Raw genomic sequence first — 57,671 nt, forward strand, 5'->3', positions numbered from 1 at the left:
TGGGGACAAGGCATTGGCACCCGGATGCTGGCTGAAGCAATACGTTTCTTCGAGCGCCAGGGTGTGGAACACATCATTTTAGACACCCAAGCAGATAACGAGCGCTCCCAGCGCCTTTACCGTTGGTTCGGCTTTACCCCCACAGGGCGGGCTCGCGACGTGTTGGTATTAGAGATCATGAGTGCTCGAAATGTTTCCGTGCGGGCACTCATCACTGATTTTGGTGGTGTACTGACACGGACAGAGAAACTTCGGGCCTTGATGGAGCACTATGAGAGAGAATTGGGTTTGGAGAAAGGCACGCTTCAGACCACCCTTTTTGCCGGAGAGGCATGGGAGGCATTTTCTACGGGGCGCATTTCCTATGAAGATTATTGGGCCAATGTTTGTGCCCGACTCGGATGGCCTATCCCGCCCGAGTTCGAATCATTGCGGGACAACCCCTTCGCCCTCGATGACCTCGACGAGCGCATGGTGGCACTTTTGCGCCAATTGCGCTCGAACTATAAGATCGCTTTACTCAGCAACGCCACGCCGGCTCTCGAAGGCCTGCTTGAACGATACGGAATCGCCAATTTGTTCGATGTGGTCATTAATTCCTCGCGGGTAGGGCTGCGCAAACCAGACCTCCGGATTTACGCCCTCACCGCCGAGCGCCTGGGCCTGCGCCCGGAAGAATGCCTCTTGATTGACGACAAGGAACGGAATACTTCAGCGGCACGCGAGATCGGGATGCACGCCATTACTTTCACTTCGTACGAAGACCTCACGCGTCACTTGGAAAAGATGTTGGGACGATCTGTAACAGCGTAGCGGTGGGATCTTGACAATCACGCTGCCCACGAGAGCATTTAGAGAGGTTCTTAATGTAAGATCTTACTCAGAAATATTTTCGTGCGTTCCTCCTTGGGGGAGGTGAACAATTCCTCAGGCGTGGTTTCCTCGATAATACGTCCTCCATCCATAAAGATCATCCGTTGTGCTGCTGCCCGCGCAAAGCCCATCTCATGAGAAACCACCACCATCGTCATTCCCTCGCGGGCCAGGTCCAGCATCACGTCCAACACTTCCTTGATCATCTCGGGGTCTAGAGCCGATGTGGGCTCATCGAAAAGCATGATTTTCGGATTCATAGCCAATGCCCGCGCGATAGCCACTCGCTGCTGCTGGCCGCCGGAGAGCTGGAGAGGATAAGCATTTGCTTTCTCTGGGATACCGACTTTGCGTAAGAGTTCATGGGCAATGGCCTCGGCTTCCTCTTTTGAGCGCTTACGCACCACACGTTGGGCCAGGGTGATGTTTTCCAGCGCCGTCAAGTGTGGGAACAGGTTGAACTGTTGGAAGACGATGCCAACCTCAGCGCGAACCCTGTTGATATTCTCTGCCTCGGTCAGGGGGATGCCATCCACGACGATAGTGCCTTTGTCCAATGCTTCCAGATGGTTGATGCAGCGCAACAGGGTAGTCTTCCCCGAGCCGCTGGGACCAATAATGACCACTACCTCGCCCCGGTAAACGTCCAGGCTGACATCAATCAGCGCTCTCACTCGCCCGAAGTTAAAACTTTTGTAGGCGTGTCGGATTTCGATCATCTTCTCCTTAGTGCTCATAGGACATTTTCCTCTCAATATATTGGGCGATGCGGGTAAAGAAGAGCGTCATCACCAAGTAGAGGAGTGCGATCATGAGCCAAGTCTCTAAGGGTAGAAAGAACTTGCCCATGAATTCTCTGCCCCGACGCACCATGTCGGCTACCGCCACCGTTGAGACTAACGATGAATCTTTGAGCAAGGAGATGAACTCGTTCCCCACGGGAGGCAATATCATGCGCACGGCCTGGGGCAGGATCACGTAGCGCATGGCCTGCAGATAGTTCATCCCCAGAGAGCGCGCTGCCTCCATCTGTGCCTTGGGAATGGACTCGATGCCGGCGCGGTAGATCTCCGACATATAAGCCCCGTAGCAGACGGTAAGTCCAAGTACGGCTGCTCCGAAAGGGTCCAGTTTGAATTGCACCATTTTCGTCCCCAGGCTCGTAATGAATTGTACCACGTTCGCTCCCAGGGTAGTAGAACGCGGGCCGAAAGCCAGGAGCCTCTGACCCACCTTGATCACAAAGGCGGGGAAGGCGTAGTAGATGAATATCAACTGGACGAGCAGTGGTATGCCGCGAATGATTTCCACGTACAGTGAGGCGAGACCCTTTATAATCGGGATGCGAGAAATACGGCCCAGCCCACCAATCATACCTACAAGAAGGATGAGAACAAATGAAATTAGGGTGAGTCGTATTGTGACTCCCATGCCATCACGGACGAACAACACGATGCGCAGATAGGGATCAGGCGACTTGCGGACCAAGTACACGATGGTTGCCGCCACACCGATTACCAACAGCCACCACCAGTCGAAGCCGCTGACGCGGCGCCGCGCCGCCATCATTCGAGAAAGAGGGATAGTTCTCTCGATTTCTGCGCTCATCATTCCTCCTGCCGAATCGGAATCCAGAGTATCTACAGTCGCAGCCTGGGATCCAGTGCATCCCGCAAGCCATCACCCAAGAGGTTGAAGCCCAACACCATGAGCATAATGGCCAGGCCGGGGAACAGCACGATGTGCGGGGCGGTAAATACCGACCATCGCCCCTGGCCAAGCATCGAGCCCCACTCGGGCATAGGCGGCTGGGCACCCAATCCTAAGAAACTAAGTCCTGCCGCATCCAGGATAGCGGTGGCGATCCCCAGCGTGGCTTGTACGATCAGAGGCGTCAAGGCGTTGGGAAATATCTCGTGGAAAAGGATCCTCGCCGGGGGGACACCTACGGAATAGGCAGCCAGCACATAGTCTTGGGCACGAACAGCCAACACACTGGCCCGGACGATCCGGGCGTAAACAGGTATGGAAACCAAAGCAATAGCATAGAGCATATTCATCAAGCCGGGCCCCAGAATGGAAACGATGGCGATCGCGAGGAGCAGGCTTGGGAAAGCCAGCATGATATCCATCAGGCGCATGAGAACATTGTCCAGCCACCCCCCAAGGTAGCCGGCCACTGCACCGATCAGCGCTCCAATAATAATGGCGAAGGAGACGGAGCCCACACCAACCTGTAGGGAAGCCCGTGCGCCGTAAATGATGCGGCTCAGAATATCTCGGCCGAGTTCATCCAGGCCCATGAGATGCCTTCGTGAAGGCGGTTGACGGCGCTCCAGCAAGTTCTGTTCGATTGGATCATGAGGTGCCAGTAACGGCGCGGCCACCGCTGCAATTATGAAAGTAGCCAAGATCACAATTCCTGTCACGGCCAACTTGTTACGCCATAGACGACGCCAGGCATCGCGCCACAGGCTTCCTCGAGCACCACGAAACAGAGTCCCTCTGGATTCACTCATCATTCCGCAGTCTCCACCTTCATTTCCAAAGAACTCATCCCTTATTTTCAACTGCTCAGTCAAATCGGATCCGCGGATCCAGATAAGCGTAAGAAACGTCCACAGCCAAGTTCACAAACACGAAAATGAGTACAATTGCCAATACGCTTCCCTGAACCGAGGGATAGTCGCGAGCCAAAACCCTATCCACGACCAGGCTGCCCATGCCTGGCCACGAGAAAACCGTCTCTGTCAATATCGCACCCGCGAGCAGCAACCCCGTTTCTAAGCCTATCACTGTGATGATGGGTAGAAAGGCGTTCTTGATGGCATGCCTCAAGAGCACGGTGCGCTCATGCAGTCCCTTGGCTCTCGCGGTACGAATGTAGTCTTGCCCCAGCACTTCCAGAAGACTCGACCGGGTCATGCGTGCGATGATGGACATCGGGATTGTGCCAAGAGCCAATGAGGGCAACACCAGGTGTTTTAGTGCATCTATTAGAGCCTCCTTATTACCTGTCAGGAGTGCACATAGGACATAGAACCGCGACAATAAGTCCGCCAGTGCAATGATCGGTGTCCCCCAAGAGCCGGAAAAAATTGTCCGCAGATTGTAGGCTTCGGTAATGCTCGGTAACGAAACGCCCACGGTCAGGCGCATCGAGGGTGGAAGGATTCCTAATTTGAAACCGAAGATGTATTGCAACATGAGACCCAGCCAGAACACCGGCATCGAAACACCAAATAGGGCGATGATCATCACCATCAGATCAACAAAAGAGTTGTGCCAATAGGCGGAGATAATACCTGCCGTGATCCCGACTGTACAGGCGACTAGCATCGCCCCGATGGTGAGTTCAATCGTGGCAGGGAGGCGTTGTGCCAATTCGACCGTAACCCATTCATTGGTTTTGATCGCCCGGCCTAGATCCATTCTCACGAGGCTCTGCAGATAACGAATGTACTGCACGTGAATGGGTTGGTCCAAACCCATCCTCGCCTTGTACCTGGCGACCTGCTCATCGGTGGCATGCTCACCGAGCATGACTCGAATGGGGTCGCCCGGGATTAGCCGCATCATGGCGAAAGTGATAATGGAAATGCCAAGCAGCACTGGGATGAGCAATAATAGGCGCTGTGCGATATAACGTATCATTTGATTACCCTATCCTGGTCTATACAAAATCCACGGTGCAGGCACGGAGGCCCGCACCGTGGAAGTACCGCCGTCTTACCTTCCAGAAGACTACTCGCCTTTGAAACCGCCGAAGAAGTACGTCCAGTAGTCAAACGTCCCGGTGTGGCCGACGTGCAAGGGATGATTCGCATCCCACATCCTCTCTAAGTTGAGGATCACGGCATCGGCATTGAAATCGGTGCCGTCATGGAACTTGACCCCCTTGCGCAGGTAGAAGGTATACTCCGTCAGGTCATCTGAGACGTCCCACCTCTCGGCCAGCGATGGGACGACCGCGGTACCACCGAGTTCGTAGTCCAACAGACCCTGGAAGATCTGTTTGCAGACGTAGAACGACTCGCCGTCGGTCTCATCTGAAGGGTCGAGGCCTACGGGGTCATCATTCTGGGCGATGATGAGTCGGTCGACACCGGGCTTGCTGACCGGGTAGTAGTCTTCCTGAGCCAGCGGGCTGGGAAGCAGGCCCTGGACTGCCTTCGACCAAGCCATCGGGCCACCAGCGTTGGCAATGGGCACAGCAGGTACATTCTCGTGAATGAACGCGTTGGCCTGATCGTACAGTCTCTGCCGCTCGGCCAGGTCGGTAGTGCTGCCTGCCTTCTGCAGTAGATCCAACAGCTCTGGGAAGTCCTTGGGGTCACCGAAACTGTTGTCTGCCCCCACCCCGAAGAACACATCCAGGAAGTTGGTTGGATCAGGGTAGTCGGCCATCCAGCCCAGCATAAACAGGTCGAATTCGCCCGCTGCGGCCTTGTCCAGGTAGGTGCCCCAGTCGTACTGCACGATCTTGGCCTTGATACCCACGGCAGCCAGATTGGCCTGAATCGCTTGTCCGATCTTGTCGGGCACGGGGAAGTACTTGCGAGAGACCGGCATCACAGCCAGCGTGGTCTCGAAGCCATCCGGGTACCCGGCCTCTGCCAACAGCGCCTTGGCTTTGGCTGGGTCATAGGGCCAGTCCTTCAGATCCTTGCTGTGACCAAACACAGCGGGTGGGATGAACTGGCTGGCCGGCTCGGCTGAGGCGTACAGCGCTTTGGTGATGCTGGCCTTGTCAATGGCATGGGCGATAGCCTGTCGCACCTTGACGTTGTCAAATGGTTTGTGGGCCCGGTTGATTCCGAGGTAGCCAACATTGAAGGCTGGGCGCACACCGACCTCGATGTTCGGGTCTTGCTGGGCAGCGGCCACATCATCAGGAGCAAGGTCCATCACAACGTCAATGGTGCCAGCCTGCAGTTCCAGCAGTCGGGCTGGCGGCTCTTTGATGGGCCGGAAGACGAGTGTCTTGGTCTTGGCCTTGGTGCCCCAGTAGCCATCCCAGGCCTCCAGAGTGACGTGGTCGCCGGGCACCCACTCCACAAACTTGTAGGGGCCGGTGCCAACTGGGTTCTTGAAGAGATCCCCGCCACCACCATATTTCTGGAGGTTAGCCGGGCTGCTGAAGTGGAAAGCACCGAAAGCGATCTTTTGCAAGAAAGCCACGTCTGGCCGGTTCAGAGTGATTTTGACTGTGTAGTCGTCAATTTTCTCGATGGACTTCACCAGACTGGCTGGCGGCGGAGCAGCCACTGCAATCCACTTCGCCTCCAATTGCTCGATTAGCCCCTCAGCCTTGACCTTGGCCAGGCCAGCATTGATGGCAGCCAGGATCTCAGGAGCGCCTTTCCTCACCGCGATACCATAGTATTCATCGGTAAAGGGCTTGCCGACGCTCTTGATCTCCGTTGGATGTTTGGCCACATAGCCTGAGATCAGCGGGTTATCGGCCACGACGGCATCCACCTGCTTGTTGATCAGATCCTGGATAGCCATGCCGATCTCGTCGTAGGGTTTGGCAATCGCGCCCGCGATCTTCTGAACGGCGAAGTAGCCTGTGGTATCGAGCTGTACACCCACTACTTTGCCTGCCAGGTCCTCGGGCTTGGTGATGGTGGTATCATCAATGCGTACGGCGATGAGTTGGCCAGCATTGTAGTAAGGCTCGGAGAAGTCCCACTGCGCGGCTCGCTCCGGGGTGATAGTCATAGCGGAGATGGCCGCATCGTAGGTACCTGCCGCCATGCCTGCCAGGAGTGAATCCCAGGGGACATTGATGAACTCGACCTCGAAGCCCGCCGCCGCAGCGATGGCCTTCATGAGATCGATGTCGAAGCCCTCGATCTCCTTAGTCTCCTCATTGAGGGATTCAAAGGGAGGCCAAGTAGCATCAGTGGCGACAGTGATCTTGCCAACTGCAGGGGCTGCAGGGGCGACGAACTTGTAGAAGACAGGCTTGCCACCCTCGATCTTGATGATCGCCGCCTTCTTCACCGGGTCGCCATTCTTATCGAAGGTGATCTCTCCAGACACACCCTCATACTTGATGGCGGCCATGGCATCCTTCACCTTCTCCGGATCATCCACCCCAGCATTGGCGATGGATTGCAGGAGAATGTTCGTCGCGTCGTAGGCCAGAGTGGCCAGCGCATCGGGCACCGCCCCGTACTTCGCCTGGTACGCAGACACAAAGTTCTGCACGATGGGGCGCGGGTCCGCCGGCGAGTAGTGGTTGGAGTGATACCCACCCTCAAACAGCGGGAAGTCCAACAGCGGCGAGTCCCATCCATCTCCGCCTAAGAGTTGGATCTTCAGCCCTTTGTCCTTGATCTGAGCAGCGATCAGGTTGTTCTTGGCATAGTAGTCGGGCAGGAACAACACGTCCGCCCCACTATCCGCCACCTTGGTCAGCAGCGCCGAGAAGTCCGTGTCATCCTTGGTGTACGCCTCGAACACCACCACGCTGCCACCCGCCTTCTCAAACGCAGACTTGAAGTACTCGGCCAACCCCTTCACATAGTCGTTGCCCACGTCATACAGCACCGCAGCCTTCGTCTTGCCCAACTCCCTGGCAAAGTTGGCCATCGCCTCACCCTGGAAGGGGTCCAAGAAGCAGGCCCGGAAAACGTACTCCTTGTCTGTCCCGTCCTCGTTGATTGTCACCAAGGGGTTGGTGGAGGTGCCGCTGATCTGCACTACCTTGTTGGCGTTAGCGATCTCCGAGATGGGAATGGAGGCACTGGAGCACACTGCGCCCACAATGTAGTGCACCTTGTCCTCGAAGATCACCTTGTTGGCCGCGTTGGTGGCCTCTTGGGCATCGCACTTGTCATCGGCCAAGATGGGCTCGATCGGGCGGCCCAGGACACCGCCTTTGGCGTTCCACTCCTCGATGGCCATGAGCGCACCGTCGCGGTTGGATGCCCCAAAGGTAGCCACGTCACCGCTCAGTGGGCCGATGATAGCGATCTTGATGGGCTCGACCGCTGGTGGTGGAGTGGTCGGTGTCGGCTGCACCACCGGCGGTTTAGTGGGCGTTGGGGCTGGAGTGGGTGTGGGGCGGCAGGCCGATAGTAAGAGTCCTGCAACCACCAGGACAGCCAAAATGTTCCGAATCTTAGGGTTCATTTCCTCTCCTCCTATGTTGTGTTTCTAAGCCTCTCGCACATTCGCGCTGCCATACTGGGGGCACCAACCCCGTAAAACGCGCATGCCGCAGACGGCAAGCGAGGTATTCTAGGTGTGGCAACACCTCCTCTCGCAAGGGTGCTACGGCGTTGTAGTTCCAAGACTAAATTTGGTTATAATTATACCCGAAGAGCCGCTCCTTGTCAATAGTCGTTTGTAGGAAAATCGCAAAATGTTAAGGTTTCTGAGGGAATGTTAAAACAGTTACCTACAAATGATGAAGGGATCTCGCATGAGCGAAAAAGTGCCCGCGCGGTGTTAAATCCGTGTCGCGTCTTCATCATCCTGGTGATCTCTTACGCCCTGGCGGCTCTGGCCCAGGCGCGGCTCGATATCTTGCCCAAGCACAACACAACGGGCGCTAATCTGGCCCTCGCTATTATGATCCTGGCCTCGGCTCTCTTCACAGCCATAAGCCGTCGTGTTACCCTGGAGCGCTGGCCGCTCTGGCAGACAGCGTCTGACCCCAGATGCGCTCGGCCCTTGCTCTTTGCGGGCGGGGTACTACTGGGGCTGATGTCGATCTTCGGCTTCACTGAACAGCGATTTCAGCCTGGGGCCACCCTGGCATGGTTGATGGGCATCGCCCTCTGTCTGTGGGCCCTATGGGATGGCGCATTACTGCAAGAGAGTTGCCGGAGTTGGGCGGCCCGACTGCAGGCATTTCTCAGGCCGCAAATCACAATCTCATGGGAAAAGATCGCCCTTGTCTCCATCTGCCTGTTAGGAGCCTGGTTCCGACTCTATCGTCTGGACCAAATACCTTGGGACATGGGCATTGATGTGCCGTCCAATTACTTCGACGTATTGCGTATTTACCGCGGCGAGTATTACATTTTCTTTTGGGAGAACTTAGGGCGCGAGGGACTATTCTTCTACCTGATCGCTATTGTGGGCAAACTCCTCGGCCTTTCTTATCTGAGCATCAAATATACCTCCGCCTTGGTGGGCATAGCCACAGTGCCGGCACTCTATTTTCTGGCGCGACGTCTGTTCGGCGTGGAGGTGGGGCTGGTCGCTGCGACGCTGTTGGCAGTGAACAAGTGGCATGTGATTTTGAGCCGTGTGGGTCTGCGAGTGGTCTTGATGCCTTTATTCGCCATTCTTCTCCTGTACTGTTTGGCACGGGCCCTATCCTCTCGCCGCTCTCTCGACTTCGGGCTGATGGGGTTGGTTTTTGGCCTGGGACTGTACACATACAAAGGCACCGTGTTCCTCTTCGCCGCAATGGTGGGCAGCATAACTCCTTTGGCGCTACTGCACGGGCGGGACTTGCTGAAGTCACTGACAAAGGGGATGGTGATCACAATAATCATTGCGGTGGTCGTTTTCGTGCCTATGCTGCGCTATGCCCACGACGCGACCGAGGCTTACACCGCCCGCGAGCGGCGGCAGGTAGAATATCTGACTTGGAATTTCCAACACGCAGACAAGCCCATTCCGCAGATCATTATCCACAACATTTGGAAGAGCCTGGCAATGTGGAATTTCTACGGCGAAGGGGTGGATCGCTACAACGTCAACCAGGAGCGCCATCTGGGCTTTATGAGCAGCGTCCTGTTTATCCTCGGCCTGGGTTACCTGGTTGCCCACTGGCGATCCGGCGTGAATGGAGCGATACTCCTATTTCTTTTCGTGCCGCTCGTGCCGATGTTATTGGCCATGGCCCCCTATGATGCGCCGAGCATGTTCCGTTCATCGGCAGCCATCGGACCCACCATGATCGGGGCCTCGCTACCACTGGTTGTGACATGGCGGTTGCTGAAAACATGGTTGGCCAGTGCAAACCGGCCGGAGGCGGAACTAACTCTAGGGATAGAGGAGAGAACGAGGCAGCAGCTAACACCATTGTTATCCCTAAGCCGTTATCTCTTGCCCGCTTTGACGATCGCAATCGCGCTGGTACTCGTTTACGAGGCCGGCGATACTCTCGCCTTCTATTTCGGCCGCTATGAAGATGCCCTGCCTTACGGACACAACTATTCCTACGCCCGGGCAATTGCCAAGACAATGCTGGATTTCAAAGAAGGTCCCTTTTATTTAGTGGATTGGCCACACTGGCCCAACGTCAATGCGCTGAAAATTCACCTGGCGGAAGGCGGACTCTCGCCGGAATGGGATGACGTCATCCGTTACTGGGACCCAAACATCCCGCCGCTCTCGAACCTGCGTGGCAAGTTCCTGCTCATCTTTCATCCGGAGGATATCGAGCGCATGAATCAGATGCGAGGGCTTTGTAAGCGTTGGTACACAGTCTCGCATTGGGATTACGAAGGCAGGCTGGCGTTTGTGGCGTTTTATGGGGAGAGATGAGGTCAACGGGATACGGAATCCCTTCCCTTTGCCCTGTGTCATGACTCTTGAGATATCTATGCCAGCAACGGCTCCAGTGCGTATCGCTTCCCTACCTCTGCCCTCAACACGCGTTCTGCCAGGTCCTCGAAAGCGTCTGGGTGCTCGGTGTGGATGGGCACAATGACGCGGGGCTTGACCGAACGCAGAAACTCGCACAGTTCAGGGCCACCGATGTGTCCGGAAGCGTGATTCTGGAAAGGTGCGCTATCCCATTGGGTGTTCACGTTGAAGTGCCGCAGCCAGGCTTTCAACCGGGCCTCATCCAGACGCATCTCGTCGCTGAAAGGCTCACAAGCGGCACGGATGTAACAACTGTCGGCAGGTGGGCGTATATCCAGCAATTCATTTAATTCCCAGAAACTAAGCATCAGTAAATAGCGGTCAGGCGTCTGGCGTATGTGGTAGGCGCGGACACCCTCGCGCCAGTGCGACAGGCCAGGGAAATGCTCATCCTGCGCCTGATCTTTATCCCAGTCTGTGAGATAGCCGGCCTTGTACTTAGTGAAGGTGTAATCACTACGGGTGTAGAGCAATGATCCCATGCGGGGCAAATAGATGCGAATGGAATCCTCCTCCGCAGGATTGGGATAGTGTGCTGGGTCATATTCCCACAGCAGGCGCAACAGGTAGGCCAATTTGGCAGAGATGACGAAAGTGCGTCCCGCCTCACGAGCCACGCGCCAAAGGGTGAGAAAGCGGGTGGTGTCTTTCCAGCCGAAATCCACCATCAGTAGGCCCGTGGTTTTGCGGGCCAGGTCAAGCCCATTTTCATAGACGAATTCCTCACTGTCGGCGCGATCGTTGTTTATTCTTGTGCCCTCGGTGATAATGATCTCTGGCTGCAAAGCGGCGACTTTTTCACGAAAACGGGCTGTGGCCTCGGCGAAGATACCGTGGAAACGGAAATCGCCAGTATAGAGAATCCGCGTTCCCTCGGAGGTGGTGATGAGAAAAGCCATCGCCCCGGGGACGGAATGATCCACGGGGATGCCCTGTACGGTGAGATTGCCGATGCATCGCTCTTCGTAATCACCAATGACTTGGAAGTTACGTTCGAGTGGGTCGCCCTTTTCAATTTTCCAGTCGCCGGGAAAAATGCTCCGCTCACGGGCTTGATTGAGATGCCTCCTTCGTACGCTGCAGAATTCGTATTCTAACGAGCCGCCAGAGAGGTCGCTGACGGCGCTCATAATAAGCCGCGTGATTGGTGAGCAGACAATGGGGGTGCGGTGGTCGAGATAGGCCAGATGCTGGAAATGATCAGCGTGGGCATGAGAAACAAGCACCGCATCCACAAAAGGACGGCCGTGGCGGTCAAGGTAAGCATCATAACTACCTAAGTCGCATCTCCATAAGTCACGCGGTGCATCGGGTATCGCGCTCAAGGCCAATTCGATCTCTGGCAACTCGATCAGGTCTTGGCGATAGATCCCCTCCACAGGGGGCAGGATACCCAGTGCCAGCAGGTCACGTACACCGGCATTGCTCCGGGGCTGCAGGAACTCCTCGAAGAAACAACCCATCTGGGCGAAGGACATGCCGAAGTCCAGCCAGATGCGTGTATCGCCATCCTCAAGCAGGACCTTGTTGCCGCCGATCTCGCCGACTCCGCCGTAGAATGTGAATGCGGACATATTTCGCCTCCTATGACGTCAAGCCTATTGTAACACAAGAGAAATCCTCGTGCCAAGCGATTTGACAAAATAAGAAATATGTGGTATAATTACTTAGGTCAGTGAATAAAGTAAGGAGTTGCCTTGGCCAGAGTACACCGGGGGAACCGAGACCTGATGAGGGAGATGAATCGCAGCCTAGTCCTCAACCTCATCAAGAGCCAGGGGCCTGTCTCACGCACTACGATCGCAGATCTCTCTGAATTGAGCCTGGCTACTGTCTCTAGCATCGTCGCGGATCTCATCGAAAGCGGACTGGTGGAGGAAGTGGGTGTTGGTGAATCAACCGGGGGCCGCAAGCCCGTGTTGCTGGTGCTCAACCCACGAGCTGGCTTCGTTGTCGGCCTCAAACTGATGGAACATGCCATCACCAGTGCCGTCACGGACTTAGACGCGACGGTTCTACATCATCGTATCACCCCCCTGCGAGGTCGGCATGAGCCCACTGCTGTCATCCCAATCATCATCCGCGCTATAGAACAAACTCTCCAGAATTCACAAGTAGAACGGACACGCGTCTTGGGTATTGGTATTGGAATGCCTGGTGTGGTGAATGGTGAAACGGGGGTTTGTCGCTACTCGCCCTTCTTCCAGTGGCGTGATGTCAATATCGCCGAACCTATTGAGGCACACTTCGGGTTACCTGTCTATTTGGATAACGACGTCAACACCCTCACCATCGCCGAGCAGTGGTTCGGCTACGGTCATGGTGTGGATCACTTCGTAGTAGTGACGGTGGGGCGTGGCATCGGTGCCGGCATTGTAGTCAACGGGCAATTCTACCGCGGTGCCATCGGTGGCGCCGGCGAATTAGGACACATCGCGGTTACCGAGGATGGTCCGCTTTGCGCCTGTGGCAAGCGTGGCTGCCTGGAAGCGGTGGCCGCCGATCCTGCCGTGCTGCGGTTGGTTCGCGAGGCCATTGCCGCCGGTCGAAGGACAACCCTCCCCGCAGGACCAGAACTGGATATCGAAATGGTCAGTCGAGCAGCGGCAGCAGGAGACGACTTAGCGCGCGAGGTGCTCGCCCAAACGGGGCGAGCCTTTGGAAGAGGTATTGCGAGTCTCATCAATATCCTCAACCCACACTTGGTAATCGTTGGGGGAGAGGGAGTACGCGCAGGGCCATGGCGATTGGAGCCTATGACCCAGGCGATCCGCGAGCACGCCTTCAATGGGTTGGCTGATGAATTGCAGATCGTCATCGAACCGGCCGGCGATGAGACCTGGGCGCGCGGCGCAGCGGCCGTGGTACTGGGGGAGATTTTCAAGTCGCCGATCCACCGAACCGAATCGCTGAGTTTAGTCGGCGCTAAAACTTAGCGGCATTTCCTTTTGTATCCTTACTTTCTTCGGACACTGAACGAAATAAGTTGTGGGGAGGTGATGCCAATCGAGTCAGATCAAGATCAGAGTTTGGCAACTTTTGGAACGCGGCATAGACTTTAAGGAGGAAGGAGAAATGAATTCCCGCAAACGCTTAGTGCTATCGGCCGTCAGCGCTCTGATCACCCTGTCCTTAGTGATCACAGCCTGCGGCCCGACGCCCACACCGGAGATCATTAAGCAAACCGTGGAAGTGCCAGTGGTGGTGACGGCCACGCCGGTGCCCAAAGGGCCTGTGACTATTACTTTCTGGCACGCTTACAACCCCTTGGAGACGGAGACCCTTGACACAAAGGTGATCCCGGCCTTCGAGAAAGCCCATCCTGACATCAAGGTCCAGGCTCAGCCAGTGCCTTACGACGAATTCCACAGGAAACTATTGACTGCCCTGGCCGGAGGTACCGCGCCCGATCTCATCCGCTCTGACATCATCTGGGTTCCAGAATTCGCGGAGTTGGGCGCCCTCGTGGCCCTGGATGAATTGATGCCCGATTTCAACACCTTTAAGGACAAGGTTTTCCCAGGCCCACTCTCGACCAACTTCTGGAAGGGCCACTACTATGGTCTGCCCTTGGACACAAACTGTCGGGTGCTGCTCTGGAATAAGGCAGTGTTCCAGGCTGCCGGGATCAGTGGGCCCCCAAAGACATTTGATGAATTCCTCACTGCCTGTGAAAAAATCAAAGCGCTGGGGAAGGACAAATACGGCTTTGCCGATGGGGGAACCTACGCCTGGGCAGTGAACCCCTGGATCTGGAGCAGTGGAGGGGATATTACAGATCCCCAAATCACCAAGGCGACAGGATACCTCAACGGGCCCGGAACTGTGGCGGCATACGAGTTTCTCTTGAACCTGGTCAAGAAGGAATACATCCATCCGGGTATCCTGGGTGGTGGAGTGGACACTTGGGGAGGTTTCGCCAAAGGTGAGATCGCCATGGTCTTAGAAGGGCCTTGGTTCCCGCCACTCTTTGATCAGCAGTTCCCCGATGTGGAGTACGGCTTCGCCCTCATGCCAGCCGGCCCTGGGGGTGCTATCTCTGTGGTAGGTGGAGAAGACATCGTTATGTTCCAGCAGAGCAAAAACAAAGAAGCAGCGGCCGAGTTCATCCGCTTTATGCTCTCGCCGGAAACCCAACTTACCATGGCAGAGGCTGGCCAGATGCCGGTCTTGAGCGAGTTGTTGGCTACAGAATACATGCAAAAACACCCATTTTACGGCGTATTCCTGGAGCAACTCAAGACAGCCAAAGCGCGTACACCACACCCAGCTTGGCCCAAGATGGAAGATATCCTGACCCAGACCGGCCAGGCTATCCTGCGGGGAGAGAAGCCCGCACAGGCAGCCCTGGATGAGGCTGCAGCGAAAATTGATGCCTTGCTAAGTAGCCAGTGAATCACGGTGAGGGGATCGAGGAAGTATTCTCCTCGATCCCCTTACTTACAACCGCTCGCGCTCGAGGAATCATGAAAAATCCGCGCCACAGAAGAGAGATCGGCACAGCATACCTCTTCATGCTCCCGGGTCTATCGTTTTTCGCTATCTTTATGGTCTACCCATTAGTCAAGGCCCTCCAGATGAGCCTGTACCAATGGAGCATCATGCCCGGCCAGCCAAGCCCGTTTGTGGGTCTGAGTAATTACACCCGAGCATTTCAGGATCCCATCTTCTGGGTAGCGCTACGCAACACCGTCCTTTACACTGCGGTGACAGTCCCTGGACAAATGATCCTGGCTATGGTGGTAGCCTTGCTACTAAACCATATCACAGTGGGACGGGTCTTTTTCCGGACCATCTATTATCTGCCAGTCCTTACTTCATGGGTGATCGTCTCCCTCCTTTTCACATACCTCTTCCAAAGCCCGGGGGGCTTAATCAACTACTTGTTGACTGACGTCCTGCACTTAATAGCCGAACCCATTGCCTGGTTGCGCAATCCTGCGACCGCCATGGTGCCCATCTTGAGTTTAGGCATTTGGAAGGGAATCGGATGGTCCATGGTCACTTTCTTGGCCGCGCTACAAACGATCCCCGGTGAACTGTATGAGGCGGCAGCGATAGATGGAGCCAGCCGCTGGCAACGGTTCTGGTGCCTTACCCTGCCTTTAATGCGTCCCACTCTCGTTTTCGTGCTGGTAATGCTAGTGATTGGGGGTTTTAACGTTTTCACCTCCGTGTACCTCATCACAGGCGGGGGACCCATGAAGCAGACCGAGGTGGTTCTGAGCTATATGTACCATCAGGCTTTCGATTTCCTGGAGTTCGGCTACGGCGCAGCCCTCTCTTATATACTGGCTGCCATTATCCTAGTACTCAGCTTTCTGCAGATACGCTTCTTGCGCCGACCGGTGGAATTATACTGAAGGGGAGTGACGATTGTGAGAAAAGAGGGCGGTCTTTTTGAAAATACACTGGTCTATTTCCTGCTGGTCATAGGCGGAGTAGTCATGATCTTTCCTTTCCTCTGGATGGTCTCCACCGCTCTAAAAGGCCACATCTACGTTATTGAGACTCCACCTAGTCTATTGCCCAAGGAACCAACGATAGCGAACTTTGTGGAGGCCTGGACGTCCAACAACTTCCGCCTCTATTTTACCAATAGCCTCATAGTGGCTATCTCTACCACCGTGCTCTCTGTACTTTTCTCGGCCATGCTGGCCTATGCCTTTGCTCGCTTCGTCTTCCCTGGCAAAGAGGCTCTTTTTTACGCTTTCCTCTTCACCATGATGATTCCCGGCCTTGTGTTGATTATCCCTCAGTTTTTCTTGGCCAAGGCCTTGGGACTGCGCAACAGTTTGTGGGGGCTGGTTTTCGTATATGTAGCTACTACCATTCCGCTCAACACTTTTCTGCTGCGAGGTTTCTTTGAACAGTTGCCCCGGGAGTTGGAGGAGGCAGTGCTGATTGACGGTGGGGGATATTTCACCATTTTCTTCCGGGTCGTGGTGCCTCTTTCCGCGCCCGCTTTAGCGACCGTGGCCATTTTCACCTTTCTGGCCTCTTGGGATGAGTTCATCTGGGCGCTCACGGCTATTGACGAAATGTCCAAGAGGACCTTGCCTGTCGCTATCGCCGTTTTTCAGGGAGCCCACGCCACTCAATGGGGGTTGGTATTCGCCGCCTCTTTGATCGCGGCCATGCCAGTCATCGTAGTCTTCGTCAGCCTGCAACGCTATTTCATAGGCGGTCTGACTAGTGGGGCTTTCAAAGGGTAATCTCTCTAAAGAAGCAAGATATCTATGATGGATCTCTTCCAGTATAGCATCCACATCATCCTGACTAATCAGGCCCCCACCGGAGCCTACATCGCTTCTCCCAATTTCCCCACCTATCACTACTCCTGGTTCCGCGACGGTGCTTTCATCGCCTATGCCATGGACCTGGTGGACGAACACGAGAGCGCCCGGCGCTTCCACGACTGGGCGGCCCACACCATCCTGCGCCATGCACACAAAGCCCGGCGGGCCATCGAGAAGGTCCGCTCTGGACAACCTCTGGGTGAGGATAACCTGCACACTCGCTACACCCTCGAAGGACACGAGGCACAGGGCGATTGGCCCAATTTCCAACTCGATGGCCTCGGCACCTGGCTGTGGGCTTTAGGGCAGCACATCCAGTTAACCGACAGCCCATTGCCGACGAACTGGAAGACAGCCGTTAGTCTGGTGACCCATTACCTGACGACGTTGTGGTCCCAACCCTGCTACGATCTATGGGAAGAGCACCCCAATTACCTGCACCCCTACACTCTGGCCGCCATTTACGCCGGCTTGAGGGCAGCCAATGCGTTATTGCCTGAGATGGGTGCTCAGACCTCGGCAGCCCCCGAAGAAATACGCCGCTTCGTTTTGACCCAGGGCATAAAGGATGGCCACTTGGTCAAATCCATTGCCCTACAGCCAGAAGCAGAGGGCGATTGCTTGTCAGAAGTCGTAGATGCCAGTCTCTTGGGCATTGCCGTTCCCTACGGCTTACTGGCCCCGGGCGACCCGATCATGCAGGCCACTGTAACCCGGATCGAGAGCGACTTACGCCGGGATGGCGGAGGTGTACACCGTTATCCAGGGGACACCTACTATGGCGGCGGCGAGTGGGTGCTTCTAAGTGCCTGGCTGGGCTGGTACTATGCCGTGGTGGGCAATATTGAACACGCCCGCTCGCTTCAGACCTGGGTGGAGGAGCAAGCAAACCTCAATGGCGAACTACCAGAACAGGTGCCAGTATCGCTGAACGACCCAGCCCAATACCATCCTTGGGTGCAGCGGTGGGGACCTATCGCCCAACCACTGCTGTGGTCTCACGCCAATTATTTGATCCTTCGTTCTGTGCTGGAGCGAACTCCAGGCCGCTCGCGCTGATTTGGATTCGCTAAATGACCGCCGTGTTCCACCAATCTAAGAGTTTCCGAATGGGCCTTTCGGTCCTTGTAACGGTAGCGGCCAGTTTTTGCGTCGCGTGCGGCCCAGGATCGCCCACCGTCATTCCTACATCACCCACCAAAGTACTTTGGCCTAAGGAGGAGAAGGTGCAGATCATCGATCTCTATCCCGACCGGGCCACCTATCGGCCTGGTCAGAATGCCCAAATCCGGGTGCAATTGCGAAATGCAGGCCCGACGGACTTTTCTGGCCTCGTGATCGCCCGTTTAGTTTCGCTGGATCAGGTAATAGGTGAGCATCAGGTTCATGCCCATCTGCTCGCTGACACGACCCAAGTGTTGAGTGTGCCATTGGCGCTGCCAGCGGAGGACTTCCGGGGCTACGGGGTGGACGTGTGCGTGCAAGATGCGAACCAGCGGACAATCGCCGAGGCCAGCACGGCTCTCGATGTGCTGAGCAGTTGGGTTCTGGCGCCCCGCTATGGTTTCTTCGCCGATTTCGCGCCGGGCGAATTAGACTCGGCGGAACGGGCAGCCGAGTTATCCAAATACCATATCAATGTAGTCCAGTTCTACGATTGGATGTATCGCCATTATCAGCTTTTGCCCCCACCAGGCCAGGAAGTGTTCGTGGATGCTTTAGGGCGGCGACTCAGCATGGATACGGTGCGGGCCAAGATCGAAGCGGCTCACGAACACAATATGGCTGCCCTGGCATACGGCGCTATCTATGGGGCCGAGCCCGAATACTTTGCCCAGCACCCCGAGCAGGCCCTCTACAAATCGAGCGGTGAGCCCGAAAGTATTGAGCGCCTGTTCTACATCATGGATATCCGACGCGGTTCTCCCTGGCACAGACGCATCTTGGAAGAATTTCGCCTTGTGGTAACCGAACTCCCCTTCGACGGCATCCACCTCGACCAGTATGGGTTTCCGAAGGTAGCCCACGTGGGTGGGCCGCATGGGCCGCAGGTTTTTCTGGACGATCTCTTTCCACCCTTCATCGAAGACGCCGCAGCGGTCGTTGCTGCTGCTCGTCCTGGCGCAAAGGTGATTTTCAACAACGTGAACGACTGGCCGACTGAGAAGACCGCAACGACCAACCAGGCTGCAGTTTACATCGAGGTGTGGCCGCCCCACGACACATACTCTGACCTGCGCCATCTAATCCTTAAGGCGAAAGCATCTGCTTTTTCGGAGAAGCAGGTCATTCTGGCCGCTTACATCACGCCTCTTTGTATGGCTCGCGAAAATCCCGACATCCTACCACAGGCAGAGCAGGCTGCCCGATTGGCGTCCGCGGCCGTTTTCGCCTCTGGTGGGTTCCACCTTCTACCGGGCGAGCGAAACGGCGCCTTGTGCGATCCCTATTATCCGAAGTATAATACGTTGCGGCCCGAATTCGTGCCGATCATGCGGAGTCTCTACGATTTCGCCGTGCGGTACGAGAATTACCTTTTCGACCCCAGGCTAGTGGATACATCGGATCAGGTGGAAACATACCGAGTGGAAGGGCGCCGTTTCGGCCCCAATGCCCTGAAAGATTCGGTGTGGACCATCCGCCGCGAGCGCCCGGGGTTGGTCACCTTAAGTCTAATCAACCTGATTGGCCAGCCTCACAATTATTGGGACCTACCCCATCCACCGCCTGTGGCCCTGACAAACTTGGCAGTAACTATGACTACAGCCCAGCCTGTTCAGACCATGTACCTGGCCTCGCCAGACAGAGCAGGCGGGCGAGCGGAGCGGCTTGATTTTATAATCACTGAGTGGAATGGCAGACAGGCCGTGCGTTTCACCGTACCTGAGTTAGAAGCCTGGGACTTGCTCATCTTGCTTCTGGCACCTTGAGCAAGGTGATGGAGTAGCAGGTTGGAATCTTAGCGAGGAGGATTAGGCACTATGCATAATGCGCAACGCAATGTTGATTCTATCTGGTGGCGTGATGGCGTCATCTATCAGATCTACCCTCGTAGTTTCGCCGATGCCAATGGGGACGGGATTGGAGATCTGCGAGGTATTATCCACCATCTCGACTACTTAAATGATGGCACACCAAACTCACTGGGTATAGACGCCATCTGGCTTTCGCCTATCTACCCCTCACCAATGCATGACTTCGGGTACGACGTGAGCAACTACCACGACGTGGACCCGGTCTTTGGCACCTTGGCCGACTTCGATGAATTACTTGCTCAGGCCCACCAGCGGGGCATCCGCATCATCATGGATTTGGTGGTCAATCATACTTCCCACGAACACCCCTGGTTTGTGGAATCTCGTTCCAGCCGCGATAGCCCTAAGCGTGACTGGTATATCTGGCGTGATGCAGTGAACGGTCGCCCACCTAACAACTGGCAGGCGGCCTTCGGTGGCCCCGCCTGGACGTGGGACGAGGCAACAGGACAGTATTACCTGCATAGTTTTTTGCCCCAGCAACCGGACCTGAATTGGCGTAATCCTCAAGTGAAAGAGGCTGTGTTCCAGGAAATCCGCTTCTGGCTCGATCGAGGTGTGGATGGCTTCCGGTTGGACGTGGCCAATCGACTGGTGAAAGACGAACAATTGCGCGATAACCCCTTTCGCCTGGGTTTGCGGGCTTACGACCGGCAGTACCACATTCGCGAGGAAAATCAACCGGGTACCCACGAGGTGTGGAAAGCCTTCCGCAAATTACTGGATGAGTATCCGCAACGGATGAGTGTGGGCGAGGTGTACCACGATGACCCAGCCGTTACCGCTTCCTATTATGGAGATGGCACAGACGAACTGCACTTAGTTTTCAACTTTCTGTTTGCACGTTGCCCTTGGAGCGCACGCCGTTTTCACAAGGTGATTGAAGATTGGGAGCGCGCTGTGCCACCTGCCGGCTGGCCAACGTATGTGCTGAGTAACCACGACATGCCGCGCCATTACAGCCGTTATGCCGCCGGTGCCGATAGCGACGCCCGGGCAAAGGTGGCAGCAGCGATGCTCATCACTCTGCGGGGGACGCCTTTCCTGTACTACGGTGAGGAGATCGGGATGCGTGAGGTACACATCCCGCGCGACGAGATCCTGGATCCACCAGGCAAGCGCTATTGGCCGTTCTATCGGGGTCGCGATGGCTGCCGGACACCGATGCAATGGGACGACAGCCCTAATGCCGGCTTCAGCACAAGCAAGCCTTGGCTACGCGTTGGGCCGGATTACAGGCAAGTGAACGTTGCGGTGGAAAGTGCCGATCCGGATTCCGTCTTGAACTTCTATCGGCGGCTGATCTGGCTGCGCAAGTCGTCCCCTGCTCTGCAGCGTGGAAACTATCGGGCACTCATCGAGCGACCAACAGATGTGCTGGCCTATCTACGGGAGGGGGAAGACCAGGTGATACTCGTGTGCCTGAATTTCTCGCCACGCCCGAGGGTGGTGGATCTGAGCGGGATGGATCTGCCAGTGGGGGCGTGGCGGGTCGTCCTATCCAGCGAGCGGGCGGCGGAAGGAAGCATGTACCGAGGGAAGGTGGGTTTGTCCAGGTACGAAGTCTGTGTGATGGAAGGAGAGTGAGATGCCCCCAGCGGAATTCGAATCCGCGTCGCAGCCTTGAAAGGGCTGTGTCCTAGTCCACTAGACGATGGGGGCTCACTGGAAATTATAGAAGACGTTCTCTATCCGGTCAAGTTCCACCGTGACGCACTGGTCCCCAGTATTGTGGCGGCCAGTAGCATAGCACCGCCTTCCCAACCACGTAACTCATCGGCAGTGGCCCCCAGTTGTGCGAATCACTCGAATTGGCACGGTTGTCGCCCAGGACGTACAATTGGTCTTGGGCGACTATTATTGGCGGGGCGCTATAAGTGCTCTCCGCCGGCCCGTAGGGCTCGATCAGTGGCTGATCATTGATAAATACCTGGCCCATGCGGATCTCTACCTTCTCGCCAGGCAATCCCACTACACGCTTGATGAAATCCCGCGAGGGATCATTAGGGTAGCGAAAAACGATCACGTCACCACGAGCAGGCTTGCCAAATCGGTAGGCCAGGCGGTTCACCACCAGGTATTGGCCGTCATGGAAATTGGGCTCCATACTGTGGCCCTCGATGCGGAAGTTTTGCACTACGTTGCGAATCAGCAGGAAGAGTATGAGGGCCAGGGCAACAGTCTCGACCACATCCCAGATCAAACGCAATACGCCACCTCCTGGGCGTGACGGTGTCGTTGGCCGCGCGGAGTCCGGAGATGGCATTTCATTTTTCTCGTCGTGCAAGGTAACGCTCCTTGACATTCGATTGGGCTTAGTATTATAGTGTGATTGGCGGCAGAATGCAACGCAAGCCGAACATGCGGCGGGGACGATGCTTTGAGTCAGAGAGAGCGGGTTCCAGTCTCAGATAACGTCAAGATCTCTTGTTCTCGATTTAGCATCGGAGGCGGTTGGAGATGCGTTGTGGGGTTCTCCATCGCTCTCACTCTCCTTCTCTGCCCCGCCTGTTCTTACCACACTCAAGTAGACGTGGCGCAGGGACGTCTAGACTCTGCAGCGCCCTCGCTGGGCGATGGACATGTAATCGGTCAGACCTTCACGGCTCGTCGCCCGAATCTCAGCGCTATCCAGGTGCGTCTCGTTGTCTATGGCGGGGAGGAGGTCGAAGGACCGATTACAGTACACCTGCGCGCATCTCCTGGCGACTCCACCGATCTCGCTACCGCCAGCCTCGATCTGACTACCTACAAACACAATGTTCTTCTGCGCTTCGATTTCCCTCCTCAACGCAACTCCGCAGGCCAGCGATATTACTTTGCCTTGGAAAGCGCCGCTCCTGTGAGTGTCTGGTATAACTCGTGGGACGCCTATGGCGGCGGGCAACTCCATCTGGATGGCCAGCCGAGGGATGGCGACCTGGAGTTCACTACGTATTATCGTGATGACCTTGCCATTATGGCACATGATCTTTGGCAGATGAGCGCAACGTGGTTGACAGGTCTGATGGCAGTGATGCTCGTGCTCCTGGTGCCGGGTTACTTATTGCTCGAATGCCTGCCCTCTCCGCCAGATGACGACCCTCTGGTGAACCTAGCCCTGGCCGTGGGATTAAGCCTAGCGGTGTTACCAGTGGGATTGCAGTGGCTATCGGTCATTGGCTGTCACTTATCGGCCCTCTTTGCGCGCCTTCTATTTTTTGTCCTCACGCTCTTCCTCCTCCTTCGCTGGGCTAGGCGAGGGTTTGCTGACTTGCGAGCCTGGCTAGCCTTAAGGAATCGCCGCTACAGTCTGGCCGTGGGCGCGGTGCTTGGTCTCACCCTTGTGGTGCGACTGCTCCAAGTGCGCGGGTTAGTCTTGCCCCCGTGGGTGGATTCAGTACATCACAGTCTGATCGCTCAACTGATAGTCTCTGAGGGGCAAGTGCCGTCCTCTTACGAACCATTCCTGCCCATTGCCCGTTTCTATTACCACTTCGGCTTCCACACCCAAATAGCATTCACCGCTTGGCTCTCAGGATTGGACGTACCCACCACTATCCTAATATTCGGTCAGGTACTCAACGCCGCCAATGCACTGGCTGTATACCTCTTCGCAACGCGACTCACCGGACGGCGGCTGGCAGGTTTGGTGGCGGCGTTGGTAGTAGGGTTGGTGTCCTGGATGCCCGCGTATTATGTTACCTGGGGGCGCTATACACAATTGGCTGGGATGGCTCTTGTGCCGGCGGCACTGGCGCAAACGATAGACGCGACCGAGATGGGAGGAGAACGGCGGGTAGTCCTGGCAGCCGTAGGCTTGGCAGGTCTCTTCCTCACTCACGCGCGAGTGGCAATTTTCGCAGCGATCTTTCTGGGAGTCTATTGGGTGGATAGTTTCCTGCGGACGCGTCGCTTGGCCGTGGGAAGGGTGTTGGCCATATCGATAGGGGCGGCACTGCTGAGCCTGCCGTGGCTGGTCCGACTAGCAGAAACGTTCGTTATCGCACTCAGGGCATCACCGCAGAGCCTGCAAGGTGACGCGATCTACAATCGCATTCCCTGGGAACTGGTGTGGATCGGGCCTAATCGCGAATTGATGTTCTTGGCTGCTCTGGGGTTGTTGGCTGCACTGGTTCGGCGGCAGCATGGGGTGGTAGAGCTCACTGTAACCACGGGATTGGTAGCACTGGCCGTCAACCCAATGGCCTTGGGCCTGCCACCAACAAACCTGGTGAATAACCTCTCGGCGGTCATTGCCCTCTACCTGCCAGTTTCGGTGGGGGTCGGATGGTTGGCCGTGGTAGGCTACGACATAGTGGGACGTTCGTTGGGCCGCAGACTGGCGCAGTGGATGTTGGCACTCTTGTTAGCCATCGCAGGGGTCACGGGTGGGTGGCGGCTGATCCCTATTGTGAATCCCGTGACCATACTGGCTACAGCCGACGACCTGGCAGCCATGGCATGGATTCGCGAGCATACCCCGCCGGAGGCCGTCTTCCTTGTCAATACTTGGCACTGGCAATTAAATATCTACGTTGGCTCAGATGCAGGGTATTGGATACCCATTCTCACCGGACGGCGCAACACTATGCCACCGGCGATTTACCCAGCAGGCGATGCTGGCTATGTAACGAAGGTAAACGCGCTTGCAGAGGCAGTATCGAGGGCTGATCGGCTCAGTGAGGCGGAGTTCCGCCAATTGGTGCGGGATGCAGGGGCTACACACGTTTATGTGGGTTCGCGCGGTGGGGCGCTATCACCGGCCTGGCTAATCCAATATACTTGGCTGCGACCAATCTATCAGAATGGTGCAGTCTGGATATTCGAGGTCATAAGTGACAGGGCGTCATTCGAACTATCGCCCCAGACAGGGGCTACGTGTTTGCGTCCCGTCTCAGACGCGCGAAGCGGCGCTTGCCGACTTGCAGGATCATACCGTCGTGGATAGAGAAAGTTGCCTCGATGTTCTCCACTTTCTCGCCATTTACGCGCACACCGCCTTGCGCGATGGCTCGCCGCGCTTCGCTCCTGCTGCCCACTAATTGGGCCTCTATCAGCAGATCTACGATATTGAACGGCCCCTGCCCAGCGATGTGATGCTCCGGCATCTCACTGGGCAGTTCCCTATGTTGGAAGACGCGCACAAACTCCATTTCGGCCCTTGTCGCTGCCGCAGGGCCATAGAACATAGCCACGATCTCCCGTGCCAGGCGCATTTTCAAATCCCGCGGGTTCACGCTGCCTGCCGCCAAGGCATGTTCCATCTCCTTGATCTCCGGCATCGGCACGTCGGTCGCCATGACGAAATAGGGGATGAGGTACTCGTCGCTGAGCGACATCACTTTGCCATACATTTGGTCAGGCGGGTCATCTAAGTCAATGCTGTTGCCAAAAGATTTGCTCATCTTGCGTCCATCGGTGCCGGGCAAGAGATCCACCAAATACACGTCCTGGGGTGGCTGGCCTAGCATGGCTTGGAGTTCGCGGCCAGTCAGGATATTGAACTTTTGGTCAGTACCGCCAAACTCCACGTCGGCGCGGATGGCGACAGAATCATAGGCCTGTAAGATGGGATACATGATCTCCATGATAGTGAGCGGATTACCCTCTTCCCAGCGTTTGCGGAACGTTTCGTGTTGCATCATTTGGCCCAACGTGAAACGGCTGGTTAAATTGAACACGTCAGACAAGGTGAATTTGCCAAACCACTCGCTCTGCCAACGCACTTCAGTGCGAGATCGGTCCACCACGCGGAAGAACTGCTCCATATAGGTAGCAGCGTTTTGCTTCACTTGCTCCGCGCTGAGCATAGTGCGGCTTTCATCACGGCCGCTGGGGTCGCCGATCTGTGCTGTCCAATCGCCGACGATGAGCACCACCTGGTGCCCCAATTCCTGAAAGCGGCGCAATTTGCGCAGGCCGACCGCATGACCGATGTGCAGCGTCGGCTTGCTGGGATCAAAGCCCTGTTTCAGCCGTAACTGGCGGCCAGAGTTCAGTCGCTCGATTAATTCCTCTTTTACAATGATCTCTGCGACGGCTCTCTCCAGCAATTCCTCGCGTAGTTTGTCGTCCAGCATTGCATCTCACCTTGTATAGAAGATATTCTTGCAATGGCCTATAACACGCACACCCTGTTGTGAACGAATGCGACACATGCACCAAAAGGTCGGTACCAGCTGACGCGGGCAATTTTAACAAAGGGTGTGCTCCTCTGGCAACACGGCTGTAGCAACAACTTCACCAGGGGAAGCACCACCTCGGGCCAATTTAGCCTATATAAAAGTATATCATAGGAACCCTATCGAGGCAAAAAACTCTTAGTTCCGAGGTCCGCCTATTTACATACCATAGCCGAGAGCATTGCCTACGCTGAAAAAAACCATAACGGCGCTGATTTGCAGTGACCGGATCGGAATGAAGGCCTGTTTGCTACACGACAGCCTTTATTTGACCGCGGAAGGCGAGCGTGATATAATATATTAGAACGCTTGTTCGGAATCTCCGTGGAGGTGGGAAATGAAACGCGAAGAAGTACTGGCCATCTGCCGCAAGGCCCCAGATGTGGGTAAAGTAAAGCATGAGGATTTCGTAGATTACGTCGTTGTTTTGGAAACACCTCGCCGGATCGAAGGTGATTGGGTGATGGTGGAGACAGCGTACATGGCAGTGGACGGGAAACTGGCTATGGCCAACATGGATCATCGGCTGCAGGGCAAGCGGCTCGACTTCGAAGACCCAATTGTGCTGGTGGATAACGAGGAACAGTTGACTTTGATGGTCATCATCAATAGTGAGATCTACGGACGTCGACATGGCATCGCCACCTCGCGGAAGGTTGGCGGGACGGCTACGGAGGAGGCTTTCCCGTGGGAGGTAGCGGAGACATCGGCCATCGGGCGAGCACTCTCTGCAATGGGCTACGGTCTATTGCCAGGGGCAGGCTTGGCCTCGGCGGATGATATGCTACGCGTTGCCGCGTACGAAAAAGAGGCGGCCCGACGTCCTCGCAGCGTGGTCAAGCCGCCAGTTGCCTCACAGCGCAGGCCTCGCCAATCATCTGCGTTCCAGCGACGCAAGTTGGTGGAGATGTACAGCGAGGTGTACGAAGTTCCCGAAGACAAAGCTCAGACAGCTCTAAATGAGGCGTTCCAGCAACAATTTGGACACGGTTTGGAAGAGGCTACTTATGACGAAGGGGTTAAAATGACCGCCTGGTTGTTGCGGGAAAGGAAAGAAAAGGGGAAAGGTTGATCGGTTGCTATCAAATTTGACAAAGCCGCTGAAACACGGTAGCCTGGAGAACGCAAAATCTGGAGCGAGGAAGCAGCCCATGTGGAAGCGTCACATTCTTGTCTGTGGATTCTCAGCATTGCTGTTCCTTTCCACCGGTTTTCTGACACACGCCGACTGTCCCGACAACCGAGCGGTCAATAGCACCTTCGAGGAGGGAGCACGAAAGACCGAAGGCGAGGGCACCAGCCTTTCATCAGCAGTTGCCAACGGCTGGTATCCCTGGGCCATTTTAGGCGATGCTACCATTAATCGCGAACCTGAGTTTAAACTTGAGGATACGGATCTTTCACCCAGCCGATACCGGGCGCACAGTGGTCGTTACTCGCAGAAATTTTTCACCACTTTTGGTACGCATACCGCTGGGTTCTACCAGCGGATTCCTGCGCCAGCGGGGAGCACTGTCCATTTTTCTATCTGGGTGCAAATCTACACCGGCGAGGAGGAATTGCGCTCCGGTGGAGAGTTCATTTCGGACCTGCGTCGCCCCGGCAATTATCGAGTGTATGTGGGCATAGACCCTTGTGGCAACACCCCGTCCGGCTTTGGTGCGCCGCCACCGGATAGTGTGATCTGGTCAGAGCCAGTGATAGACCGCGAGACACGCCGTGAAAGCCCCGATGGTGTTATCTACGATGCCTGGGTACAACTGAGTGTTTCGGCTCCTGCTCAGTCAGATTACATTACGGTATACACTAGAGGCCAGCCCGAGTTCCCCGTGAAGCACAATGACTCCTTCTGGGACGACGCTTGCGTGATCATTGAGATCCCTCCGTCACCCACCCCTCGACCGACCAACACAACTCTGCCCACGGAGCCACCGACAGCGACCCCACTACCCACTGAGACGCCCCAACCAACTAAGACTTTGGCGCCATCACTCACACCAGTACCAAGCCCTTTGCCATCTACGACACCGGCTCCATCGCCAACGGTGATTGCTAGCGCTTCGGTTATTCCCACCCCACCGTTGTCAGGCGAGCAGAGTGCCAGTGATGAAATATTCCAGTGGCTGGCAATCTTTCTCTTGGCTGTGGCCACGATTTTCCTTTTCCTGGCTATCCGCCCGCGGAAGCACTAACAGAGTGTCTGAACCCTTTGTTCGCCAACCAACCGAACTTCAAAGCACGCGTCACCGCATCCTGTTCGTGATCCCCTCGTTAGGAGGTGGGGGTGCAGAGCGAGCCTGTATCAATATCTTGAGGGGCCTGGATCAAGAGTGGTTCGAGTGTGCCCTTTGCTTGTTTGCCAAAGAGGGTGCTTTCCTATCTGAGGTGCCGCCGGGCCTTCGTTCCTATGATCTACGCGGTCGCGTTCAATACGATCTGCGTCTGATTCCCCGGTTGTCCCGGATAGTACGCCATGAGCGACCTAGTGTGGTGCTTAGTTTCCTGCGCTATGCCAATGCTATTACAGTGTTAGCAGCCGCTTTCTCCCGCCCGCGTCCGGTCATTGTACTCAACGAGCAGAATTATCCCAGTGCAGAAATGCCCCGCTTCCGCTGGTTAAGATTCAGACGGACCGCAATACGCCGCCTCTACGCACAGGCCGATGTTATCACCGCCATCTCGGAAGGTGTGGCTAGCGACCTGACGACCACATTCCATGTGCCTCACAGTAGAATCGCCGTGATACCCAACCCAGTTGACGTGAACCGCATTCGGCTGTTGGCCCAAGAACCGGTGGACCATCCATGGTTCAACGGTGATGCGCCAGTGATCATCGCCGTTGGCCGATTGGAAGCACAGAAGGGATACCCTGACCTTATCGAGGCCTTTTCCATATTGCAGCGCGATGTGCCCGCCCGACTAGTAGTCCTGGGTGAAGGGTCCCAGAGAGAAGCACTGGAAGAATTGGCGCGTGAAAAACGGCTCGAGGACAAAGTAGTTTTCTGGGGCTTCCAGTCAAATCCCTATCGTTTTATGGCTCGCGCGGATGTTTTTGCTCTTTCCTCACTTTACGAAGGTTTCGGCAACGTAATTGTAGAGGCTCTGGCTCTCGGCCTACCTGTGGTGGCTACTGACTGTCAGTCTGGTCCCGCGGAAATCCTGGAGGGAGGGCGTTATGGGATGCTTGTGCCGGTGGGCCAACCGGATGCGATGGCCGAGGCCTTACGCTGCATCTTGCTGGACTCCGCACTAAGAGAACGACTGCGACGTGAGGGTCCCGCGCGGGCAGCCAACTTTGATTTACCCGTCATTGTAGAGCGTTACCATCATTTATTATCCGGTCTCCTGGAAGCAAGGGCGTCGAAATGCGCATCCTAATCACCACAGACATCTTCCCGCCCGATGTGGGTGGCCCGGCCACCTACGTGCCGCTCATTGCGGCACAACTCACAGCGCGCGGACACGAGGTCCATGTCCTGACTTACAGTCAGGATCATAGCGTTCCGGGAGACATGGATTATCCATTCCGCATCCAACGAGTGGTCATTAGAGGTTCGCGCCCTGCACGTTTTTGGCGGGTGGCCCGGCTGATCGCCCAATGGGGCCGAGAGGCTGACGTGTGGTATGTCAATGGCATGGGGTTGGAGGCTCGGCTGGCCGATCCACTGCGAAGAGTGCCTGTCGTGGCCAAGGTTGTGGGCGATATCGCCTGGGAGCGAGCGTTTCTCCGCGGTTGGGTACATGATGACATCGAAATGTTCCAATGTTGCCGTTACCCGCCGTGGGTAGAACTGCTGAAATGGCGACGCAACGCCATGTACGATGGAGTGCAGCGGGTAATCGCCCCTAGTAAATACCTCGCTCGCATCGTCGCTGGTTGGGGTGTGATGGCCTCGCGAATTGAGGTCATTCACAATGCCTTTGCGCCTCTGGCAACCTTGCCAAAACCGAAAGCCATAGCGTTGGGAGCGGATCGCATCATTGTCACCGCCTGTCGCCTGGTCCCGTGGAAGGGGGTGGATGGGATCTTAGAAGCGCTGGCTGGCCTGTCTAACGTAGGATTGGTGGTGATCGGTGAGGGGCCGATGCGAGCGGAATGGGAGGCGATGGCTAAGGCTCTGGATCTGAGCCGCCGCGTCTTGTTCACAGGGGCTATACGGCGAGAAGAACTCTACCAGTACATGGCCGCTGCGGATGTTTTTGTGTTGAATTCGCGGTATGAGGGCTTGCCTCATATCGTGCTGGAAGCCGCTGCGGCAGGGCTCCCGGTTGTCGCTGCGGATGCTGGTGGGACGGGAGAGGTTGTAATGGACGGCGTGTCTGGACTTCTGGTGCCGCCAGGGGACACCTTATCACTGCAGGCAACCTTAATGCGTCTTCTCTCCGATGAATCACTGCGAAGACGATTAGTGGAGGGTGCGCGAGCGCAGTTGGCCAACTTCAGCCTGGCACAAATGGTAGAGCGGACCGAGACAGTCCTTTCAGAGGCAGTGTCACAACGATGAATGTGCTGATGATGGGTTTTGACCCCACTTCTCTTGTGGACGATCCTGCCGTTGGCGACACACGACAGCGGTTGTTTCATTATGCCAGCGAGTTGGATCGCCGCGCGCCTGGCAGCCAGTTGCACGTGATCATCCGCACATCGCACAGGGCAAGGCTAGCCCCCAAGCGATTTGAACCCAACCTCTTTCTATATCCCGCGAACTCCAGGCCCGGCGCTTTTATCCTGGACGCCTATCGGCTCAGTAGCCATCTAGTCTGGGAGAAAGGCGTGACGCTGGTGACAACACAGTCGCCCTTCAGCGATGGGCTGACAGGCTATTTGCTGAAAAGGCAATATGGCATCAGACTACTTGTCCAACTCCACACCTGCACTCTCGATGACCCCTTCTGGCTGGCTGAAAACCGACTCCATCCCTGGCGGCGGAGACTGGGGCTTTTCGTGCTGCGACACAGCGATGGTGTGCGAGTTGTATCGGCACGGGCTCAGCGTTGGCTAACTGAGACGGTGGGATTGCCTCCAGAGCGCGTGTATCTCAACCCGGTGAGCGTATCGTTGACCGGAGATAACAAGATGGGCTACAATCCAGGTGGATATGTGCTTTTCGTAGGCGGGCTCAAGCCTGAAAAAGATATCTGTACTTTACTGTGTGCCTTCGCTCTGGTACGCAAAGCACTCCCCAGCGCCCGAATGATGGTAGTGGGTGATGGGCCAGAGGCAACCGCCCTGCGACGGAAAGCCAGCGAATTGGGCATATCTGAGGCGGTGGAGTGGGCAGGAAACATTCCCTATCAACAACTCGCCTCTTATTACTCCAAGGCCTCGGTTTTTGTACTACCGTCAGTTTATGAATCATTTGGCCGAGTGTTAATCGAGGCATTGAGTTTTGGCGTGCCTGTAGTCTCCACTGACACAGAAGGCGGAACGGAGATAGTTCGTGATGGGATCACGGGCTTCATTGTGCCCCGCCAAGACTGTGAGACGATGGCTCAACGCATCACCTACTTGCTCTCGCACCCTGCGGAGGCAGAGCGTATGGGTGCAGCAGGTCGCGAGGAGATCAGATCTCGCTACGATGCCCAGCGACTTCGGAGGGAGTTGATAGACATCTGGTTCCAGGTGGCCGCACGGTGACGAAACTGGTATATGTCCTGCCGGTATATGATGAGTACTCGTCCGAACACTTCTACCATCTCTACGGGTTTCTGGACAAACTCTCCAAGCGCGGAGATATCTTGATTTTCATTGAGCGATGTGTCAATCCCCCACAGTTCCCGGCCGGGGCAAGAGTGTATTACCGCCGTACCCACTGGCCAGTGATGAGTCTCCTGGAAACATTTCTGGTTTTGCTATCCGCCCGGTTGCGAGGGTACAATCGTTTCTACGTTCACTATTCGCTATCGGCTGCCTTTCTATGCGGTGTACTGACACGACTGACGGGCGGTATTTCATACTATTGGCATTGCGGACATCCAACAGAGTTCCTGCCCAAGTGCGTACGTAGTTTAGAGGATATTAAGTGCTGGCTACGCAATGGGCCATTATTAAGTTGGACCCTGCGGATCGTCCATTATCTCGTAACAGGCTCGCCAAAAATGGCGCGCTATTACAGTCAAGTTTATGGAGTGTCTCTGGAGCGAATTCGAGTGATGCCCAATTGGGTAGATTTAGATCGATTTTCTGGGTTGCCCTCAAAGGAAGCCTTGCGCACTGAACTAAGATTACCTCAAAACGTGCCAATGGTCCTTTTCTTGCATCGCCTGGTCGAGCGCAAGGGAGCACATTATCTGGTGCCCATTGCCCGCTTGGTAACGGAAAAGCGGCGAATGCTGTTCCTGATCGCCGGTGATGGACCTTACCGCGCCCGTTTGGAAGTGGAAATCAAGGATGCTGGGCTGGAGGGTTCATTTCGTCTGATCGGTTGGGTGCCCAATCGCGAGGTGATGCGCTATTTTGGTGCTGCCGACGTTTATATCATGCCCTCAGAGGAGGAAGGTTTCCCGCGCACACTCTTGGAGGCCATGGCGGCAGGTTGTCCTTTTGTGGCAACAGACGTGGGAGGCGTGCGGGATGTGGTTACACCATCGCAAAGGAAGTTCGTCGTGCCCAAGGGGGAACCAGTCCTATTTGCTGAGGCGTTGGATTGCCTGTTGGACGATGAGACTTTACGCCGTCATCTGGCTGTTGACGGGATGACTCGGGTGCAAGATTTCTCACAGGAGCGGGTAGTCGAGATTTTCTTAGACTTGCTCGGAGGCCAAGAGGCTGCCCTACATGCGGACATATGGGCGGAGTCGAACAACGCGAATGTTGCACCCTCGTAGAGAGTATGAAGATGAGAGATACCCAAGTCGTATCTATGATCCGAGCCAGGCCCGCTGCTGCCGTCACCAAGGCACTGTATTCCACACGATATGCTATGGCGTTATTCCGCGAGAGGGGATGCCGCCGAGTGCTTGATGTGGGATGCGGCGAAGCTTACCTTGAGAAGACGGAACCCGAGCGCTACGTTGGGTTAGATATTGAGCACCTACGACTAAGTGAGGCCCGCGGGCTGGGGGCGCGTAATCTAGTGCTCGGGAGTGCACAGCATTTGCCCTTTCGCGATGAGGTTTTCGACGGGGTACTGGCAAAGGACGTATTGGAGCACTTTTACTTAGAAGAGGCATTTGCTTTCCTCCACGAAGTGCGTCGCGTCTTGCGTCGTGGTGGCATCTTCGTTGTCACCACCACAAGGGCCGATCAGAGTTTCTGGGATAAGCCCGACCATGTTCGCCCCTACTCTAATAAATGGGTGCGACGAGTGCTGACTCAAGAGATGGATGCTTTTGAAGTGCTTGACGCGCGCGAACTCTCTGCTGGTATACCGGGTTTCGGGCGATTGGGTTTAGAACCATTGGCCCACGCCCTGGCCAACTATCTTGGTATCCGAGTAGGACACGGGATAATCAGTCTCATCCGTCGGGTCTGAGGAACAGTCAAAACGTGTCAGCCAGCTTGTGGTAAGAAGGCCAGCGAACATGCGTGCTCGAAAATCTCTGTTACTGCTGGTAACGAACCTAACACGCTCTGGCCTCGGCTTGATCTCCATGCTCGTCGTGGCCCGCTTGATGGGGCCTGTTGCTTTGGGGACCATTACCTACCTGTTCGGGTTAGTGGGGCTGCTGGCTATTGTATCCGACCTGGGTTTTTCGGTTGCCCACTTGAAACGCGCTTCCGAACCAGGCGCGGATTTGGGAACCTGTGTAGGCACATTCCTCAGCGTCAAAGCCATACTGAGCCTGGTGCTTTTGCTCATTATTCTCCTCGCGCCACCTATAAGCGGAGCACTGGGACACCCACTCCTGAGTGGATCTATCCAAACCACAGCCTATTATCTCATCGCTCTGACACCGCTTCTAAACAACTTTTCCCAGGTGGTTCTGTTCACATTCGAGGCCAGACAAGAGGCAGCCCGTGGGAGCGTAGCGGCGCTTCTGGGCGGAGTGGTCACCGCTACGGCCCGAATCATAGTGGCCGTTTTCGGGCTGGGCGTGGTGGCTTTGAGTTTGGCATACAGCCTGGAAGCAGTGGCGGTTTTCATTGCCGCCCTCGCTTTGTACCGCGGATATCCGGTGTCCCGGCCGCGACGCGAACACCTGACTAGTTACACCCAGTATGCCCTGCCCGTCCTTCTCGCCTCTGTGCTCGGCACTGCTACCCTAAATGTAAATCCTGTCCTGATTGAGAAACTCTGGGACACGGTTGAGGTAGGGTATTACGGCAGTGTCTTGGGGGTTGCGAACTTGATAGGCCGCCTGTCGTCGGCGGCCATGGTCATTTTCTTCCCGCAGGCTTCGGAAGACATTGCGCTGGGACAGTTGGATGAAGTGCGACGCCGCCTGCTCGTCGTGGAGCGACACCTGCTCAATTTAACCGTGCCCCTGGCGGTATTAATAGCGTGTTTCAGTCCAGAAATCATCACGTGGCTACTGCGCCCCGATTTTTTGCCCGCCGCTCCTGTTCTGGCCATTTTGGCTATTGACACTGTGGTCACTGTTTTCTTCCAGCCTTACAGCATGGTGATCTACGCAGTGGAAAAGCACCGATATCTGGTTATATCGGCCCTCATCCAATTGGCGACGTTGGTTGGGATGGGTCTCCTACTCATCCCCAGAGGTCTGGGGGGACTCGGCGCAGCCGGGGCAGCAATGGCGATGCTGGTCGCCGATTTGGTCAGTGGCCTGTATCAGGTCCATCTGTCAGCGAAATTCGCTCAGATTGGCACATATCCAAAGTGGTTCGCTTACGCCATTGCCGGTGCTGCCTCTTACACGGTGTTATGGGTGCTGGGGTCATTTGCCAGACCGTTGGGGTTGATAAAAATAACATTGCTTGTCCCGATTGGCGTTGGGGTATGTCTAGTATGCCTGGCGCTGTTCGGACAATTTCACTGGGACGACCTACGCCTTTATTTGGATCTGGTGAGCCCGGCGAAAATGTGGCAGTATGTCCGGAAAGAGTTGGCAAGAGAATAAAGGCTGGTGACACACGAAAGGCAGGAGGCAGGCGAGTGCTGGCCTTGAGAAAAGGTTGGCTATCTACCAGCTATAGCCGCCGTATCCTAGACCAGGAACTGGCAGGATTCCGTGACGTGTTCCAGGGCATTGTCCTCGATGTTGGCGGGCGGCGACGGGGCCAGGTGCAATACGGCCCTCTGATAGGACAGGGAGTGCACCGATGGCTTACTTTGAATATAGACCGGGCAGCCAAGCCCCACTTGTTAGCCGACGCCACCGCGCTACCGCTAGCAAGTAGGTCCGTGAATGTTGTGATCTGCACGCAAGTTCTCGAGCATATGAAGCAGCCAATCCTGGCGATCGAGGAAATGTACCGTGTATTGCGGAGCCCAGATCCCGGATCAGGTTTACCGGGTGGGGTGCTTGTGCTCAGTGTGCCTTTTTTATACCGAATTCATGGGGCACCCCAGGACTACTTACGTTTCACGGAATATTTCTTGCGCCACTCGGTCGAAATGGCAGGGTTCCGCATCGTGCAGTTGAAGAAATTGGGACTCTTTTTCGCCGTTTTGTGCGATATGATCAAACAGGCGATCAGCGAAGTGCAACCTGCGCCCTTGCGTTGGGGCCTGGGTTTGCTTTTCTTGCCCGTGGCAGAGTTACTCATCGGGTTAGAACGTTGCCCGTGGATACAGCGCTCCCGAACGTTGAACACATACACCACCGGGTACTTACTTGTAGCCGAGAAGTTGAGCCAGGAGGAATAGCAACAGATGAGCAAGGTAGGACGAGCCCATTGGCGCGCATCGGCAGGTGATGACTTCCCATGATGCCGCAGAAACTCTCGAAACCCATCGTGCAACATTGGCCTCATCTTTTCGCTGTGGATTGGGCCTTTCGGGCGATGAAATGAGAACGCGAATTCTCGAGGTAGTGGCTTCTTCCAGGGGCGGCGGAGCCGCACATGTGCACAATTTGGTGACGGGGCTCGGCGCTGCATCCTTCGACATCACAGTGGCCATGCCAGAGGACGGCGGACAGGTCACGGCAGCGGATATCGAGGCTGCTGGAGCGCGTTTCAGTCCTTTGAGCACCTCCTCTTGGCAACCAGTGTGGCAGGTGCGCAGGCTTATCCGCACCAAAGGGTGCGATTTGATGCATGCTCACGGGCTGCGCGCCGCCCTATTCACTCGGCTGGCATTACTTGGGCTTCGATCTCGACCAACCTCCGTCGTTACCATCCACGGCTTCGCTGTACCCTATTACGCGTGGCCCAAGCGGACTCTCCTCTTGTCGCTAGAGCGCGCACTGTTTCCACTGACCGATTGTGTGATATGCGTATCGGCGGCGGAGCAGCTGGACTACCTGCGCGCGACCGGCATCTTGCCAGAACGAACACGGGTGATACTTAACGGCATAGATACCGAGCGGTTTCGACCTGGTAACGGGCGTGAGTTGCGCCAGGCTTTGACCACCGGGAGTGCCTTTCTGGTAGTTACCGTGTGCCGGTTGTACATCCCGCGGGACTTTGATACTCTGCTACGCGCTTTTGACGCCCTACGAACCGACGTGCCGGCAAAGTTGTGGATCGTGGGCGATGGTCCGCTGCGTCCGATGATTGAAGAATTGGTGCAGAGGCTGGACATAGAGAAGCAGGTGGTTATGCTCGGCATGCGCCGTGATGTACCAGACGTCCTGAGAGCAGCCGATGTCTTCGTTCTCACTTCCAGGGGGTGGGAAGGGTTACCCCTCACTGCACTAGAGGCACAGGCCAGCGGTGTCCCCGTGGTTATCACCGATGTGGGGGGCAGTAGGGAGGCCATTGCCGACGGCAAGACGGGTATTTTAGTGCCCCCACGGGACGCCAGTGCCCTTTATCGAGCGCTGCTGCAGTTAGCCCGTGATCCGGGATTGAGGGCGAAGATGGGACGGGCCGGGCGAGAACGGGCCGCAACGCAGTTCTCACTTCAACGCATGGCACGTGAGACTGCTGCAGTCTACGAACAATTTCTCACGCGAAGGGACTGAGGATGTTTGAGGAGAAGTGGGACATCTTGCACGTCTACAAAGACTACTACCCAGTCGTAGGTGGCATAGAAAATCACATCCGCGTGATCGCCGAGGCCCAGGCCGCACGCGGACACAGAGTCACCGTGCTGGTTACAAACCAGCATGGACCGACCACCACAGAAGATTTAGGCGGCGTTCGCATTATCAAGGCACGACGGCTGGCAACGGTGGCCTCCGCCCCCCTCAGCCCGACGCTGGTCTCTATCCTGCGAGGAATGAAACCTGATATCTTGCACCTGCACTCGCCTTATCCTGTGGCCGAGATGGCTTACCTCCTGGCCGGGCGTGCCCAGGCCAGCGTGCTCACGTATCACAGCGACGTGGTCCGGCAAAAGAACATCCTGCGCTTTTACCGACCTATCTTCTGGCGTGTGCTCCACAAGGTGAATGTAATCATCGCCACCAGCGAGAACTACGTTCGCACGTCACCTTATTTGCAGCGGGTGAGAAATAAATGCGTGGTCATCCCCTTGGGGACGGATGTAGACCGTATCGCCAATGCTGACCGAAGGGCTAGCCAAGCCATTCGCGCCCGATACGGCGAACCATTACTGCTTTTTGTAGGGAAACTGCGCTACTACAAGGGATTGCAGTACCTGATAGCAGCCTTACCCCAGTTGCCAGATGTAAAGTTACTTGTCGTAGGAACAGGGCCGATGGAAGAAGAGTGGCGAGCATTAGCGGCGAAGTGGAACGTTGCTGAGCGTGTGATTTTCGCAGGTGAGGTGCCCGATGAGGATCTGCCAGCATACTACCATGCGGCCGACTTGTTCGTCCTGCCCGCTTGTGAGCGCAGCGAGGCCTTTGGCACGGTATTGCTCGAGGCGATGGCCGCTGGACTGCCGCTGGTCACCACAGAACTCGGCACCGGCACCTCCTGGGTCAATCAAGGTGGCGTGACAGGACTAATCGTGCCACCTCGCGATCCCAGTGCCTTGGCGAACGCTATTCACCGGCTGTTGGACGATACGGCATTGCGCCGGGAGATGGGACGCAAGGCTTTCGACCGCGTGCGCAACGACTTCACTCAAGATGTGATGGTGGAACGCATCCTGGCCCTTTACCATCAGTTGCTTGCAGATTGAGAGGGGGCTAAAATGCCATTTGTAGTGGTGCATTGGTGCACCACTCAAACGAGGAGGTTAATTCAATGCCAGACATGATACCGGAGCCATACCGTATCAAAGTTGTCGAGCCCATCCGGCAAACCACCCGCCAGGAAAGAGAGCACATCCTAGCCACAGCGGGTTACAATGTTTTTAACATCCGCAGCGAGGATGTGTACATTGATCTTCTCACGGATAGCGGCACCTCGGCCATGAGCGATAACCAATGGGCGGGCATGATGATAGGCGATGAAGCCTATGCGGGCTGTCGGAATTACTTCCGTCTTGAAGCAGCGATCCGCGACATCACCGGTTTCAAGTACTTCGTGCCCACACACCAGGGGCGGGCGGCGGAAAAGGTGCTCTTCTCCGTAGCAGTGAAGCCAGGCCAACATGTGCCTAGCAACACGCATTTCGATACTACCCGCGCCAACATCGAGGAAGTTGGTGGAGTTGCCACAGATCTAGTTATCCCGGAGGGACTAGACCCCACGAGCCGCCATCCTTTCAAGGGTAACATGGATACAAAGAAATTGAGACAATACATCGAAAAAGTGGGTGCGGAGAACATTCCTCTGGCTATGCTCACCATCACCAATAACTCGGGCGGGGGCCAGCCAGTCTCGATGGCCAACATCCGCGCTACGAAAGAAGTGTTAGCAGAGCACGGCATTCCACTCTTCATTGACGCCTGCCGCTATGCCGAAAACGCCTATTTCATCCAGCAGCGCGAGACAGGGTATAAAGATAAACCCATTATCGAGATCGCCCGCGAGATGTTCACCTACGCCGATGGTTGCACTATGAGCGCGAAGAAGGACGGGTTAGTGAACATCGGCGGCTTCCTGGCAATGAATGACGAGGGACTCTTCCAGCGGGTCTGCCAGCGACTCATTCTGTGGGAGGGGTTCACTACCTACGGAGGGTTGGCAGGGCGGGACTTAGAGGCCATTGCTCGGGGCCTGTACGAAGCGTTAGACGAACGCTATCTGGCCCATCGCATCGGCCAAGTGCGCTACTTGGGCGACCGGCTGCTGGAAGCAGGCGTGCCCATCCTGGAGCCGACGGGCGGACACGCCGTCTATCTCGATGCCAAACGCTTTCTTCCCCACATTCCACAATCCCAACTCCCCGCCCAGGCACTCGTCGTACACTTGTATCTGGAAGGGGGCATCCGGGCTGTGGAAATCGGCACCGTCATGTTCGCCCAGAAGGACCAGAGCACCAGGCAGTGGACCTACCCAGCACTTGAATTGGTGCGATTAGCAATACCCAGGCGCGTGTACACTCAAACTCACCTGGATTATGTGGCCGAAGTCATAATTGAGTTATATCGCAAGCGCGATGCTATCAGGGGCATGCGTATGACTTATGAACCGCCTTTTCTACGACACTTCCGGGCACGGTTCGAGTTCGTGGAGTCGTAACGACCCGGGCCGATTCTACTCTTGTGGCACCACAGCAGCAGCCAGCACCCCGGCTCCAGCGTGAGTGGCAAGCACAGGCCCGGCCTCGCCTATCAAGATACTACCTTCATGAAACCCGGTGGCCTGAGCAAGGTCATGAGCGAATGAAGTTGCTACCTCAGGGATCCGGGTATGTACCACGATCAACATCTCCGCAGGGGTGCGTGTTAGTATCGCCTCCCTCAGGCGCTGAACACCTTTATCAAAAGAGCGCGGCGTACCGAAAAGTTTGAGTTCTCCCTCCACCATTGTCAACATCGGCTTGATCTGAAGGGCGCGCATCACCTGATCGAGCACGGGCATGAGCGCGTTCGCTCGACCACCGCGTCGGAGATTCTCGATGGTGTCAAGCAATATGAAGAGTTTCAGCCGCTCTCGGATGCTCTCCAAGAGGGGGATAATATCACTGATCTCAGCTCCCTCCCCTGCCGCTTGTGCAGCCCGCAGAGCCATATAACCAAGCCCCAGCGAGAGCGTCTGTGAATCAAAGGCTACAACATCTCCACCAAATTCCTGGGCCGCAGCCCAGGCCGAGTTGTACGTGCCGCTATGCTTGCTGGTTAACGTCAGGCAGACGACCTTGTGGCCTGCTTCTACCAGGGGCTTGAAAACGGAGTAAAACGCTCCTGATGACGGCTGTGACGTTTGGGGGTGCTCAGGACCGCCCATCCGACTCCAAAATTCTTCGCGCGTGATCTGATCATCCGTATAAGTTTGTTTTCCGAAATTGAGAACCAGCGGCACAATGGTGATGCCATGAGCGGCAGCAACAGTCGAATCGAGATCACATCCGCTATCGGTGACGATCTTAACGGTTTGCATAAGCCCCTCCAGATATGTTTCCTGAGGATATCATCAGCCCAACGTGAGATTCTTTGCTACTACTAACACCTCTGAGGGGCCTTCGTTGCATTTTTGGCCACCGACTGTCCGAGACCGAGATCCGGCGAGTTCGCATTATATAGCATTGTGAACGACTGCGTGGCTGAAGTATAATTTGCAATGGGGGTGAACTATGAAATACCAGTGCATCCTGGATGACGTGCCCAACTACACAGCCTTCCTCACCGTGGATGAACTGCGCGCCAGCGCCCATCGTTTGGTCGAAACACACCCAGAGCACGTGAGGCTCATGCCCATCGGCAAGTCCAGGCGTGGCGAGCCCATGGAGGCGCTGGTAATTGGCAACGGTCTACACAAGGCGCTGCTTTTCGCCATGCCTCATCCCAATGAGCCCATTGGCAGCATGACCCTGGAATACCTATCGTGGCGGCTGGCTGAGGACGCCGCACTGATTGAGGAACTGGGTTATATCTGGTATATGGTGAAATGCATTGACCCGGATGGCACAAGGCTCAATGAGGGATGGTTCAAAGGGCCCTACACGCTGGAACACTATGCCCGCAACTATTACCGGCCGCCTGCCTTCCAGCAAATCGAGTGGACCTTCCCGGTGGACTACAAGACACTACACTTCCACAATCCATTGCCAGAGACGCGGGCCTTGATGCATCTTATGGAACAGGTATCTCCTGACCTACTGTACTCATTGCACAACTCTGGATTCGGCGGTGTTTACTTCTATGTTTCTGGTGGCAATCCGCGTTTCTACCAGGAACTGCACGACCTGGTAGCAGGGGAGGAATTGCCATTGCACCTGGGCGAGCCAGAGATGCCATTTATTAAGCCATATGCGCCTGCTATCTTCCCCGAAGTTAGCGTGCAGGACATATACGATTACTATGCGGCCAACAACCCAACTGACCCTGCCGTCATCATGCGCCAGGGTGCGTCCAGTTTTGACTATTTGCGGGGTCTAGGTACTGGCTTCTCAATCGTCTGCGAGATGCCGTATTTCTACAATCCCAAAATTGTGGACACCAATCCATCGGATATCATTCGCCGTGATGCTATCCTCCAGTCAGTTGCCCGTGACCGCGAGTACGATGCCTTTCATCGCCGCCAATTCGAGGCTGTAGCCGATCTGTTGACCGCGCCGTCACCTTTTGTGGAGACCATCCAGGAATGGCTACGCATTTTCCCTGAGAGCGCCGCCGCCTTAGAGAATTGGGCCCGGAACGATCCGCAGACGGCGAGGCCAGGCACAGTAGCCGAGGTATTTGACAGCCTGGTAGTGGGCAAATTTTATCGCCTGTTCACCTTGGGGTTGTTGCTGCGTGCTTTCACTCACCAGATGGCGGTAGGCGGCGAGCACCCGCGTTTGCGCCGGGCCTACGAGGAGGTCGAAGTGGAGTTCGAGCGCCAAAGCGCGGAGGTAACTCGGGAACTGGACTACCACGTTATCCCCATCCGTAAACTAGTGCGGGTACAATTGGGGGCTGGCCTATTGGCAGCGGAACTGGCTCGGGAGATGGTCTGATGCCGGAACTGCCTGATCTGGAGATCATCAAGGATGTGCTGCGCGAGCACGTGGTGGGTTTGAGCATCGAGGGTGTCGAGGTGCGCAAGCCCGTCGTGACCCGCGACCTGATCGGTGATGGTTTCCAAGCCGGACTATTCGGGCGCAGTATCAACCGTGTGGAACGGCGGGGCAAATTTCTCATCTTTACGCTAGCTGGCGAGCGTTATCTGGTCATTAACCCTATGCTGGCGGGACGGATTCGCTTGTGTCCGCATTGGGAGCGCCAAACCCCGGCACCCATCGTAGTTCTGCAACTCTCCAACAAGACTGACCTGCGCTACAGTGACCCCAAACTCATGGGTAAGGTATATCTCGCTGATGACTTGCGCGCTGTCCCTACTTTCGCCGCGCAGGGGCCCGAGGCGTTAGACCCCAAACTGACATTAGACGTCTTCAAAGAGCGACTGCGTCAGTACCGAGGCGAGATCAAGGGCATCCTCACGAACCAGGCTTTCATCGCCGGCATCGGCAATGCCTATGCTGATGAAATCCTCTTCCGCGCCCGCATCTACCCTTATAAGAAACGCCCCCGACTCACACCTGCGGAAATCGAGACTTTGTACCAGTCCATGCGCGACGTGTTGACAGAAGCAATTGACGTGTTGCGCACACGAGTGGGGACTGACATTCACATTGAGATCCGCGATTTCCTGCAGGTGCATGGGAGAGGTGGCCAACCTTGTCCTCGCTGTGGTACGCTTATCTCCGAGATCACCGCCCACCAGCGGCTCACCAATTTCTGCCGCACCTGTCAGCCAGGCACGCTGATCTGCAACTGAATTCACGCAGTTTGACATTCTCGCAAAACTTGCTTATTATTAGAACAAAAGTTCTATGACCGTACCGAAGCGTCGCAGGGGGACACCTGCTGGGCGGATCGTGTACGGAGGAGGAATTTGATGTACGAGGATAGTGAAGCGCTAAATCCGCAGGTCGTGGAGTGGCTGCTGGAACCAGAAAACCCTTCGGTGCGCTATTTCACCCTTGTGGATCTCCTCGAGCACCCGGCCAATGATCCTGATGTGACTGCCACCAAGGCTGCCATTCCGCAGAGTAGCACAGTAGCCAGCATCTTCGCGGCGCGAAAACCAGCTGGATACTGGGGCAAGTCGCGGGACTACTACATCCCGAAACATTATTCCACTTTCTGGGTGCTTTCTATTCTGGGCGATCTGGGCCTGACTTCGGAGGATGAGCGCATCCGCGAGGGGTGCGAGTTTATGTTCTCCCACCAGCGAGAAGATGGCGTTTTCCGTCGCCAGCGTCATATCCCCGGCAGTTGGGGTTGGGAGCGAAACGGCGAACCGTGTACCCACGCCCGGATTGTACGTTTCCTCATCCAATTCGGTTATGCCGACGACCCACGCACACAGGCTGCGATCGACTGGCTTATCCAGACCCAACGTGGGGACGGCGGTTGGCTCTGTGCGCGCTCCAACACGCGCCACGCCTGTTTGCGCGCCACCTTGGACTATCTACGAGCCGCTGTCCTCCTGCCAGACACCTGGCAAATGGAGACGACACAACGAGCAGCCGAATTCGTTGCCGCGCTCCTGATGGAGCCGAATATGGGCCACTATCATGTCTCTGACGCTTGGACAGTGCTGCAGTATCCCTACTTCAACTACGGCGTGCTCCCAGCCCTCAGCGCACTCACCGTCCTGGGTTATGGGCGTGCTCATCCCAAGATAGCCAAAGCCCTCGATTGGCTCTTGGACCGCCGCCAGAAGGATGGCACCTGGATATTGGACGAAGAGGTATTCCACCCGCCAGCCGATTTTGGGCGCGCAGGCAAACCCAACAAATACATTACCCTCGACGCCCTGCGGGTATTCAAGTCTGTGTTCCGGTGATCCGCGGAGGTATGTTATGCCACAGTTGAAAACAGGCGTGGCTGATCTCCCTTTACACTACGGACGAGCCCCCAAATGGCTCTTCCAGCGTATGACAGCCTTAGCCCGCGAAGTGGCGGTAATCTTAGTTTCTGAGTTCGGGACGCAAGAGGTATTACGTCGCCTGTCGGACCCGTACTGGTTCCAGGCCTTTGGCTGCGTGCTAGGCTTTGACTGGCATTCGAGTGGTTTGACCACTACCGTCTGTGGCGCATTAAAAGAGGGCATCAAGGGGTTGGAAAACGAGTTAGGTTTTTTTGTGGCAGGAGGCAAAGGTGCTACCTCGCGCAAAACACCGGCGGAGATATTGAGACACGGAGACTATATCAGCGTTGACCCACAGAAACTCATCTACGCGAGTCGTATGTCGGCTAAAGTAGATAACACTGCCCTCCAGGACGGCTATCAGATTTATCATCACACCTTCGTCTTCGATCGGGCAGGCCGATGGTGTGTGGTGCAGCAAGGTATGAATCCGACGAATCGCTACGCTCGTCGTTATCACTGGCTGGGCGAGCAAGTGAAGGACTTTGTGTGCGAGCCCGAAGCAGCCATCTGTTGCGATGCCCGTGGAGAGACTTTGAATATGGTAGCGCAGGAGAGCGATGGGGCACGAAAGGCAAGCGCCATGCTGGCCGGGCAAAGGCCAGTGTGGTTGTTGGGCGAACTCAAGCGCCTTAAACGGTTGGAATTGCCTGCCCGCCACGCGATGCTAATCGAGGACATTCAGCCTGACCATCTAGCGAAAATCCTCCTTGCCACTTATGAACGGCAACCGGCAGATTTTGAGACCTTACTAAGCATGGAAGGCGTCGGCCCCAAGACGATCCGTGCTCTCAGTCTGCTCTCCGAGGTCGTCTACGGAGCGCCAGTGAGTTTCCGTGATCCGGCGCGTTTCAGTTTTGCCCATGGTGGTAAAGATGGCCACCCCTTCCCGGTAGATCGCGAGACGTACGACCGTTCCATTAGCGTGCTAAACCAGGCTATTAAGCAGGCGCGGCTGGGGCGGCGAGAAAAGGTCGAGGCTTTCCGGCGGCTTTCTCTGTGGGCGCAACGGATTGGAAGGTGAGCGGTTTTGCATGAGGATGGAAGATTCACCGTCTCCGGGCAGCATGACAGAACACCCGGTTTGTATATCCTGACCTGGAGTGAGGCCCAGGGGCCAAAAAAGAAACCAGGATCGTGCTGGCACTAGCCGAAGCGCTCATCATTGCTTTGGTCTGGCTAGCGCAATCCCAGCAGATCCACTCTTCCCCAACACTAGCACCTAGGATGACATTGGTAAAAGCCCTCGCACCCCCTTGAAGACCCTCACACCAACGCCCTTGATCCATCCGATGGGCGCCAAACAGTGCTCATGGGTAAATACGGATACAATGCGAACGGAATACCTTATGGGCAGGCATGGGGCACCATCTGGGTGGTCAATCAGGGTGGAAGGAAGGCGAATAGCCTCGCCGCTTCGCCTCATCTTTCTAATATTTCCAATCGGGCCGCCAGTCTTTTCCGTTGCTCTTGATAATTGGTTACTTTGGTCCTTTCTCTATCCACTACCTCTTGCGGTGCCTTTGCCAAGAAGTTCTCGTCTGACAGTAGCGCCTCGGCACGAGCGAGTTCCTTTTCCAACCTCGCCAATTCGGACTCCACCCGCTCGCGCTCCCGTTCTAAGTCCACCATCCCAGCCAGTGGCAGGTAGGTCTCGATGCTGGCGGTTACCAGTGCTACTGCGTGCTTGGGCTTTTCCTCCAATTTGGCAGTGATCGTCAGCCTCTCCGGGTCCAGGCGGGCCAATTTGACGAGGATGTCCCGTTGCGCTTCAATAGTTCCTTTCTTTCTGCCGGCAATGACTATTGCCGGGATGGAGCGCCCAGGGTCCACTTCGTATTCGGCGCGGGCATTGCGGATAGCGCGCACCATCTCCATCAGCATCTCCATTTCCCACCGTGCGGCATTATCTTCGCGGTCAGGTTTTGGCCAGGATGCCAACATGAGCGTTTCGCTCTCATGGGGCAAGTGTTGCCAGATCTCTTCGGTGATGAAAGGCATATATGGGTGCAGTAAGCGCAATGCTCGCTCCAATACGTGGACCAACACTTTTTGCGCCGTGGCCCGGGCTTGTGAGTCATCGCCATAGAGAGCGATTTTGGAGATCTCCACGTACCAATCGCAGTACTCTCCCCACAGGAAGTCGTGAATCTGGCGACCGGCCTCGCCCAATTGCCAATCTTCCAGCGCCCTGGTGACGCTGCCGGTCAATTGGCTCAGGCGAGTGAGAATCCAGCGGTCAGCCAGGGTCAGGTATGGCTCATCCCAGATGTCGTCCCGCGGTGGCTCGTAGCCATCCAAGTTGGAGAGCACAAAGCGGGCTGCATTCCAGATCTTATTGGCGAAGTTACGCCCCGCTTCCACCTTTTGCAGGCTGAGTTTGAGATCATTACCTGGTGTGGAGGCTGTAACCAAAGCATAGCGCAGTGCGTCACAGCCATACTTCTCGATAACCTCCAACGGATCAATGACGTTGCCCCAAGAGCGACTCATTTTCTTCCCGTGCTCATCACGCACCATGCCGTGCAAATACACGTATCGGAAGGGAATATCACCTGTGCATTCCAGCCCCTGCATGATCATGCGGGCCACCCAGAAGAAAATGATGTCGTAGCCAGTCTCCATTACTGTGGTGGGGTAAAAATAGCGGAGGTCCTCGGTATCATCTGGCCAGCCCAGCGTGGAAAAGGGCCACAGGCCAGAGGAGTACCAAGTGTCCAGGATATCCGGATCTTGACGGATGTTTTTGCTGCCACAGGCACACTCCGTCGGGTCTTCCTCGGCCACTATCATCTCACCACAATCATCGCAGTACCACACCGGGATGCGATGTCCCCACCAGAGTTGCCGCGAGATACACCAGTCGCGGATATTCTCCATCCAATTGAAATAAACTTTCTCAAACCTTTTTGGAATAAACCGGATGCGCCCCTCTTTCACAACGCGAATGGCAGGCTCGGCCAGTGGCTTCGTCTTCACAAACCATTGCTCGGAGATGAGCGGTTCGATGATGGTGTCACAACGCTGACAGTGACCAACCGCATGAGTATAAGGCTCCACTTTCACCAAGAGACCTTGCCGTTCTAGGTCCGCCACCAAGTTCTGACGACACTCAAGGCGATCCTGGCCAGCATAGGGACCCGCGTTGTCATTCATCGTACCATCCGGGTTGAGGATGTTGATCGCACCGAGGTTGTGCCGCTGTCCGATTTCGTAGTCATTCGGATCATGGCCAGGCGTCACTTTCACCGCACCGGTACCGAATTTCCGGTCCACGTGCTCATCGGCGATGATAGGAATTCGCCTTCCTAAAATAGGCAGGATAGCGATGCGACCCACGAGATCCTTGTAGCGTCGGTCGCTTGGGTTTACAGCCACCGCTGCATCGCCCAGGATGGTCTCAGGTCGTGTAGTGGCCACCGTGATATATTCGTCAGAGGGTTGGTCATCAGGGCCTACCAGAGGGTAGCGCACGTACCACAAATGGGTTTCCTGCTGGTCATGAATGACTTCGAGGTCGGAGATAGCGGTATGGCAACGGGGGCACCAATTCACCATATAGTTCCCGCGGTAGATCAGGCCCTTTTTGTACAGTCGTACGAAACTCACCCGTACAGCACGGGAAAGCATTTCATCCATAGTGAAACGCTCGCGGGTCCAATCGCAGGAACACCCTAGACGGCGCAACTGCTGGTTAATCAGATGGCCGTACTTTTCTTTCCAGGCCCAGGCATATTCCATGAACTTTTCGCGACCAAGGTCCCAACGGGTCAGACCCTTTTTAGCGAGTTCTTTCTCAATCACGTTGTGCGTGCCAATGCTGGCGTGATCGTTGCCGGGCAACCAGAGAGTGGGTTCGCCCATCATGCGATGCCAACGGATCAGGATATCCTGGATGGTCATGGTGATGCCATGCCCCATATGGAGTTCCCCTGTGATATTAGAAGGAGGCATGGAAATAACAAAAGGCTTTTTGCTCCAGTCTATCTCGGGCGTGAAAAAACCGCTCTTTTCCCACCACTGATATAGGCGCTCCTCTACTTGTTTGTGGTCATAGGTCTTCGGCAACTCTTTCTTGGCCATGATTTCGTCCCCTCCCCGTCGCTACGTATGAAAAAGCCCCTTCCGTCTCCAGGACGAAAGGGGCCAAACCCTCACGCGGTACCACCCGGTTTCCGGCTGAACGCATTGTGCCCAACCGGCTCTCTCTGCTGTAACGGGCATCCCCGTACTGGCTTACTGCTCGTTCAGCCAATCGACTCCCAGGCGACCTTCGGCCCGCTGTTCCCAGCAGGGGCTCTCAGCCCACGGCCCCCGCTCTCTGTATGGCCAGCCAGGCTTACTCCTCCTGTTCCTAGTCTTTAAACTGTTTTTTCCTTAATTCTAGTATATTCCAATTTGTCCCCATTGTCAAAAGATGCACAACCCTTTTCATTCTGCACGAGCACACTCTCCGCCTCTGCCGCGAAGGATTTCTATGCCATGGGGAAGAGCGGGCAGGATGACATTCAGGCACTCCTCAACTGCCTTCGGGCTGCCCGGGAGGTTGATGATCAAAGTTTGCTTTCTCACCCCGCTGACCGCTCTGGATAGCATGGCGTGTGGGGTGTTTTTCAGGCTTTCATAACGCATGGCCTCTACAAAACCAGGCGCCTCTTTATCAAGCACTGACTTGGTAGCCTCGGGCGTTACATCTCGAGGGGAGAGTCCTGTTCCACCTGTGGTAAGCACGAGATCGGTATCAACCTCATCCGCCAAGTATCTAAGCCTCTGAGCAATGATATCCGATTCATCCGGGATTATCTCTTGGTGGATGATTTCTGCCCCTAAGGAAGCCAATTTCTCCGCAATAACCTTTCCACTCAAATCCTCACGTTCGCCGCGGAAGCCCTTATCGCTTATGGTCAAAACGGCAACTTTCATGCCTACTTCACCTCCTTTAGGCGCAGTGGACCTGAGGATTTTGATTTCATCCCCAACCTTTATCTCGCCGCCTTGAAGCACTTTTGCAAATATTCCCTCGGTGGGCATGATACATTCTCGCAGCCGATGGTAGATAGCGCACTTGGTGTGACAGGTTTTCCCGTGCTGGGTAATTTCCAGGATTGTGCTCCCCCCTATTGTCAAGCGCGTGCCCAAAGGGAGTGATAGGAGGTCGAGACCTCGGGTGGTGATGTTCTCTGCAAAATCGCCGGGGCCCACATCGAAGCCAAGCGCCTGCATCTTTTGGATACTTTCTTCGGCGAGCAAACTCACCTGGCGATGCCAAGGGCCGGCATGCGCATCACCTTCTAGCCCATGGTCTGCCAGAACCTGGCACCGTTCCAGGGGTCTTTTCTGCACCCCTTTTTTCTCGCTCACGTTCACCGACACTACCACTCCCTGGCTCTCCATGTATCTCTCCTCAGGCGTTCCGGGTACCTGGTGCTTCATTGCTCTTCCTCCCTCACGAAGTTACCCGACTTACCACCTGACTTCTTCACTAACCTGATATCCGTCAGGGTAATCATCCGATCCACAGCCTTGCACATGTCATAGATAGTCAGCGCGGCAACAGCAACGGCAACGAGGGCTTCCATTTCCACGCCAGTTCGATCGTGAGCCTTGACTGTGGCCTCAATTTCCACAGCAGAACTTTGCTCATTGATGGCCAAGTCAACATCCACCACGGTGAGGCGGAGAGGATGACACATGGGAATGAGTTCGTGTGTTCTCTTGGCAGCCATGATGCCAGCCACTTGTGCCACCGCTAACACATCACCCTTCTGAATGCCCTTGGCTTGGATTAGTCCCAGGGTCTCGGGAGACATCAGGACCCGCCCCCTGGCTGTGGCCTCGCGAACAGTGGGTTCTTTTTGGCTCACATCCACCATCCGGGCTTTTCCACGCTCGTCCAAATGAGTGAATTCTTTCATTGCTCATCCCCCGATCTGAGACATCCTACGCTTCAGGCTCGCTTCCCGGACAGAAATCCTGTCCTTGGGTTTGTTGACCAGAGCCTCTCGTATCAACTCCACAATCGTTTGCGCAGAAGCCCCTTGGCGCAGCGCTGCTCTCACATCTATTTCCTCATCGGAAAAGAGGCAAGTTCTCAACTGACCATCTGCTGTTAGGCGAAGGCGATTGCAACGGGAGCAGAAATGGCCACTGATTGGACTGATAAAACCTATGGTTCCCAGCGCCCCCTTTAACGTGTAATATCTGGCAGGCCCTGCTCCTGTGGGGGGTGCGATCTCATTTAGTCCGCCAAAGATCTGGAACTGTTCCATCATCTCGACACAAGGCACAAATCTATCCTCTAACCCCTGGTTGAAAGGCATGTACTCGATGAACCTCACGTGGATAGGATACTCGTAGATGAACGGAGCGAATTTTGTGAGATCATCGTTCAGCCCCCGTAAAACAACCACGTTGATTTTCACCGGATCGAGCCCCGCGTTGAGAGCAGCGGTTACGCCAGCCAAAGCTCTTCTGACATCACCTCCACGCGTTAGACGAGAATACACGTCTGCGTCCAAAGAGCCCAAACCTATATTAATGCGCTTTAATCCCGCTTCGGCCAGAGGATGCGCGTAGTCCTGAAGCAGGATGCCATTGGTGGTCAGGGAAATGTCCTGAAGATTTGGGACCTGCGAGAGATGGCGCACTAACTCCACAATACCCTTGCGTACAAGAGGCTCTCCACCAGTGAGCCGTATCTTGGAAATGCCAACCTCCACCGCACACCGGGCAAAGAATTCGATTTCCTCGTAGGTGAGGATCTCACTGCGGGGTTTGGGCTGTATTCCCTCCTCCGGCATACAGTAAACACACCGCAAATTGCATCTATCGGTTATGGACACGCGCAAATAGTCAATTTTGCGCTGGTACGAATCCACTAGTACAGGCACGCAGGCCTCCCTGGTCTGTCCTTTCAGTGGTCTTCCGGCATATCTATCAAGTGAACTTTCACTTTCTCCCCGGCTTTGATCAAAGCCGCTTCTTTGGGGATCAAAGCCAGACCATTTGCCAGGGCCATACTCTTCAGTATCCCCGACCCCTGGGATCCCGCACTCGTGGCGTGGTAAACGCTATCCCTGCATTCCACACGAACTCTCACGTAATGCATTCGTCCTGGCTTTTTGGCGATCTCATGGGTCAGAGTGGCCTCAACCTCCGGTCGAAAGAGTTTCGCCCTGCCCATCATCTTCAACAAGGTGGGACGCACGTACTCCTCGAAACAGATCATCGAACTACCAGGGTTACCCGGCAGGCCAAAGATCGGCTTGCCTTGGAACACCCAAAACGCTAGGGGCATCCCAGGTCTTTGTGCCACTCTCCAGAACTTGAGTTCTGCACCCAAGCGCTCGAGTACCATTTTGACAAGGTCATGCTCACCTACCGATACCCCAGCCGTCGTTACGACCACATCGCAATGGAGAGCCTCTCTCAGTTTGGCACTGATGCTCTCCACTGTATCCTTAGCAATGCCCACCCTCACGGGTATCCCTCCGCAGGCGATCACCTGAGCAGCCACAGAGTAACTATTGCTATCCCTGATCTTGCCCTGGGTAAGCGGTTGGTCTATCTCTACCAACTCGTTCCCAGTGCACAAAATGGCCACTTTCGGACGAGGCAGGACTTTCACCTTACCCCTGCCCAAGGAGGCTAAGATACCGATGTGAGGCGGACCAATCAACGTATTCGACTTTATGATCGTTTCTCCCTTGCGGATATCCTCTCCTGCAGGGCGAATGTCTTGGCCTTCCTCCACCTCTTGCAACACACAAACCCACTCCCCGCAAATTTGGGTATCTTCGACCCTCACTATAGCATCAGCACCCGCGGGGATGGGCGCCCCAGTGGTGATCTTCACGGCCACACCGGGGGTTACAACCGCATCGCTTACCCATCCCGCTGCCTGATCTCCGGCAATCTTGAGTCGCACAGGATTTTCCCTAGAAGCACCTCGGGTTTCACTGGCTTTCACTGCAAAGCCATCCATGGCCGAGTTATCGAAGGGCGGGATGTCCATATCCGCTACGATATCTTCCGCGAGAACCAGCCCCAGGCTTTCGAGGATATCCGCCTCATATGCGGGAAGCGTCTTGACCTGATCCAAAACGATCGTCTTTGCCTCTTCGGGACTGATCAATTTCTAACCTCCTTCTCCTACAATTCTAACCTCATCGGCAGCCAGATCCCTATTTCTTTATTGCATGCACTGCCGTAGCCTTGAAACTGACTGAAACAATTCGGCCCTCCTTTAGTTCGAGTTCCTCCGCGGATTGCTTGGTCACAAAGGAGACCAAAGGAAATCCGCAATCCAAACACACTTTTACGATTGCGCCTCTGGGTATCACTTTCGTTACTGTGCCCACAAATCTGTTTCGAGCACTGGAGATCGCCTCCTGCCACTCGCCTTCGCCCCTCTGCCGTGTGCTCTTTGTCCCCTGCAGAGTTACATGCTCCGGGCGAATGCACAGGAAGACCTTTTCGCCCACCGAAGAGCTACAAACGGTCTGCACTCTCTCCCCCATCACGTCCACTTCGGCTAACCCGTCCTGGACGGAAACAACGGTCCCCGAGAGAATGGTCTCGACTCCCACAAAGTCCGCTACCCTCTCGTTTACAGGAGAGTTGAATATCTCCTCAGGTGTTCCAATCTGAAGGATCTCGCCCTTATCCATGACCGCCATTCGATCAGCGAATGTCAGCGCTTCCGTTCTATCGTGGGTTACATACACGGTGGTCAATTTCATCTCACGGATGACGCGCTCGAGGTCCTCACTGAGTGCTTCTTTCGTAGGGGTGTCTAGGGAAGCGAAAGGCTCATCAAGCAGGAGAACTTCAGGTTCAAAAACGAGAGCCCGGGCCAGGGAGACTCTTTGTGCTTCTCCCCCAGAGAGCCTCAAGGCATGATGACCGGATAAATGGTGGATATCAAACTTCGCTAGGAATTGATTCACCCGCCTCTCGATCTCTGCCCTGGAATATTTTCTTACCCTCAAACCATATGCGATGTTTTCGAAAACGGTGCTGTTGAAGAGCAAGGGTTCTTGGAAAACCATAACCATCTTTCTTCGGAGCAGCAGTGTATTGGTAGATGGTCCGACGAGCACGCCGCCGACAACGATCTCTCCGCAGGATGGCTTTTCCAACAAATTCAGTATCCTGAGCAAGGTGCTTTTTCCAGCACCGTTGGGCCCGATAACAGCGAAAATCTCCCCAGGGTAAATCTCCAATCGGCTAATAGAGAGCACTCGCTTGCCATCGTACTCATGAATCAGGTTTCTTACTTCCAGGTACGGATGATCCAAGGCCCGCCTCTTTGCTGAATCGTGGTGAGAACCAAATTAACGATAAAAGCCAAGACCAAAAGAACTATGCTCAAGGCGATAGCCATGTCAAAATGCCCCATTCGAGTTTCCATCACCGTCGCCGTGGTTAGGACTCTGGTTTGGCCTTTTATATTGCCGCCCACCATCATTACTGCCCCCACTTCGGAGATGACCCCGCCAAAGCCAGCCATGATGGCAGCGAGAGTGGGCAAACGCGCCTCTTTGATGAGGGTCAGGAGCATCTGACTGTGAGAGGCTCCCAGGGATAAAGCCTGTAGCCTTAACTTCGGATTGATCTGCTGAAAAGCGGCGATCGTCAGACCACACACGATCGGCGCAGCGATGAGCACTTGGGCAATGATCATAGCCGTTGGAGTATAGAGCACCCCCCAGAAACCCAACGGGCCACTCCGCCAGAGAATTATGGTCACAAATAGGCCAACCACAACTGGAGGGAGGCTCATCCCCGTGTTCATGATGGCGATCAGAAGTCTTCTTCCTGGAAATGAAGAGAGGGCGAGGAACATACCCAGCGGAATACCCAGGAGCATGGAGACCAGGACTGCACTGCCAGAAACTTTTACGGATAGTAGAGCAATCTCTATGAGTTCCCGATCTCCCGTGATCAAAAGCATAACCGCTTTTCTGACGCCCTCCCAAATTAGCTCCATCCTCGCCCTCCATTTCACTATTGCCCGGTCTTGGCCCGCCACTCTTGTGAGTTAGGGGTAAACAAGGCTTGTCCGTATTTCTCCTTGCCGAAATTCCCGATGATCTGTTGAGTTTCAAGAGAGGTGATCCAGTTGATGAACTTCACTGCCAGATCATAATTCACCTTGGGAAATTTCGCTGGATTGACAGCGATCACCCCGTAGGGGTTGAACAAAACCTTGTCGCCCTCGACCAGGATCGTTAGACTTATACTTTGTTTGAGCGAGAGGTAAGTTCCCCGGTCTGCAAGGGTATACGCTCCCTTTTCGTCGGCGATGCGGAGGGTTTCCGCCATGCCCTGCCCTGTTGAGATATAGGAATCGCTCGGGGGCTGAACGCCGGCCTTTTGCCAAAGTTCCTTCTCTTTCTTGTGAGTTCCAGAGTCGTCGCCCCGAGAAACAAAGAGGGCTTTTGTAGAAGCGATCTGCTTCAGGGCACTGGAAGCATCCATACCTCTAACCCCGGCAGGATCGGCGGCAGGACCTACGAGGACGAAATCGTTGTACATGACATCCTCGCGGTTCACTCCATATCCATCGGCGACGAATTGTTCCTCGGCCTTTGGCGAATGCACTAATAACACATCGGCCTCGCCTCTTTGTCCCATAGCAATGGCTTCCCCGGTCCCCACGGCGATAGTCTTGACGGTTGCATTGTATTTTTTCTCAAAAATGGGGAGGATTTCATCCAACAGCCCGGTATCGTGAGTACTAGTAGTTGTGGCCAGGATCAAAGTCTGTTTTTTCGTTTGGCATCCTAGCAACAGGCTTAAGATCAGGGCCAAAGTTACGACCACTCCCGCTTTTCTGAACTTCATCCTCGATCCTCCTTTGTGTGATTATCTAACGAAAAAAGGCACCGCCTCCACGTATATGGATGCGGTGCCTAAAGATTCCAAACACTCTCCTTTCCAAATACGGGAGGCCCAGACGTTTCCATCTGAACCCTATCGGTCATTCCTCATAGGCAAGCGCCCTTAGCGGAAATGACTCGGAGATTACGTTAAATTTGTCTTCTTTCGTTCTCGCTCGGCGAGGCCACAGGTTGTGTCTCTCGCTCTTCACTGTGGCCAAGTCTATATCTCGCTCCTACCTCCTGCTGGATCTCCGGTTACTACTATATCACAAACCGCCCCCGTTGTCAAATTTCGGCCAGGCCCCTTCATACTTGGTGCGAATTGCGGGTATAATGCTCATCGAGCAAGAGCCCAAGTGAGATGCTTCTCTATCGATTCCCAGAACCGAAGATGGCAACTTGTGCTCTCTGTGGGACGACGTCCCCGCTGATCAGTGCCAGTCTTGGGGTATGCGCGCGTTGCATCCGCACCCGATCGGAGGAGGCCTTATCTCGCCTCACCACGGTCCACGCTGCCTCCCGTCGCCAATTTGGCCTGCCCGAAACCCAGCCTCGGTCAGCAGGCGGTCGCCACTGCTCCCTCTGCGCCAACGAGTGCGCGCTGGCAGAGGGAGAACGCGGTTTCTGTGGCCTGCGAGCAAACGAAGGTGGAAGGCTCATCCACTTAGCGGGCACCCCAAAGGCGGGCATGCTCCACTGGTACCACGATCCCCTGCCCACCAATTGCGTCGCCGATTGGGTCTGCGAGGGACACACAAAACGTGGCTACACCAACCTGGCTGTGTTCTACGGCGCTTGTTCGTTTAACTGCCTCTTCTGCCAGAACTGGCACTATCGGGAGATGTCGCCGCGGAAAGAGCGACTCACCAGCGCCGAGGCACTGGCCGCAGCGGCCGATGCACGTACTTTCTGCGTCTGCTACTTTGGCGGTGACCCGACGCCACAGATGCCCCACGCTTTGGCCACTTCAAGGCTCTTGGCCAAACGCGGTGTGCGGGTATGCTGGGAAACCAACGGTACCATGCATCCCAAGATGCTGGACCAGGCGGTGCAACTTTCTCTGGAGACAGGCGGTTGCATCAAGTTTGACCTCAAAGCCCTCGATGAAAACCTGCACCGCGCCCTGACCGGCATGAGCAATCGCAGGACGCTGGAGAACCTAGCCCGCGCTGCCCAGTATATCCCCCAGCGCCCCAAGCCACCGCTGGTGGTGGTGAGCACCTTGCTTGTGCCTGGTTATGTGGACCCCGATGAGGTAAGAAAAATCGCCGCCTACATTGCCTCGCTCAATCCCGAGATCCCGTATGCCCTTCTGGGTTTCTTCCCCCACTTCTACATGCCGGACCTACCTTGCACATCCGTGCGCCATGCCGAAGAGGCACTTGAGGCTGCTCTTGAAGCCGGGCTGACCAATGTACGGGTAGGAAACCGACACCTCCTCTCGCGCGATTACTGAGCAGGGATAAAAGGGGAAATTAACGGGTCCTTTGATAGGTCGCATGCCGGGTGCGAATGAAATAGAGATCAGTGTATCAGTTGCTCGACAAAAGTAATCGAGTAGGCTCCGGCATAGGCGATGAGGGTGGCTTTGATCGTCTTGCCCATCCAGCAGAAGAGAAGAAACTTCCACAACGGAAATTCAAGCGCACCGGCGGCGAAACCCGCCAGGTCGAAGATGGGGTTGGGGATGACTGATAGCACGAAGATGGTCAGGGCACCGTAGCGCCGCATCCAATGCTCCAGGCGAGCGTATAACTGGGTATTCTCGACTATCGTCTGGCCTGCGTAGCCTGCCAGGTAGCCAGTCAGTTCACCGAGGGGTTCACCCAGACCCGCTACAAGCCCTACCAACAGCGGATTGAAGACACTGCCGGCAGCGAACACAATGGCCAGACTGGGCACGGGAAAAGCAACTGTCGCATTGCCAAGCAAAGCAATCAGCCAGACACCAAAATAGCCGTACCCTTCGAACTGAGCCAGACGGTCTCGATAGACTATGATCGCCACTGTGATGCCTGCTGCCAGGAGCAATGCTGCGAGGTGCGAGGCCCGTTGAGTCCGCTCCGACACTGGTCCCTGGCCTAAAGGGAGTGGTGCGCTTTCCAGATCAGTACTTTTATTCATCTCCGCCTATCTTGAGCGGCGCTCCGATGCGGATCACCATCGCTTTTCCTGGTGCGGCATTCTTCGTGGCGTTGGGTGCGTCCACCACCAGCGAACTATGCTTCACAATCCACTCGTAGTCATAACAACTGTGCCCTGCGATAATGGCCACACAATCCGCCCCTCTTAGCAATTCCACGGTCAGTGGCTGCGATTCGAGAACAGTGGGTTGCGGGCGAAACACATCATTGCCGACGAGAAAACGCGGGACATAAGGGTCGTTGTAAATGACCTCACATCCCCGCTCCAACAATATTTCCATCACTCGCTGGGCTGGGGAATTCCGTGCATCATCTACATCTCGCTTGAAAGCCACACCCAGGACCACTACCTTTGCTCCGTGCAGGCATTTCCCTTGGGCGCTGAGCCCCTCTTCAATGCGTTGAACGACGTGGTATGGCATAGTCTGGTTGACTTCAGCAGCCAGTTCGATGAATTTGGTGTAGAAATCGTACTCGCGTGCCTTCCAAGAAAGGTAATAGGGGTCTACAGGGATGCAGTGACCACCAACACCTGCACCAGGGTAAAAGGGCATGAAGCCGAAAGGCTTAGTGGCCGCCGCCTCGATTACTTCCCAGATGTCAATGCCCATGCGCTCGCAGAGCAGAGCCAGTTCGTTCACTAATGCG

General features: G+C 55.5%; 46 protein-coding genes, 1 tRNA gene, 1 riboswitch and 1 other annotated feature (1 of these 49 running past the window's edge). Of the genes, 27 read left to right on the forward strand and 20 right to left on the reverse strand.

Annotated features, from left to right (window positions below; genetic code table 11):
- The coding region (locus tag H5T64_05915) for an HAD-IA family hydrolase (GenBank protein ID MBC7263883.1) at positions 1-813 on the forward strand (813 nt) is incomplete at its 5' end.
- A gap of 50 nt (positions 814-863) precedes the next feature.
- Here the strand turns inward: H5T64_05915 and H5T64_05920 are convergent.
- From H5T64_05920 to H5T64_05940, 5 genes are all read right to left on the reverse strand, one after another.
- On the reverse strand, positions 864-1,592 hold the full coding sequence (locus H5T64_05920) for an amino acid ABC transporter ATP-binding protein (GenBank protein ID MBC7263884.1): 729 nt from the start codon (positions 1,590-1,592) through the stop codon (positions 864-866).
- Between the two features lie 7 nt (positions 1,593-1,599).
- Positions 1,600-2,481 carry an amino acid ABC transporter permease gene (locus H5T64_05925; GenBank protein MBC7263885.1) on the reverse strand — a complete coding sequence of 294 codons (882 nt, stop codon included), beginning with the start codon at positions 2,479-2,481 and terminating at the stop codon, positions 1,600-1,602.
- A 32-nt stretch (positions 2,482-2,513) separates the two neighbouring features.
- Entirely contained in the window at positions 2,514-3,392 is an 879-nt protein-coding gene (locus H5T64_05930; protein MBC7263886.1) for an ABC transporter permease, read from the reverse strand.
- Between the two features lie 55 nt (positions 3,393-3,447).
- Entirely contained in the window at positions 3,448-4,527 is a 1,080-nt protein-coding gene (locus H5T64_05935) for an ABC transporter permease (protein MBC7263887.1), read from the reverse strand.
- A 90-nt stretch (positions 4,528-4,617) separates the two neighbouring features.
- Complete coding sequence (locus H5T64_05940; protein ID MBC7263888.1) at positions 4,618-8,016, reverse strand: ABC transporter substrate-binding protein; 3,399 nt, start codon at positions 8,014-8,016, stop codon at positions 4,618-4,620.
- Positions 8,017-8,268: 252 nt separating this feature from the next.
- Here H5T64_05940 and H5T64_05945 point away from each other — a divergent pair, with 252 nt between their 5' ends.
- Positions 8,269-10,389: a glycosyltransferase family 39 protein gene (locus H5T64_05945; protein MBC7263889.1), complete on the forward strand. Its 2,121-nt coding sequence runs from the start codon at positions 8,269-8,271 to the stop codon at positions 10,387-10,389.
- 56 nt (positions 10,390-10,445) lie between these two features.
- Here H5T64_05945 and H5T64_05950 read toward each other — a convergent pair whose 3' ends face one another.
- Positions 10,446-12,065 carry a hypothetical protein gene (locus tag H5T64_05950; GenBank protein ID MBC7263890.1) on the reverse strand — a complete coding sequence of 540 codons (1,620 nt, stop codon included), beginning with the start codon at positions 12,063-12,065 and terminating at the stop codon, positions 10,446-10,448.
- Between the two features lie 165 nt (positions 12,066-12,230).
- Here H5T64_05950 and H5T64_05955 point away from each other — a divergent pair, with 165 nt between their 5' ends.
- The 7 genes from H5T64_05955 (at position 12,231) to H5T64_05985 (ending at position 21,412) form a co-directional block, all read left to right on the forward strand.
- Positions 12,231-13,427: an ROK family transcriptional regulator gene (locus H5T64_05955; protein MBC7263891.1), complete on the forward strand. Its 1,197-nt coding sequence runs from the start codon at positions 12,231-12,233 to the stop codon at positions 13,425-13,427.
- A 139-nt stretch (positions 13,428-13,566) separates the two neighbouring features.
- Positions 13,567-14,886, forward strand: coding sequence for an extracellular solute-binding protein (locus H5T64_05960; protein ID MBC7263892.1), 1,320 nt, complete (start codon positions 13,567-13,569; stop codon positions 14,884-14,886).
- 71 nt (positions 14,887-14,957) lie between these two features.
- Positions 14,958-15,854, forward strand: a complete 897-nt coding sequence (locus tag H5T64_05965; protein MBC7263893.1) for a sugar ABC transporter permease — start codon at positions 14,958-14,960, stop codon at positions 15,852-15,854.
- A gap of 12 nt (positions 15,855-15,866) precedes the next feature.
- A complete protein-coding gene (locus tag H5T64_05970) occupies positions 15,867-16,706 on the forward strand; it encodes a carbohydrate ABC transporter permease (GenBank protein MBC7263894.1) in 840 nt (279 codons plus the stop codon).
- 24 nt (positions 16,707-16,730) lie between these two features.
- Positions 16,731-17,849 (forward strand): glycoside hydrolase family 15 protein, encoded by a 1,119-nt coding sequence (locus tag H5T64_05975; protein MBC7263895.1) that lies wholly within the window; start codon positions 16,731-16,733, stop codon positions 17,847-17,849.
- Positions 17,850-18,016: 167 nt separating this feature from the next.
- On the forward strand, positions 18,017-19,720 hold the full coding sequence (locus H5T64_05980; protein MBC7263896.1) for a hypothetical protein: 1,704 nt from the start codon (positions 18,017-18,019) through the stop codon (positions 19,718-19,720).
- A gap of 51 nt (positions 19,721-19,771) precedes the next feature.
- On the forward strand, positions 19,772-21,412 hold the full coding sequence (locus H5T64_05985; GenBank protein MBC7263897.1) for a DUF3459 domain-containing protein: 1,641 nt from the start codon (positions 19,772-19,774) through the stop codon (positions 21,410-21,412).
- Between the two features lie 2 nt (positions 21,413-21,414).
- Here H5T64_05985 and H5T64_05990 read toward each other — a convergent pair.
- Both H5T64_05990 and lepB read right to left on the reverse strand, forming a co-directional pair.
- Positions 21,415-21,487: transfer RNA gene (locus tag H5T64_05990), tRNA-Glu, on the reverse strand.
- 34 nt (positions 21,488-21,521) lie between these two features.
- Positions 21,522-22,034, reverse strand: coding sequence for a signal peptidase I (gene lepB / locus H5T64_05995; GenBank protein ID MBC7263898.1), 513 nt, complete (start codon positions 22,032-22,034; stop codon positions 21,522-21,524).
- A gap of 258 nt (positions 22,035-22,292) precedes the next feature.
- Between lepB and H5T64_06000 the strand changes: the two genes are divergently transcribed.
- Positions 22,293-24,755, forward strand: a complete 2,463-nt coding sequence (locus tag H5T64_06000; protein MBC7263899.1) for a hypothetical protein — start codon at positions 22,293-22,295, stop codon at positions 24,753-24,755.
- Here H5T64_06000 and H5T64_06005 read toward each other — a convergent pair.
- Positions 24,682-25,887: a tyrosine--tRNA ligase gene (locus tag H5T64_06005; GenBank protein MBC7263900.1), complete on the reverse strand. Its 1,206-nt coding sequence runs from the start codon at positions 25,885-25,887 to the stop codon at positions 24,682-24,684. The genes H5T64_06000 and H5T64_06005 overlap by 74 nt on opposite strands.
- Before the next feature lie 439 nt (positions 25,888-26,326).
- On the opposite strand from H5T64_06005, the gene H5T64_06010 reads away from it, so the two are divergent.
- From H5T64_06010 to H5T64_06065, 12 genes are all read left to right on the forward strand, one after another.
- Positions 26,327-27,061 carry a hypothetical protein gene (locus H5T64_06010; protein ID MBC7263901.1) on the forward strand — a complete coding sequence of 245 codons (735 nt, stop codon included), beginning with the start codon at positions 26,327-26,329 and terminating at the stop codon, positions 27,059-27,061.
- A gap of 79 nt (positions 27,062-27,140) precedes the next feature.
- Positions 27,141-28,181, forward strand: coding sequence for a hypothetical protein (locus tag H5T64_06015; protein ID MBC7263902.1), 1,041 nt, complete (start codon positions 27,141-27,143; stop codon positions 28,179-28,181).
- A 4-nt stretch (positions 28,182-28,185) separates the two neighbouring features.
- Positions 28,186-29,367, forward strand: coding sequence for a glycosyltransferase (locus H5T64_06020; protein MBC7263903.1), 1,182 nt, complete (start codon positions 28,186-28,188; stop codon positions 29,365-29,367).
- Complete coding sequence (locus H5T64_06025) at positions 29,355-30,494, forward strand: glycosyltransferase family 4 protein (GenBank protein MBC7263904.1); 1,140 nt, start codon at positions 29,355-29,357, stop codon at positions 30,492-30,494. Before H5T64_06020 ends, H5T64_06025 begins: the two co-directional genes overlap by 13 nt.
- Positions 30,491-31,627, forward strand: coding sequence for a glycosyltransferase family 4 protein (locus H5T64_06030; protein ID MBC7263905.1), 1,137 nt, complete (start codon positions 30,491-30,493; stop codon positions 31,625-31,627). The genes H5T64_06025 and H5T64_06030 overlap by 4 nt, the downstream gene beginning before the upstream one ends.
- Positions 31,624-32,817 carry a glycosyltransferase family 4 protein gene (locus H5T64_06035; protein MBC7263906.1) on the forward strand — a complete coding sequence of 398 codons (1,194 nt, stop codon included), beginning with the start codon at positions 31,624-31,626 and terminating at the stop codon, positions 32,815-32,817. Before H5T64_06030 ends, H5T64_06035 begins: the two co-directional genes overlap by 4 nt.
- Before the next feature lie 11 nt (positions 32,818-32,828).
- Positions 32,829-33,464: a class I SAM-dependent methyltransferase gene (locus H5T64_06040; GenBank protein ID MBC7263907.1), complete on the forward strand. Its 636-nt coding sequence runs from the start codon at positions 32,829-32,831 to the stop codon at positions 33,462-33,464.
- 49 nt (positions 33,465-33,513) lie between these two features.
- The gene (locus tag H5T64_06045; GenBank protein ID MBC7263908.1) at positions 33,514-35,010 is read left to right on the forward strand and encodes an oligosaccharide flippase family protein; all 1,497 of its coding nucleotides are present in this window, start codon (positions 33,514-33,516) and stop codon (positions 35,008-35,010) included.
- A 35-nt stretch (positions 35,011-35,045) separates the two neighbouring features.
- On the forward strand, positions 35,046-35,759 hold the full coding sequence (locus H5T64_06050; protein MBC7263909.1) for a class I SAM-dependent methyltransferase: 714 nt from the start codon (positions 35,046-35,048) through the stop codon (positions 35,757-35,759).
- 142 nt (positions 35,760-35,901) lie between these two features.
- Positions 35,902-37,020, forward strand: coding sequence for a glycosyltransferase family 4 protein (locus tag H5T64_06055; protein MBC7263910.1), 1,119 nt, complete (start codon positions 35,902-35,904; stop codon positions 37,018-37,020).
- A 2-nt stretch (positions 37,021-37,022) separates the two neighbouring features.
- Positions 37,023-38,147 (forward strand): glycosyltransferase, encoded by a 1,125-nt coding sequence (locus H5T64_06060; GenBank protein ID MBC7263911.1) that lies wholly within the window; start codon positions 37,023-37,025, stop codon positions 38,145-38,147.
- A 65-nt stretch (positions 38,148-38,212) separates the two neighbouring features.
- Positions 38,213-39,595: a tryptophanase gene (locus tag H5T64_06065; protein MBC7263912.1), complete on the forward strand. Its 1,383-nt coding sequence runs from the start codon at positions 38,213-38,215 to the stop codon at positions 39,593-39,595.
- Between the two features lie 15 nt (positions 39,596-39,610).
- Here H5T64_06065 and H5T64_06070 read toward each other — a convergent pair whose 3' ends face one another.
- A complete protein-coding gene (locus H5T64_06070; protein ID MBC7263913.1) occupies positions 39,611-40,456 on the reverse strand; it encodes a DegV family protein in 846 nt (281 codons plus the stop codon).
- A gap of 193 nt (positions 40,457-40,649) precedes the next feature.
- Between H5T64_06070 and H5T64_06075 the strand changes: the two genes are divergently transcribed.
- The 4 genes from H5T64_06075 (at position 40,650) to H5T64_06090 (ending at position 45,017) form a co-directional block, all read left to right on the forward strand.
- Entirely contained in the window at positions 40,650-42,014 is a 1,365-nt protein-coding gene (locus tag H5T64_06075) for a peptidase M14 (protein ID MBC7263914.1), read from the forward strand.
- Complete coding sequence (locus H5T64_06080) at positions 42,014-42,835, forward strand: Fpg/Nei family DNA glycosylase (protein ID MBC7263915.1); 822 nt, start codon at positions 42,014-42,016, stop codon at positions 42,833-42,835. Before H5T64_06075 ends, H5T64_06080 begins: the two co-directional genes overlap by 1 nt.
- A gap of 120 nt (positions 42,836-42,955) precedes the next feature.
- On the forward strand, positions 42,956-43,909 hold the full coding sequence (locus H5T64_06085; protein MBC7263916.1) for a terpene cyclase/mutase family protein: 954 nt from the start codon (positions 42,956-42,958) through the stop codon (positions 43,907-43,909).
- A 25-nt stretch (positions 43,910-43,934) separates the two neighbouring features.
- Positions 43,935-45,017, forward strand: a complete 1,083-nt coding sequence (locus H5T64_06090; protein MBC7263917.1) for a DUF763 domain-containing protein — start codon at positions 43,935-43,937, stop codon at positions 45,015-45,017.
- Between the two features lie 398 nt (positions 45,018-45,415).
- Here the strand turns inward: H5T64_06090 and H5T64_06095 are convergent, their stop codons facing one another.
- The 8 genes from H5T64_06095 to H5T64_06130 all read right to left on the reverse strand — a co-directional run bounded on the left by H5T64_06095 (position 45,416) and on the right by H5T64_06130 (position 54,841).
- Entirely contained in the window at positions 45,416-48,076 is a 2,661-nt protein-coding gene (locus H5T64_06095) for a valine--tRNA ligase (GenBank protein MBC7263918.1), read from the reverse strand.
- A gap of 46 nt (positions 48,077-48,122) precedes the next feature.
- Positions 48,123-48,358, reverse strand: a binding site (T-box leader).
- 66 nt (positions 48,359-48,424) lie between these two features.
- A complete protein-coding gene (gene mog / locus H5T64_06100) occupies positions 48,425-49,387 on the reverse strand; it encodes a molybdopterin adenylyltransferase (GenBank protein MBC7263919.1) in 963 nt (320 codons plus the stop codon).
- A 35-nt stretch (positions 49,388-49,422) separates the two neighbouring features.
- On the reverse strand, positions 49,423-49,908 hold the full coding sequence (gene moaC, locus H5T64_06105) for a cyclic pyranopterin monophosphate synthase MoaC (protein ID MBC7263920.1): 486 nt from the start codon (positions 49,906-49,908) through the stop codon (positions 49,423-49,425).
- A gap of 3 nt (positions 49,909-49,911) precedes the next feature.
- Complete coding sequence (gene moaA, locus H5T64_06110) at positions 49,912-50,883, reverse strand: GTP 3',8-cyclase MoaA (protein ID MBC7263921.1); 972 nt, start codon at positions 50,881-50,883, stop codon at positions 49,912-49,914.
- Positions 50,884-50,906: 23 nt separating this feature from the next.
- Complete coding sequence (locus H5T64_06115) at positions 50,907-52,127, reverse strand: molybdopterin molybdotransferase MoeA (GenBank protein MBC7263922.1); 1,221 nt, start codon at positions 52,125-52,127, stop codon at positions 50,907-50,909.
- 49 nt (positions 52,128-52,176) lie between these two features.
- Positions 52,177-53,292 (reverse strand): ABC transporter ATP-binding protein, encoded by a 1,116-nt coding sequence (locus H5T64_06120; protein ID MBC7263923.1) that lies wholly within the window; start codon positions 53,290-53,292, stop codon positions 52,177-52,179.
- Positions 53,268-53,984, reverse strand: a complete 717-nt coding sequence (locus H5T64_06125) for an ABC transporter permease (GenBank protein ID MBC7263924.1) — start codon at positions 53,982-53,984, stop codon at positions 53,268-53,270. Before H5T64_06125 ends, H5T64_06120 begins: the two co-directional genes overlap by 25 nt.
- Positions 53,985-54,001: 17 nt before the next feature.
- Entirely contained in the window at positions 54,002-54,841 is an 840-nt protein-coding gene (locus H5T64_06130) for a substrate-binding domain-containing protein (protein ID MBC7263925.1), read from the reverse strand.
- A 70-nt stretch (positions 54,842-54,911) separates the two neighbouring features.
- Positions 54,912-55,032: riboswitch (molybdenum cofactor riboswitch) on the reverse strand.
- 238 nt (positions 55,033-55,270) lie between these two features.
- Between H5T64_06130 and H5T64_06135 the strand changes: the two genes are divergently transcribed.
- On the forward strand, positions 55,271-56,335 hold the full coding sequence (locus H5T64_06135; GenBank protein ID MBC7263926.1) for a radical SAM protein: 1,065 nt from the start codon (positions 55,271-55,273) through the stop codon (positions 56,333-56,335).
- Positions 56,336-56,403: 68 nt separating this feature from the next.
- Here the strand turns inward: H5T64_06135 and H5T64_06140 are convergent, their stop codons facing one another.
- Complete coding sequence (locus H5T64_06140) at positions 56,404-57,003, reverse strand: VTT domain-containing protein (GenBank protein ID MBC7263927.1); 600 nt, start codon at positions 57,001-57,003, stop codon at positions 56,404-56,406.
- Positions 56,996-57,671: the final stretch of a nucleotide sugar dehydrogenase gene (locus H5T64_06145; protein ID MBC7263928.1), read on the reverse strand. It continues 689 nt past the right edge of the window; 676 of the gene's 1,365 nt are visible here — the last part of the coding sequence; the start codon falls outside the window, past its right edge; it ends in the stop codon at positions 56,996-56,998. The genes H5T64_06140 and H5T64_06145 overlap by 8 nt, the downstream gene beginning before the upstream one ends.

It is taken from the genome of Chloroflexota bacterium (assembly GCA_014360825.1).
Classification (GTDB): domain Bacteria; phylum Chloroflexota; class Anaerolineae; order UBA2200; family JACIWT01; genus JACIWT01.

Coding starts and splice junctions, on each gene's coding strand:
- H5T64_05920 (MBC7263884.1), bottom strand. CDS start 1,592: ATGATCGAAATCCGACACGCCTACAAAAGTTTTAACTTCGGGCGAGTG.
- H5T64_05925 (MBC7263885.1), bottom strand. CDS start 2,481: ATGAGCGCAGAAATCGAGAGAACTATCCCTCTTTCTCGAATGATGGCG.
- H5T64_05930 (MBC7263886.1), bottom strand. CDS start 3,392: ATGAGTGAATCCAGAGGGACTCTGTTTCGTGGTGCTCGAGGAAGCCTG.
- H5T64_05935 (MBC7263887.1), bottom strand. CDS start 4,527: ATGATACGTTATATCGCACAGCGCCTATTATTGCTCATCCCAGTGCTG.
- H5T64_05940 (MBC7263888.1), bottom strand. CDS start 8,016: ATGAACCCTAAGATTCGGAACATTTTGGCTGTCCTGGTGGTTGCAGGA.
- H5T64_05945 (MBC7263889.1), top strand. CDS start 8,269: ATGTTAAAACAGTTACCTACAAATGATGAAGGGATCTCGCATGAGCGA.
- H5T64_05950 (MBC7263890.1), bottom strand. CDS start 12,065: ATGTCCGCATTCACATTCTACGGCGGAGTCGGCGAGATCGGCGGCAAC.
- H5T64_05955 (MBC7263891.1), top strand. CDS start 12,231: ATGAATCGCAGCCTAGTCCTCAACCTCATCAAGAGCCAGGGGCCTGTC.
- H5T64_05960 (MBC7263892.1), top strand. CDS start 13,567: ATGAATTCCCGCAAACGCTTAGTGCTATCGGCCGTCAGCGCTCTGATC.
- H5T64_05965 (MBC7263893.1), top strand. CDS start 14,958: ATGAAAAATCCGCGCCACAGAAGAGAGATCGGCACAGCATACCTCTTC.
- H5T64_05975 (MBC7263895.1), top strand. CDS start 16,731: ATGATGGATCTCTTCCAGTATAGCATCCACATCATCCTGACTAATCAG.
- H5T64_05985 (MBC7263897.1), top strand. CDS start 19,772: ATGCATAATGCGCAACGCAATGTTGATTCTATCTGGTGGCGTGATGGC.
- H5T64_06005 (MBC7263900.1), bottom strand. CDS start 25,887: ATGCTGGACGACAAACTACGCGAGGAATTGCTGGAGAGAGCCGTCGCA.
- H5T64_06010 (MBC7263901.1), top strand. CDS start 26,327: ATGAAACGCGAAGAAGTACTGGCCATCTGCCGCAAGGCCCCAGATGTG.
- H5T64_06015 (MBC7263902.1), top strand. CDS start 27,141: ATGTGGAAGCGTCACATTCTTGTCTGTGGATTCTCAGCATTGCTGTTC.
- H5T64_06025 (MBC7263904.1), top strand. CDS start 29,355: ATGCGCATCCTAATCACCACAGACATCTTCCCGCCCGATGTGGGTGGC.
- H5T64_06030 (MBC7263905.1), top strand. CDS start 30,491: ATGAATGTGCTGATGATGGGTTTTGACCCCACTTCTCTTGTGGACGAT.
- H5T64_06040 (MBC7263907.1), top strand. CDS start 32,829: ATGAGAGATACCCAAGTCGTATCTATGATCCGAGCCAGGCCCGCTGCT.
- H5T64_06045 (MBC7263908.1), top strand. CDS start 33,514: ATGCGTGCTCGAAAATCTCTGTTACTGCTGGTAACGAACCTAACACGC.
- H5T64_06055 (MBC7263910.1), top strand. CDS start 35,902: ATGAGAACGCGAATTCTCGAGGTAGTGGCTTCTTCCAGGGGCGGCGGA.
- H5T64_06060 (MBC7263911.1), top strand. CDS start 37,023: ATGTTTGAGGAGAAGTGGGACATCTTGCACGTCTACAAAGACTACTAC.
- H5T64_06065 (MBC7263912.1), top strand. CDS start 38,213: ATGCCAGACATGATACCGGAGCCATACCGTATCAAAGTTGTCGAGCCC.
- H5T64_06070 (MBC7263913.1), bottom strand. CDS start 40,456: ATGCAAACCGTTAAGATCGTCACCGATAGCGGATGTGATCTCGATTCG.
- H5T64_06075 (MBC7263914.1), top strand. CDS start 40,650: ATGAAATACCAGTGCATCCTGGATGACGTGCCCAACTACACAGCCTTC.
- H5T64_06080 (MBC7263915.1), top strand. CDS start 42,014: ATGCCGGAACTGCCTGATCTGGAGATCATCAAGGATGTGCTGCGCGAG.
- H5T64_06085 (MBC7263916.1), top strand. CDS start 42,956: ATGTACGAGGATAGTGAAGCGCTAAATCCGCAGGTCGTGGAGTGGCTG.
- H5T64_06095 (MBC7263918.1), bottom strand. CDS start 48,076: ATGGCCAAGAAAGAGTTGCCGAAGACCTATGACCACAAACAAGTAGAG.
- mog (MBC7263919.1), bottom strand. CDS start 49,387: ATGGAGAGCCAGGGAGTGGTAGTGTCGGTGAACGTGAGCGAGAAAAAA.
- moaC (MBC7263920.1), bottom strand. CDS start 49,908: ATGAAAGAATTCACTCATTTGGACGAGCGTGGAAAAGCCCGGATGGTG.
- H5T64_06125 (MBC7263924.1), bottom strand. CDS start 53,984: ATGGAGCTAATTTGGGAGGGCGTCAGAAAAGCGGTTATGCTTTTGATC.
- H5T64_06130 (MBC7263925.1), bottom strand. CDS start 54,841: ATGAAGTTCAGAAAAGCGGGAGTGGTCGTAACTTTGGCCCTGATCTTA.
- H5T64_06135 (MBC7263926.1), top strand. CDS start 55,271: ATGGCAACTTGTGCTCTCTGTGGGACGACGTCCCCGCTGATCAGTGCC.
- H5T64_06140 (MBC7263927.1), bottom strand. CDS start 57,003: ATGAATAAAAGTACTGATCTGGAAAGCGCACCACTCCCTTTAGGCCAG.